Source organism: Acinetobacter sp. SwsAc2 (genome assembly GCF_013391465.1).
GTDB classification, from domain to species: domain Bacteria; phylum Pseudomonadota; class Gammaproteobacteria; order Pseudomonadales; family Moraxellaceae; genus Acinetobacter; species Acinetobacter johnsonii.
The window spans coordinates 1-57671 of sequence record NZ_JACBEZ010000019.1; the positions used below are offsets into that span (position 1 = coordinate 1).

Consider the following 57671-nt stretch of genomic DNA (forward strand, 5'->3'; position numbering starts at 1 on the left):
TTGCCATGTCACTGAATACTCGTCCTAGAAAAGCGTTAGATTGGCTTACACCATTAGAGAAATTTGCTCAGCTTGTTGATTATCATAAGACTTTTCAAACTGTCGCACCTCATGTTTGAATTCGCCATGTATTACCGCAAGCGAGAGTGGCACTATAAAAATATTTCGCCGCTCATTTTGGCAGAGCATTATGTTGATTTATACCGTGATGCTAACACGCATGCCACCATTACAACATGTCGTGTCCATTGTTTTGAGGGGCAGCCTAAGTATATTGAAGTCGATGTACAGGGGCGTGATGGTACAGAGTATTCAAATATTTATGATACCTCTTGGGTGCTACAGCCTTTCACCGTAGATTGTAAAGAGAATACGCCAGAAGCAGTGATAGAACCGTGCAAGATGCATAAAATGGTTGAGCTATCTGAGCAGTTATGTTTGGAATATGGTTATAGTCGAATTGACTTCCTATTGTCACAAGATGAAGTGCTGTTTAGTGAAATCACATTGACCCCAAATGCAGGGCGTATGGTTATTTCTCCTGTTGAGTGGGATGTAAAACTTGGAAAATTATGGCGCTCTTAATCATATATTGATAAATATATGAAAAAAGGAAAATAAATAAATTATTTTTATAAAGGTAGAGTCATCATAGGATTATTTATGATGGCTCTGGTGGTGTTTAATTTGGTATTTCTCTTGAGTAATTTAAACCAATGTTTTGTATAGGTTTAATGTTTTTTGATACTGTAATTTTTAATAAAAGCCATTGCATAAACCTCATCGAGTATAAATAAAAGTTATCCTCTTGCTAAGATGTTGCTATTTAAAAATAAGCTTCGTTTATTTAGTTGAGGATCTTCAACCGAAGGATAGATTTTTTCTACCTCAAAGAATTTGTATAGGTATAGGGGGACAGTTTTGTGTTGGATGGTGATTTAGTAAGAAAAATTTTATAGTGTAACGATCTACAATTTAATTTAAATACATCTGTATTTAAAAACCCTAATTACACAGTAATTAGGGTTTTTATTTTAGATTGGTTTAATTAGCGAGTGGCTTTTATTTAAACCTGATAAAAGTCACGATACCAATCTACAAATTGTTTCACACCATCTTCAACTGAAACAGAGGGTTTATACCCTACACTTTTTTCTAAAGCGCTGCTATCTGCGTAGGTATCAGGTACATCGCCTGCTTGAAGTGGGAGCAGTTCTAAGATGGCTTCTTGGCCAACGGCTTTTTCAATTGCTTGAATATATTCGATGAGTTTCACAGGATTGTTATTGCCGATGTTGAATATACGGAAAGGCGCATTGCTGGTCGCTGGATCTGGGTGATTGCTGTCCCAATTTGGGTTGGCCTTAGCAATTTGATCACTTGAGCGAATCACGCCTTCAGCAATGTCTTCAACAAATGTGAAATCGCGGGTGTGATTACCATGGTTAAATACGGGAATTGATTGACCCGCAATGATGTTTTTGGTGAACTTAAACAGCGCCATATCGGGGCGTCCCCAAGGTCCATAGACTGTAAAGAAACGTAAGCCTGTGGTTGGCAATTGAAATAGGTGACTATAGCTATGCGCCATTAATTCATTTGCACGTTTTGTTGCTGCATAAAACTGAATTGGATGGTCTACGCCATGCTGCTCGCTAAAAGGCATGGTGGTATTTGCACCGTATACGCTGCTGGTGCTGGCATAGGTCAGATGTGGTGTTTTCGCATAGCGGCAAGCTTCAATGATATTGGTAAAGCCAATAATATTGCTTTCTACATAACTCATTGGATTTTCAAGTGAGTAGCGCACGCCTGCTTGTGCAGCCAAGTGAATCACACGGTCAAACTGGTGTTCTTGAAAGCATTGATCAACTGCTGTTTTATCGGCAAGATTGGCTTGAATGAAGTCAAATTGGCCAGCACTTTGCTGAGCAGTTTGATGTAATAAGTCGATACGTGCTTGCTTTAAAGCAGGATCATAATAATCATTCATATTGTCAAAACCGATAACATTATCACCGCGCTCGAGTAGTTTTTTAGAGACATGAAAGCCGATAAAGCCTGCTGCACCTGTTACTAAAACATTCATTCATCGCCTCCAAAAATATCACGGGTATAGATTTTGTCTTCAACATCACTTAAGTCCTGTGACTTACGATTGGCGATGATGACATCACTTTGTTGTTTAAATTGTTCTAAATCATTAATCACTTTGGATTTGAAAAATTCATCTTCATTTAAGGTTGGTTCATAAACAATTACATCAATGCCTTTGGCTTTGATGCGTTTCATGACGCCTTGGATCGCTGACGCACGGAAGTTATCGGAGCCACTTTTCATCACTAAACGATAAATGCCGACGGTATTAGGATTTTTTGCAATGATAGAGTCTGCAATAAAGTCTTTACGGGTACTGTTGGAATCTACAATAGCTTGAATCAGGTTGCTCGGCACTTGATTATAGTTGGCAAGAAGTTGTTTTGTATCCTTCGGTAGACAATAGCCACCATAGCCAAACGATGGGTTGTTATAATGATTGCCAATACGTTGATCTAAACATACGCCTTCAATAATTTGACGGGTATCCAGACCGAAGGACTGGGCATAAGTATCGAGTTCATTAAAGTAAGCGACACGCATCGCGAGATAGGTGTTGGCAAATAACTTAATCGCTTCGGCTTCAGTTGAGTCAGTGAACAATACAGGACTGTCTTTTTTGATTGCCCCTTCGATCAGCATATCTGCAAACAATTGAGCACGTTGTGACTTTTCACCGACAATAATCCGAGATGGATAGAGGTTGTCGTGCAGCGCCTTTCCTTCACGTAAGAACTCAGGGGAAAAGATCACATTTTCAGTATGATATTGTTTTTTGACTTTTTGAGTAAAGCCCACTGGCACTGTTGATTTGATAATCATCGTTGCCTGAGGATTGATCTCGACCACATCTCGAATGACACTTTCCACACTCTGTGTATTGAAATAATTAGTTTGGGTATCATAGTCGGTGGGTGTTGCAATAATGACAAAATCAGCACCTTGGTAGGCCTTATATTTGTCAGTTGTGGCACAAAAATTGAGCGGTTTCTCGCTTAAAAATGTCGATATATCTGCGTCTTGAATCGGAGAGATTTTTTGATTCAACATGTCGACTTTCGTGTCGATGATGTCTAGTGCAATCACTTCATGTTGTTGTGAGAAGATCATGGCATTAGAAAGGCCGACGTAACCTGTGCCTGCAACTGCTATTTTCATATCAACCTGATTATATATTCTTCATATGAGGGCTTAAGTGAACCTTGTAAAGGATTTACATAAAGCGATTGCGTATCATAGCACAAACTATTTTTGAGTATTATGAAGGCTTTGAAAAAGCCATACACTAACTTATTGCAAGAAATGTTATGATACAACGCAGAATGCTGGTGGATGATAGAACATGCAGGAAAACGTAAACGACTCGTTGTCAAAACAGGCTGAAACACAGACAGATCAAAATATTGTGTTATGCATGAAATGGGGCACCAAATATGGGGCTGAGTACGTCAATCGTTTATATAACATGGTGAAGCGTCACACCACGGTTGATTTTAAAATGGTTTGTCTAACAGACCGCACCGAAGGAATCGACCCTGCAGTTGAATGTTTTCCCATTCCACCTTTAGCGCTTCCAGAGGGAAGTCCTGAACGTGGGTGGAATAAATTGTCTACATTCGAGCCAGACTTGTACGGTTTACAAGGTAATGCGCTCTTTTTAGACTTGGATGTAGTGATTGTTGACAATATCGACAGTTTCTTTACCCATCCGGGAGACTTCCTAATTATCCATGACTGGAAACGTCCTTGGCGTATTACAGGTAATAGCTCAGTTTACCGTTTTAAACTGGGCGCTTTTCCTGGATTGATGCCCTATTTTCGTGAGCATTTTGATGAAATTCGTCAAAAATTTCGCAATGAGCAAGCTTATTTGTCTTGGTATGTCGATCAAGAGAAAAAACTTTCTTACTGGCCTGATAGTTGGTGTAAGAGCTACAAATATCACTGTTTGCAAAAAATTCCGTTGGCATACTTTAAACCACCTGTAAAACCTGAAGGGGTTAAGGTCATTATTTTCCATGGTGAAATCAATCCACCTGATGCGATTAATGGTGGTGGTGGAAAATGGTATCGTTATGTATTGCCATCACAGTGGATTAAGGATGCTTGGCAATAATTGTCCATTAGACTCAGATTTTGAAGTGATCAAGTGAATGCAAAATATTGATATCGTGATTGCCTGGGTAGATGGCAATGATCTTGAATTAAAAAAGAAACGCCATAAATATCTGACCGGTGAAGATGCATCTGATGCGGTCAGTGCGACGCGCTTTGCCAGCAATAACGAAATTTATTATAACATCGCCTCCATTTTGAAATATGTACCGTTCTGTCGACATATCTATGTGGTGGCAGATAATCAGCGTCCTGAGTTTATCGATGAATTTGCAGCGCAAGGTTTGTGCGCTGTAGATAAAATTCGTGTGGTTGATCACCGAGAAATTTTCAGAGGTTTTGAAGAATATTTACCGACTTTCAATACCCGTTCTATTGAAAGTATGCTTTGGAATATTGATGGGCTATCGGATTATTTTATCTATCTCAATGATGATTTCTTTTTTAATGCGCCTGCGCAAGTCGAAGACTTTTTAAAAGCGGAAAGCTTGGTGATCTATGGTCATTGGCAAAATAGTTTTGCACTCAAAGCAAAGCTCAAATATCGTCAGCTAATGAGTCGCCAATTTGGAAAGCCAATTCAGCCGAAACATATGATTGCGCAGATGCTTGGTGCGGATGTTTTGGGATTTAAGAAGTTTTTTGAAATCCATCATTATCCACATATTGTAGATCGTCATGCATTAAAAGATTATTTGCTTGAGCATCCACAGCTTTTAGAAACGCAGATCAAGTTTAAATTTCGTAGTGTAGAGCAGTTGAATCCAATTTCATTAATGAACCATATTAAGATTCATAAACAGCAGGCGGAGTTGAAACCAGATCTAGAGTTGGCCTATCTTAAAAATCAGGACAGTTTGAACAGTTTTATACAAGCGCTGCATAATCCTGATATTAAGTACGGTTGTATACAGAGTTTAGATCAGCTCGATAGTGATGCTGCGAATAAAATCAGTACGGCTATGCAGGAAAAATTAGCAGGCTATTTGCCCCATTCAGTTTTAGTTTAAAGGTTCATGATGAAAGTTGTTACTTATTTGATTAATTTGGATGGTAGTCAGGAACGACTTGAACGAGCAACTCAGCAGCTGAATCAAGTCAACTGGCCTTTTGAGCGCTTTTCTGCAGTCGATGGTCGTGGTAAAGAATTAACTGAATTTGCAAACTACGATGATCAAGGGGCGAACGACGTACTTGGTCGTAAATTGATGAATTCAGAGTTGGGCTGCTATTTAAGTCATTATGACTGTGCGGAAAAATTTTTAAGTACAGATGCTGATTATTTGGTGGTGCTTGAAGACGATATGAAAATCAACCAAGACTTCAAAGATAAGCTTGATGGCTTGATTGAGTATCTCGATCAGCATAAAGAGCTGGATTGGTATTTGATTAACATTGCAACCAAAAAGAAAAAGCTAGCTAAAGATATTACGAATGTTGATGGTATGAGCTTGTGGCATGCTTTTTATTTCCCTATTCGTGGTTTAGGTTTGGTTTGGTCACGTCAAGGTGCAGAAGCATTTATGCAAGCTGGGAGAAAAATGACCATGCCTGTCGATATTTTCTTTCAAACATGGCTCAGTAAAAATGGGAAGGGTTTAGGTGTATGGCCTGCTTTAGTGAAACCTGCTGGTTTGGATAGCGATATTTTAGGCACCGTGGCAGAGCAAGGCATTTCTCGGAAAGAAAAAGAAGGGCGTAGTCTTTCTCACGGCATCAAAAAACAAAAACGGATGTGGCGTGATAAATTTTATGCCATGAAGCATTTGGTTGCATCGAAATAAGTAGTATTGGTATGAAAAATATAGTCATCAGCTTAAAGACAGCCACAGCGCGTCGTGAGCACATCGTGCAAGTGTTCGGCAAACAGAATATTGGATTTGAGTTTTTTGATGCGCTAACGCCTGATCTGGCTCGTCCTTTAGCAGAAAAAATGCAGCTTAATATTCAGGAAGAATTTTTAAGTTCAGGCGAATTGGCTTGTTTTATGAGTCATGTCTCGATTTGGCAAAAAATGGTGGATGAGCACATTCCTCATTTGGCTATTTTTGAAGATGATGTATATTTGGGACAGAATGCTGACTATTTTCTAAGTAGCGACACTTGGATTCAGTCCGATTGGCAGATCATTAAACTTGAAGCGTTTGCAAAAAAAATTCTACATGAACGTCAAGGCTTAGATCTAGGAAAACAGCGGAGTCTATTTAAGCTGAAGGGAAGACATGTTGGGGCAGCAGGTTATATTCTAAGCTTAAATGCAGCACAATATTTGATGGCATTATTAAGAAAGGCTGAAATTAAAGAGCCACTGGATCATCTGTTATTTGATCCGCAATATCATACGCAGGGTATGAGTCTGTATCAGATGAAACCTGCTTTATGTATCCAGAGTTATTTATATGACCAAGCTCAAGAGCAGCAGTTTGGTAGTATACTGGAAAATGAGCGTGTGGAGCGTCGTCAAACTGAAAGCAAAGCACGTACCTTTGGCGAGAAATTAGCACGTGAATGGAAGCGATTAAATCAGCAATTACAAACTTCACGCTATAAGAAAACGATTGAATTTAAATAATTTCAACCGCAGTCACGTACTGCGGTTGAATCATTTTTATACTTATTTAAAGTACAACCAATCAACTGATTCTGCTTTGGTTTTTTGAATGCAATCTTTCATTGCATTCCATTTGTCTTTTCTTGACTGATATTTTTTTATGTTGCTGAGAGCAATCAGTCCATAGAGGCGAGCTTTTGATGTTGATTTTTTTTCTAAGGTATTGAGAATTTCATGAAACACATCCGTAGGGTAGTGCTTATATGCAAACAGGATTTTTGACTTAAACCAACGATGATAAAATGCGTAGTCTTTCAGTGGCTCGCTTGATCCACCTTTATGATAAATTTTTAATTCATTGATTTTGATTAAAGGGAGATCTAATTTTTTAACTCTGAGACAGAGATCTTCATCCTCACAATACATAAAAAAGTCAGGATCAAAACCAGAAATTTGATCAAATACTGTTTTTTGTATCAGCAGGAGTGCACCACAGAGCCAATTGGTTTGATTCTCATACCCTAGGTTTTGACCAAATTCGTAGTTTTTATATTCGGAAGTGTCTTTGTCGTCATCATTGAGTTGGCGTGTGGTAATGACGCCATAATTCTGATGTTGTTTTGCATGTTTTAAGAGTTGTTCTAGATAATCCGTTTGTAGCATTCTTAGATCTGGATTGCCTATTAATAACTCGGCACCTTTGGCATGTGCTGCCGCGAGGTTCATTGCACGGCCAAAGCCAATATTGCGCTCAGAACCAATAATCTTAATATTGAGTCCCTGTAGTGTTGCATTTTTTCCAATCACTTCATCTAGTTGTGTATTTTGAACATTGTTTACAATAACGATTTCAAAGGCCTGACTATTAATAGATTGTTCTTTTAAATCAACCAGTAGGCTTTCTATGAAGGTCTCAGTATTATAATTAACAATAAGAATGGATAGTTGGATCATGATTAATCTATTTGAGAGGGAAGCAGTCATCGCCTGACTAGTATACAAGGGTTATTCGAAAAATCATGGTTCGGCTTTTGAAATTTTAAATACAGACAAATCTAAGTTGCATGAACACGATGTGTGTTGCATCAAAACTACATCTTCATGCTCTAAAAGACTGTGTCCAAGTAACGTAGAGGAAATCAAAAAAACATCAATTGAAAGCCTGAAAAGAAAATAATACGTGAAACTCTTTTGACAGGGATAGGTATGGATTGAACATATGTTAAAATCGCGAAAATTTAATATTGAATAATAAGTTAAGGAGGACGCGTGAGAATTCTTGTGACTGGTGGAGCAGGATTTATTGGGTCTGCTGTAATTCGCCATATAATCCAAAACACGGGACATACCGTACTGAATGTCGATAAGCTTACCTATGCTGGAAACCTTGAGTCACTTGCTCTCGTGGAAAACCATGAAAGATATCAATTCAGTCATACAGATATCTGCGATAGGGAAGCATTAGATACTTTATTTGGTGACTTCAAGCCTGATGCCGTCATGCATCTGGCTGCTGAATCACATGTAGACCGCTCTATTTCAGGCCCATTGGATTTTATTGAAACCAATATCATTGGTACATATCAGCTTTTGGAAGCGGCGCGTAAATACTGGCTTAGTTTGAGTGATGATGTAAAACAAGCATTTAGATTTCATCATATTTCGACCGATGAGGTTTATGGTGATTTAGAAGGGACTGCGGATTTATTTACGGAAACGACTTCTTACTCTCCAAGCTCACCTTATTCGGCATCTAAAGCGAGTTCAGATCATTTGGTACGTGCATGGCACCGTACCTATGGTTTGCCTGTGATTGTAACGAATTGCTCCAACAACTATGGCCCTTACCATTTCCCAGAAAAACTTATTCCCCTGATGATTTTAAATGCACTACAGGCTAAAGCTTTGCCTGTGTATGGCAATGGTCAGCAAATCCGTGACTGGCTCTTTGTTGAAGATCATGCACGTGCACTTTATAAAGTCGTTACAGAGGGCGTTGTGGGAGAAACCTATAATATTGGTGGACATAATGAAAAAGCCAATATTGATGTTGTGCATAGCATTTGTGCGTTACTAGAAGAGTTGGCGCCAAATAAACCTGAAGGGATTCAGTCTTATAAAGACTTGATCACCTACGTTACAGATCGACCTGGTCATGATATACGCTATGCGATAGATGCTTCTAAAATTAAAAATGAATTAGGCTGGGTGCCAGAAGAGTCATTTGAAACTGGCTTGCGTAAAACTGTTGAATGGTACTTAAATAATCAAGAATGGGTCTCACACGTACAAAGTGGAGAGTATACATCTTGGTTAGAAAAACATTATCACGGTTAACGCATGAAAATTTTATTATTGGGTAAGAATGGTCAAGTAGGCTGGGAGTTGCAACGTTCCTTAGCACCGTTGGGGGAGCTGATAGCGCTTGATCGACATGGCTTAAATGAGTGGTCTGGGGATTTAAGTCTACCAGAAGATGTTGTTCAAACAATTTTAGCAATGCGACCTGATATTGTTGTGAATGCCAGCGCATATACAGCTGTTGATTTGGCAGAGACAGATCAGGTCACTGCTGATATCGTAAACCACATTGCGGTTCAAAAAATTGCCGAGGCATGTACCCAAATTAATGCATTATTTGTTCATTACTCGACCGATTATGTTTTTAATGGTGATGGGATTAGTGCCTTTACTGAGGATGATAATACGCAACCGATCAATACTTATGGTCAAACCAAAGTACTGGGCGAGCAAGCGATTGTAAATTCAGGTTGCAGACATTTAATTTTTAGAACATCTTGGGTATATGCAGCTAAAGGAAAAAACTTCCTTAAAACGATGTTGATGCTTGCTCAAAATAGAGAAGAACTCTCGGTGATTAATGATCAGATTGGTGCGCCGACATCGGCTGAACTGATTGCAGATGTCACTGCACAGATCATACCGCAAGTTCAATCCTCGCAAGCTAAGACTGGGATTTATCATTTGGTTGCAAGTGGAGAAACAAGCTGGTTTGGTTATGCCAAGTTTATTTTCAAACAGGCACAATTGTTGGGTGAAAACTTAGTGGTCAAACAGGTTCATCCTATTCCGACATCATCTTATCCGACACCAGCCAAACGACCACATAATTCAAGATTGAATAATCAAAAAATTCAAAATACATTTAACCTATATTTGCCTGATTGGCAGTTAGGTGTAGAAAGAACATTAGTGGAGATACTCAAGAAATGAGTTTAAAACGTAAAGGTATTATTCTTGCTGGAGGCTCAGGAACTCGTCTGCACCCTATTACGAAAGGGGTATCGAAGCAACTGTTGCCTATTTATGATAAGCCGATGATTTATTATCCTTTATCAGTGCTGATGTTGGCGGGCATAAAAGAGATTTTGATTATCTCAACACCAGAGGACTTACCAAACTTTGAGAAACTTTTAGGGGATGGTTCTCAATTTGGTATTGAGCTGAGTTATAAAGTTCAACCTTCTCCAGATGGCTTGGCTCAGGCATTCCTGATAGGGGAAGAGTTTATTGGTGATGATCATGTTTGCCTGATTTTAGGAGACAATATTTATTATGGTCAAAACTTTAGTAAACAGTTAAAAGCAGCGAGTGATCTTGAGCATGGTGCTACGGTATTTGGCTACCATGTGACAGACCCAGAGCGCTTTGGTGTGGTTGAATTTGACCCTTCTGGTAAAGTTTTGAGTATCGAAGAAAAACCAACGCAGCCGAAATCGCCCTATGCTGTAACAGGATTATATTTTTACGATAACCGCGTGGTTGAGTTTGCGAAACAAGTCAAGCCTTCACATCGTGGTGAGTTAGAAATTACTGACATTAATAATGCCTACTTAAAAGATGGCTCCTTAAATGTTGAGCTGTTGGGGCGCGGTTTTGCATGGTTAGATACCGGTACACATGAATCGTTGTTAGAGGCTGGACAGTTTGTATACACGATTGAAAAACGTCAGTCGTTGAAAGTGGCTTGTCTCGAAGAAATTGGTTTTCAGCAAGGTTGGATTTCTCGAGAAAAGCTAACTGAAAGTGCTGAAGCGTTGAAAAAAACAGAATATGGGCAATATTTGTTTAAATTGTTGGAAGAGTCGAAGTGAAAGTAGAAACCACCAAAATTGAAGGTCTTTTGATTCTACATCCAAGTGTTTTTGGGGATGATCGTGGTTGGTTTATGGAAAGCTTCAACCAACAGCGATTTGAAACTGCATTAAAAGAGTTAAATTTACCCATTCCTACTTTTGTACAGGATAATCACTCGCTTTCGCAAAAAGGAGTGTTACGTGGGTTGCATTTTCAACGTGAACCCTATGCACAAGGCAAACTTGTACGTGTGGTACAAGGCAAAGTGTGGGATGTTGCGGTTGACATTCGACCTGAGTCAAAGACTTATGGTGAATGGGTTGGTGTAGAGCTGAGTGCAGAAAATAAAACTATGTTCTGGATTCCTGAAGGTTTTGCGCATGGATTTGTCGCACTGGAAGATAATACTCAATTTTTGTATAAAACCACGAACTATTATCATAAAGAAAGTGAAGGTGCGATCCTTTGGAATGATTCCACTTTAGCAATTGATTGGCCTTTAGAGGGCATTGAAGAAGTTTTGGTGAGTGATAAAGATAAAGAAGCTGATTATTTTAAAAATATATAATGTGACTCTGATATAGCTTAATTTAACTTTTCATTAAAAAAGCCTGATTAAATATCAGGCTTTTTTAATGAGGTTCAAGTCTTGGAAATTTTATCTTGAATAGCTTTAATGCTATTGAGGGTCATATCATTGTAGCTAAAACTAGAGAAATGTTTTCTATCCCATAGTGTAGTGCATATATCCTCTTTATGCCCGACAAGATATGGCAATGTAGTAATCACCTTTAAATCAGGCTTATTTTCGATATATCGATCGATTGCGTTGGTTTTAAGATCTTGATTTTTTTCATCCCATCTTAATAAATAATCGTAAACAGGTTGGTGGTAGATATTAAATACGGTTCCTGTGGTTTTGTTGAGCAGGACGTAGTTGGTCAGTTGATTTTTACTTAGTAGACGAATATCTGCTTCTGGGTGAAGGTTAGTCACATGGCCAGAGAAAATATCCCAGTTGAGAGACTTATCATCTAAAACATGATGGATATCCTCAAGCTTCTTTTGGATATCGTCAGGGAATAGCACATCATCTTCACAAATACTTATGTTGTTCCATTGATGATCCCGTGCATAGCGCAACATGTATTTATAACTTAGACCACAGCCAATCCATGGTGTTTTATGGCGGATACCGGGAAAGCTCCATATAGTTGGAATTTTATTTTGCTCTTTATGGAACTCGGCTTGTCGCTCTGTTGACTCAGGCAAACCTAAACACCAAAAGTTTGAAGTTGGATTCCACGTTTGATTCGTGAGCTGATAGAGCGTATTAAAATCGATCAATTCAAGAGATAATAAAACGCGATAAAAATAAAAGTTAAAAATATTTTGATCTTTTTGTACATATTGTTTAATGCGATTTTTTTGTTCAAGATATGCTTCAGTATGGTCTTTCCAGTACTGAATTCTTGTGAGCATATGTTCAACATCACCAATTTCAACAAAGTCGACTAAATCTGCGAGATCTGTATGTTGTTCGAAGTCTGAACTTTTTTCTGAAATAACCAGTGCGTGATTGGAAAGGTATTCATATAAGCGAGTGGTTTCTAGTAAGGCACTTTCATAATAATGAATGTTAATCACAACTTTTGCTTTACGGATTGCATGCCAAACATCTTCACCAAAAGCATTGTTGATGATCTTTACTTTGAATCTCTTTTCTAAAGCCTCTAGGTATACCTTGCGACGATCATTGTTTGTATCTCCATAAAAGAGAACATCATATTCGTGGTTATCACTTGATTCGCTTGCCAAATCAATAGGTGAAATCGGGGTGTAGTAAATATGGCTAAGAGGGAAGCGTTGGTTTAAATAACTGATGTTATTGAGTGAATAATCCATCACCAATAATGACTTTTTCAGCTTTTGCATATTTTCCTGACCGAACCAACGGTCTGAAACAGTTTGCTCCATCTGAAATGAGATATAGCTTTCGGGAAGTTTCTTAAAGGCCTGAGGACAAACAAGGATATGAAAAGAGTCATCGAAGCTCTTAAAATCGGTGCCAATTTTTACTTGATACAGAAGTCCAGCTTTGTCTAAAGCTTGTGATAAGAGTTCGGCAATAAATATGGTGTGCGGTGTGGCAATAATAGTAATCGATTTATTGTTTTCGTATTTCCATCGCTTAAAATTTAGCTCTCCGCGATGTTTATGCCATAAAGATTGAACACCATCTTTCCCATTTTGAATAAACTCTCTTCTGTAAAGTTGCCATGCTTTACCTGTACTACCTTGAGTTGAAATGATGTATTGTAGTGTATTAATAAGTTTTTTCATGAAAATACAGCGTCTTAATTAGAGTTAAGATGGAGAGCACAGTTAAAAGTATAACGTTTTATATTCAATATTAATAAAATATAGTGAAGTATTTAAACGATGAATTTATTTTTTTAACAATTTTTTTATAGGTGCGTCAAAAATAATTGAATATATCAATTTTATAGCCATTTTAAACATAAAAATAGGGAGTAAATAAACTGGTAAAATGTTGCAGGCATCACGTATTGTGGGGATGATTTCATCAAAGTGTCTGCGTCTTATTGCAAAAGAACAATTGCGAACTACTTCTTTGTATAAGAATATTTTGTTTTTTCTATAAATTTGAGGGGTGAGTTCTGAGTCTGATAAGTGATGTTGCCAAAAATCAGAAATTTCTGATCGAAATAAAATAATTTGTCGACGAAGGCGAAATGGCCCAGATGTTTGTTTGGCTGTCGCGATGACACTAGTCGCATGGTATCTAAAATCATTTAAACAGCGACTAGAAAAGTGGATATCTCCACGAGAGACAATTTTTGCCCATACAGACCAGTCCCCAATCAAATTGAGATGAGAGCAAGCTCCTTCAATTTGAAGATAAGTTTGCTTTTTGAATAGTACTGCACTGGCATTTGGAATCGTATTTTTGATATTGAGAAAACGATGGATGTATTCCCAGCCATTCATATCAAAATTATGTTTAAATAATTCTGAATCTAAATCATCTGTATGGCTTTTCCATGAGCCAGTAATCTTACCCTGACTATCCATCCGATGGGATTGGCTATACGCTAAAACAAGATTTGGATTCTGTTGAAAAGGTTCAACTAAGGTTTCTAAAAAGCTAAGATCAGCAACATCATCAGATTCAGCAATCCAAATCAGTTCACCTTGAGCCAATGCCATACCTTTATTCCATTGATGAAAGGTAGAGCCTGAGTTTTTTTCATTGATGATGCAGTGCGATACTTTGGGATGATCTTTATAGGAGAGTAGAATTTCCGCACTTTCGTCTGGAGAAACATCATCCAATAAGATAAGTTCAAAATTTTGATAGGTCTGATTTAATATGCTCTCTATGCGTTGTTTTAAGTACGGAGCATGGTTATAACAGGGAACAATAACACTAACAAACATATAGATATTCAACCAAATCGTCTAAAAATAGGAAATTATTCCTTATCCGCATTTCCCTTCAAGACCATATAAATTAAGCCGACAAAAATGACAAAAGCACCCGCAAGGCTACTTACACAGAAAAAGACAATGCGGTCATAGGTTGTTAAATTAAATAATTGATTGTCTAGAATATAGCGCATGAAAAACCACTGTACGATTGCAAAAACAATTAGCACAATACCACGACGACGGACTTCAGGACGCATAGCCATTTGGTTGCTCACAACTTATCTAAAACAGTGCGCTATTATGCCACTGCTGAGAATTGATCTCAAATAAATAAAAGTAGGCTAATCAAGCTCAAAATAATAATCTTGATTTTGTCCCCCATGCCTTATTTGAATCAGATCGTGATCCATCTAGTTATACATTTGGTTGTTTCTTATACGGATTGATATTGCCATAACAGTTTCGAAAACGTTTATAGGACCAAATGTATTGTTCAGGTGCTTGGTTAATCATATCTTGCATGGCAAGATTTAAACTGTCCACAGATAGCTGTAGATCTTTCGATAAAATATCTTGAGATAATTTTGTACAGTACACATCAAAACTCGCCGCGTCAGTATTACGAATACAACTTAATCCAATCAAATTGCATTGTGTTTTTGCCGCCATTTTAGAGACCAGTGTCGTGGACAAAGTATTCTGCTGGAAAAAATATGAATAAATACCGCCACTAGGTTTTGGCAGATGATCCGGTAAAATCACCGTCAGCCCACCTTGTTTTAAGTGTCTGAAGATACTGCGGATACCCGTTTCATCGGTGGGAACCAGGGTTGCATTAAACTTTTGACGTGCAGCTAGAATATAGCGGTTAATCCCTTTAATTTTATAGGGTTTATACATAATCATTGGTTGCGTATAGACATTTAACCATGCATTTAACAGCTCCCAAGAGCCAAAATGCGGAATAACCACAATCACGCCTTTTTTATTGGCTAAAGCCTCGGTTAGAACAGATTCCCCATGAATATTTTTCAATAAATCTAAGTTGTATTGTGGTGGCATTCCCCAACATTTTAAAAATTCAATATAGGTCTGACACTGGCTTTGAATACTGAGATGAACGCGTTTCTGGAGTGTTATTGGGTCAAGTTCAGGGTAGGCCAACTGAACATTAATGGTGGTGATACGCTTGATTGAAGAGTCACTATAGTAAAGCAGGTGCGCAATTCCGCGTGCGATGTATTGTAAAAAGGACAATGGAAAAAGTGAGATGATTTTAAGTAGATAATAAATAGCCATATTTTGACTCAGAAATCTTTTTAAAAGATGAGATGAGAGAAAATTTTGCAAAGAGACTTAAAAATCTAAGATAGATAAAATCAAAAAAAGATGAGCGTCTTAAGAACAAAATAAATGAATAAATCAATAGAGTGATTCAGTGCCAGAACTGCTGCAATAAAATATAGACTATCGTGAATCACTGTAAGGGGGATAGATCAAAAGTTCAAAAGAAATTTTGGAAAATTTGAAGCGAAAATAATATCTATGGAATGGATGGTCTGGTCTTGAATGAAAAAACCCTGCGCATGGCAGGGTTTCTTTAATCAAAATCTAAAGATTATTTTGTTTCTTCAGCTTTTGGTTTTTCACGTAAGCGAATACCTAAATCACGTAGTTGATTTGATTCAACTGGTGCAGGCGCTTGCGTTAATGGACATTCAGCAGTTTTGGTTTTCGGGAATGCAATCACATCACGAATAGACGCACCACCCGTCATGAGCATGACTAAACGGTCTAGACCGAATGCTAAACCACCATGCGGAGGAGCACCGTAACGTAATGCATTGAGTAAGAAGCTAAATTTCTCTTCTGCTTCTTCTTCACCAATACCTAAAGCTTCAAAAATTGCTTTTTGCATTTCTAGGTTATGAATACGCAGTGAACCACCACCAATTTCAGTACCGTTTAACACCATGTCATAAGCCACAGAAAGCGCAGCACCTGGGTTATTTTTCACATCTTCAACGCTTGATTTAGGCAGTGTGAATGGGTGGTGAACAGAAGTCCATTTGCCATCATCTGTTTCTTCAAACATTGGGAAGTCAACCACCCAAAGCGGTGCCCATTCGCAAGTCGACATTTTCAAGTCATGACCGACTTTAATACGTAAAGCACCCATGGCATCGTTCACAACTTTAGCTTTGTCTGCACCAAAGAACACGATATCGCCATTTTCTGCGCCAACACGTTTCAAGAGATCAAGCACGATTGGCTCGATGAATTTCACGATTGGAGATTGTAAACCTTCGATACCTTTTTCAAGCTCGTTTACTTTGATGTACGCCAAACCTTTTGCACCGTAGATGCCGACAAATTTCGTGTATTCATCAATTTGGCTACGTGGTAAAGAGCCTGCACCAGGAACACGTAATGCAACGATACGACCCTTAGGATCTTTCGCTGGACCTGCGAATACCTTGAATTCAACTTCTTGCATCAGGTCTGCAACGTCAACCAATTTCAAAGGAATACGTAAGTCTGGTTTGTCCGATGCATAGTCACGCATAGCATCTGTATAGGTCATGCGTGGGAATTTATCGAATTGAACATCAAGAAGTTCTTTGAACATCTTAACGGTCAAGGTTTCCATTAAATCCATGATGTCATCGTCACTCATGAACGATGTTTCAACGTCGATTTGGGTGAATTCAGGCTGACGGTCTGCGCGTAAGTCTTCATCACGGAAACATTTTGCGATTTGGTAGTAACGATCGATACCACCCACCATCAACAATTGTTTGAATAATTGTGGTGATTGTGGAAGTGCGTAGAAGCTACCATTTGAAACACGGCTTGGCACTAAGTAGTCACGCGCACCTTCAGGCGTTGCACGGGTTAAAATCGGAGTTTCAACGTCCAAGAAACCATTGTCTTCGAAATAGTTACGAATTAAGTTGGTTAGTTTAGAACGGAAACGTAAACGATCTAACATTTCAGGACGACGGATGTCCAAGAAACGGTATTTCAAACGAATTTCTTCAGAAATATTGGTGTTGTCGTCATTCAATGGGAACGGCGGAGTTTCTGATGCAGCAAGAACTTCGATTTCTTTACCTAAAACTTCGATTTGACCGCTCACCATATTGGCATTTTCTGTGCCTGCATAGCGACGACGTACACGACCTGTAATTTTTAATACGAATTCTGAACGTACTTTGTCTGCAGTTGCGAATGCTTCAGGAGTGTCTGGGTCAATAACCACTTGCACAAGACCATCACGGTCACGCATATCAAGGAAGATGACACCACCGTGGTCACGGCGACGGTGTACCCAACCGCAGAGGGTTACTGTTTCATCAATTTGAGTTTCGGTTAAAGAACCGCAGTAATGAGTTCGCATCATGGCGTTAAAAATCCAACTATATGGCTAAAGGTAGCGAATACGTAAACAGCGCATCGCCTAAAATTTAATGTGAGATTATGCCTCTTTGGACATTGAGTCACAAGGCGTAGTGTAAAAAAGGCATGAAATAGCATTTAAGCGTTGGTGTAAATTCAGCCTAAACGATAGTCACGATCTAAAAATAAAAACAGAATGCATCCAAAGATTAAAATCAGCAAAGCGACTTGGCTAAACTCATTAATACTTCGCCCTGTAAAATAATACAGGTCTGACTTCCAAACTTGCGTGGGAATATAACGTGCATAGTCCAAAACACTGACTAAACCGCCTAAAAGGCTCAGTATGAACAGTCCCATCGCAAAGCGTTTGATTTTTAAACTGACAGGAAAATGTTGCCGATAGGTTTGGTAATAACGCCAACTCATCCATGCCAACAAGGGGAGGGCCAGTGCCGATGTGCCAATTTGTAAAATGCGGTGTAGCGGATAATAGTGTCCTAACAGTAAGACCTTCTGGCTTAAAAACGCATGTCCGAACAAGGTGCGGAAGTCAGCATGGGTGAGTCCATCCCATAGCAGATGCGTAGCCGTGCCGAGCAGTATCGCGAGAATAACGGACACAGAAAATTTAAAAAAACGCAGCATACTGCTCAGCCTTAACTCATGCTGAATACCTAAAAAACGATAAAAACAGGGCCGTAATAGCACGTACCACAAAACACAAAAACTGAGTCCAATCCAAAGATCGGGGTGAATCAGTGAAGTCCAGTAGTGGGTAGTATTTGAATTGGCTTGTGTAAACAGTCGATAAAGATCGGGGGTCATACTGCCAATGGCAATGGCAGCAATGGGTAAACGGTCACCACTGAGTTTGGCTAAAGGGGGCGCGAGAACGGCATGTGAAATGGTAAAGGGCATGGATCTGTTGGCGTTGGCATCGACTTAGATGGATAGGGCAGTTTATCTTTTTTCTGCGATTGGAATGTTTTTTATTGCAATGAATTTGAAATGTTATATTATAACAATATTCAAAAATTGTACGCTTGAGTGAGTTCCATGGCTTTCCATAAAAATTTGATAACGCTCTCTATTTTGGCGGTGGTCGCACCTGCCGTTTTTGCAGATGACACAACAACACAACAACTTGAAACGTTGACCAGCCAAGCACATCCACTCGTTCAGACCGCTGCTGATTTTGCAGTCGCCGATCAGGTCATCGAGCAAAAAAGTTTAAAAGAACGCGCACCGACCATCGGGGATGCTTTGGCAGATGAGTTGGGGGTGTATTCAAATCAATATGGTTCAGGTTCAAGCCGCCCCGTGATTCGTGGTCAAGATGGCCCTCGCGTGAAGGTCTTACAACATGCTTCAGAAACAGCCGATGTCTCGACTTTATCGCCAGACCATGCCGTGACGGTCGATCCGATTTTGGCCAAGCAAATTGAAATCATCCGTGGTCCTTCAACCCTTTTATACAGTGCAGGCACCGTGGGCGGTCTGGTCAATGTCACCGATCAAAAAATTCCAACCAGCATGCCTGAAAAAGGTCTAGAAGGTACGGCGGGATTACGCTACAACTCTGGCAGTGATGAAAAGTTGGCCAGTGCTGGGGCGACGGTTGCTTTGGGCAGTCAGTTTGCTCTACGGGTTGAAGGTTCAAAGCGTGAAGCGAATGACTATATTGCACCGAACTATTTCCATGAGCATGAAGGTGAACTCGAAAAAGAACGTCGTGTCGGAAATACCTTTGCCAAAGGCGAAACGGTCAGCGTTGGTGGTTCATGGATTGGTGAGCGTGGTTTTGCGGGTATTGCCTATACCAACCGTCAAGATCAATACGGTTTACCTGGGCACAGCCATGAATATGAGAGCTGTCATCCGCATGAGGATCATTTGCACTGTGACGGGAGCGATAATCATGGACATACGGATGAACATGATCACTCAGGACACGAACATGCGCATGACGAACATGAGACAGGGCCTTGGGTTGACTTAAAGTCGGAGCGTTATGACTTCCGTACAGAAATTTTAAATCCGATTGCAGGATTTGAGAAGTTACGTGCCCATGCCAGTTATACCGACTACCAACATGATGAAATTGAAGGTGATAGCGTTGCAACTACCTTTAAAAGTAAAGGTTATGATGCGCGTCTAGAAATGGTGCATCAGCCGATTGCGGATTGGGAAGGTGTGGTTGGCGTACAGTACAATCAACAAAAACTAGATATCACGGGTGAAGAGTCTATTTTAGAACCGACCAAGACGCAAAAGTGGAGCGTGTTTGGTTTAGAACACAAGCAGTGGAATGACTTCCATTTTGAGTTAGGGGCACGTGTCGATCAGCAGACCATTGATATTGAGTCAGATCGAAAAGACTATGATGATTATGCCGTGTCTTATTCGGGTGCTGTGAATTGGATGTTTGCACCGAACTATAAACTGTCTTTGGTCGGGTCACATCAAGAGCGTTTACCTTTGGCGCAAGAGCTTTATGCCGATGGTAAGCATCTTGCAACCAATACCTATGAGCGTGGCAATGAAAATCTCGATGTCGAAAAGTCTAATAACCTAGAGTTAGGTTTCCATTACGATACGGATAAAATTGATTATCACGTTCATATTTACCACAACTGGTATGACAACTACATTTATGCTCAAACTGCCTACCTTTACGAAAACTTCCGTCTAGTGGACTACACCCAAGACAAAGCGCGTTTTTATGGGACTGAAGCAGAAGCCTCTTATGCCATCAATGATGTGTATAAGATGAGCGTATTTGGTGACTATGTCCGTGGCAAAATTGACAATGAAAATGCGCCACGAGTGCCTGCTGGTCGTTTAGGAACAAAAGTGAATGCTAACTTTAGTGACACGTGGTCAGGAACGGCAGAGTACTACCATGTGTTTGAGCAAGATCGAATTGCAAGCTATGAGACCGAAACCGAGGGCTATAACATGGTGAATCTCGGCTTGGCGTATAATGGTCAGTATATGCAGGGCAATGATTATCGCGTGTATTTCAAAGCCAATAACCTCTTAGATGAGATGGTTTATTCGCATACCTCTTTCTTATCGACCATTCCGCAAGTGGGGCGTAACTTCACAGTTGGACTGGACTTTAGTTTCTAAGACGCTGTTTAAAGTGATTTAAGCAAAGCGTTCGACAACAGAAATCCTCTTGAAAAATCAAACAATAAAACCTAGTCTGAGTATATTGGATTAGGTTTTTTGTTATGCGTATCTTTCGAAAATTACATCAAAAGCTCAACTGGACATCGACCCGTTATGTCGGTGTCGTGGTGGGTTTATTGGCTCTGACTTATTTAACGTCCGCGATTTACCATAGCGTTAAACCACTACCTGATGGGCTGGACTATACGGGCAAGTTGCGTCATGCCGATGTCAAATTTATTGCAGATCAAACCTATATCGATGCACAAGGCAAGCAACAACAAGATCATCATATTTTCAACACAGTGTTTCAACTGATTGAAGATGCGCAAACCACGATTGTGTTGGATATGTTCTTGTTTAATGATGAAGTGGGGACATCTCAAGCATCACAACGGGCGTTGACTCGGCAGCTGACCGATGCGTTGATTGTCAAGCGCAGCTTACATCCGAATATTGAAATCAAAGTCATCACTGACCCGATTAACTCAGTGTATGGCGGGCTATTACCTGAGCATTACCGTAAATTGCGTCAGGCAGGCGTGGATGTGATTGAAACCGATTTACGTCCGCTTCGTGCCTCGAATCCTGTTTGGTCTGGTTTTTGGTATATCTGTTGTCAAAATGCAGGCAATAATCCCGACGGCGGTTGGTTAAGAAACCCGTTTGGGGATGAAAAAATCACCCTACGTAGCTATCTAAACTTATTTAACTTCAAAGCCAATCATCGTAAAACTTTGGTGGTCGATACCTCCGAAGGTTGGAAAACCTTGGTCACATCGGCGAATCCACATGATGGTAGTTCGCGACATTCCAATGTAGCCCTGTTGGTGACAGGCAATACCGCAATTGATGTGTTGAAAACCGAGCAAACTGTGGCACATATGTCTCAGGGCGATGTGCCGATGGTGATTCTGGGCGAAACTGCAGGCAATCCATCTCAACCGCAGGTACAGGTGCTGACTGAAAAAGCAATCCTAGACGCAACACTCAACTTGTTGAATACAGCAAAAGCTAATGACCAGATTGATTTGGCGATGTTCTATTTGTCTGAGCGTCAAATCATCAATGCTTTAAAAGATGCGCAGAACCGCGGCGTTAAACTTCGGATTTTACTCGACCCAAATAAAGATGCATTTGGTCGTCAAAAGAATGGAATTCCGAACCGTCAAGTTGCATCTGAGCTTAACGATGCTGGTATTACAGTGCGGTGGTGTAATACACAAGGAGAGCAGTGTCATAGCAAAATGATTTTAAAACGCCATGTGCAAGAAGCAGAGCTTATTTTAGGTTCTGCAAATTTTACCGCACGGAATTTGAAGAATTATAACTTAGAGACCAATTTGCGTGTGATTGGCCAGTCTAATGCAGCGGTGTTTACAGATGCACAGCAATATTTTGATGGGGCATGGTCGAACTTAAATGGTCGTCAAATGAGTGTGAGCTATGAGCAATATAAAGATGAGTCAAAACTCAAATATGGGCTATACCGCTTTATGGAATGGAGTGGTTTGTCGACGTTTTAGAGATTTTTTTCTTTGTTAGAAAAGGCGTAGCACAGCTAGGTAAGAGAAAGACTAAAATAAAAAAAAGCGCATATTGCGCTTTTTTTATTTGCACTTACTGTTCAGGATTTGGCGGGATGATTTGATCCAAATCTTTATCGGTCATGTTATCGAGTTCATGTAGATCGGTTTTGATTTTCCATTTTTCGGCATCTTCCACTGGGCTCGGTAGACGTGCTTCTAACCAGTCGCAAATGACATCGGGTGGAAAATCAGGATGGTTACACTGAATGACCCATGCCAAGAATTGCTTGGCTTCACCATTCATATACGGCGGCGGTGAAACAGGTAAAAACTGCGTCGGTAGGCGCTCATTTTTAGAAATATAGTTCAGTACATGTCCCAGCTCTTGTACCGTTTGCCATGCCAAAGGATGATCTACATCAATTTGAAACTTAAACCACCATGCACTTTTTCCATCTGTGCCATAAGCATCAATCAGATTTTTTTGAATACTGGGCACTTTTGCAAAATATTCATAGAGTCGATCAAAACTTAATTCAGCCACGATTGTTCATCCAATACATTTATAAACAAAGATTAAGTATAAACTGAAAACTCATGCATTTTTTGCTTTTCAAAGAAATCCAGCTTTAAACCTTATTGCTGTTATAACGACCAGTGATCTAAAATTGATGGTTTGTACATTTTTTATCCATAAAATAGGTTTAAAATAATAATATTCACCTCAGTGGAGGAAGATGATGAAATATTTAAAAATAATCTATGGAATAAGTTTACTCAGCTTATTTCCTGCACTGAGTTTTGCTCAACCAGCGACGCGTAATTATGGAAAACCGCTGACTTCGCAAACCCAGCGTTTCCCAACCTATGCTGGGCCGTATCAAGGAGCAATGCCCAGACCTACATCACCGCCTCAAATTGAGCCCCCTCATCACAGACCACCTCCGCACCATCCACCACATGGCGGATATCCAATGCGACCAGGTGTGAGTATTATTTACCGAGCACCCAGCTATTCAACCTATAGTCAGGAAACCAATAGCTATGTGTATGGGGATGGCGACTCCAGTATTGAAAGCCGTGATTATGTGTTGATTACCGATTGGCGACGTTTGGGACTGCCAGACCCACCTGAAGGCATGCACTGGATCTATGAAAATGGACGCTACGCTTTAGAAGCGGATTCAAAATAAATGAATCTTTGACTGATACAGAAAACCCTCCGTTGTTTAGACGGAGGGTTTTTTAGTGGTCAATAAAGAATTAAGCGAGTTCATCATCTTGTGGGCGTGGTGTTTTCCCTTCGGGTAAAGGCTTGTCGGCATGTTTATCCCGAATTACTGAAGGATAATTCCACGATGCATAACGCACCACCAAAATTGCAATCGCCATAATTAAAATTGAACCCGTAATAATCACCAAATCCATATCCGCTTTGTGGTCATGCTGGATATCGGAAATTAAAAGACGGGTGAGGGCGGTGATGGCGATATAAATTAAAAAGCGGACAGGCATGTGGTTGGTTTTAAAATAGATACCAACCATTGCACCCAGTTCTAAGTAGATGAATAACAGTAAAATATCATCAATCGAGGCATATTGTTTAATGGTCAGGATCTCATAAACGGTATGTCCTGCCGACCAAATCACCATACAGCCAATAATAAATAAAGCCACATAGTGAAAACTTTCTACTGCAGTATTGCCCAGTTTATCGATGAGGGTTTCTATTTTCTCTATTTTAGGGTCACGGTTGGTCATGGCTGCCTCCTGATATGTTGATGGTGGTTTATTGCATCATAAGCAAATTTCATGCACATGACGTATAAAAGCAAAAATAAAGCTGAGCCATAAAAAAACGCCTGACGAAGCAGGCGTTTTTTATTTAGTCTTTAGGCGATTAAGCTTGGCTGGTGAAGTAGTCTTCAGAGAAGTTCGTGATGACTTCTGCACCTGCTTTTACTTTTACAATACGTAAGTCGATTTCAGGCAAAATACGTTGTGTAAAGTAAGCTGCAAGCGCCAGTTTGTTTTGATAGAAGTCACCATCTTTGGCTTTTGCAGCATTGGCAATTCTTGCAAACATATAGGCAAAGCTGAGTAGGCCGACTGCATGTAAGTAATCCACTGCTGCTGCATTCGGGAACTCTGCACTTTCAGCAGCACGTTCAAGGATATACTTAGTCACTTCTTCCACTTCAGTTGCCGCATCGAGTGTTGCATCTTTAATGAAGTTTAGGTCAGCGTCTAAGCTGTTAGCAAAGTCACGGATTTCAGTAATGTAGTCTGCAATGAATGCACCACTACATTTAATGGTTTTACGACCGATTAAATCTTGAGACTGAACGCCGTTGGTGCCTTCATAGATTTGTGCAATACGTAAGTCACGTACACATTGCTCCATGCCCCATTCACGAATATAACCATGACCACCGAAGACCATTTGTGCATCTAAAGTTGCTTGGAATGCTGTGTCAGTTAAATACGCTTTTGCAATTGGGGTTAATAAGGCAACACGGTCATTGGCTGCTTTCACCGCTTCAGGGTCTGTTGAGAATTTAGTGATATCCAGTTGCTGACCGACATATACTGCAAATGCGCGAGATGCTTCATTATTGGCACGTGCATTCAGCAACATACGACGTACATCACCATGAACTAAAATGCTGTCTGCAGGTTTAGCAGGCGATTGAACACCAGAAGCGCTACGACCTTGTAGACGGTCTGTCGCGTACTGTGCAGCATTTTGGTAAGCAAATTCAGATGCACCTAAACCTTGAATACCCATCGATAAACGTTCGTAGTTCATCATCACGAACATAGCCGCAAGGCCTTCATTTTCTTTACCGACCAAGTAACCTTTGGCACCGTCAAAGTTCATTACACAAGTTGCAGACGCTTTGATCCCCATTTTGTGTTCAATTGAACCTGGACCTGCTGCATTACGCTCGCCCACAGAACCATCTGCATTCACTAAGAATTTAGGTACGATGAAGAGTGAAATACCACGTGAACCCGCAGGTGCATCTGGTGTTTTCGCTAGAACCAAGTGAATGATATTTTCAGCTAAGTCGTGGTCACCACCAGTAATAAAGATTTTGGTCCCTGTAATGTTATAGGTGCCGTCTTCGTTACGTTCAGCTTTAGTTTTGATAATGCCTAAATCTGTACCTGCATGTGGCTCAGTTAGACACATGGTCCCAGACCATTCGCCTGAGTAAATTTTAGGTAAATAGGTTTCTTTTTGTTCTTGCGATGCGTAGCTGTTCAGTGCCATACCTGCACCGACAGAAAGAAGCGGGTAGAGCATGAATGATGGGTTGGTTGCGAACAGCATTTCATCTGCAAGAACCGTCAGCATTTTTGGCATGCCTTGACCGCCCCATTCTTCATCAGCCGCTAAGCCAATCCAACCGCCTTCAGCATATTGCTTAAATGCTTCTTTAAAACCAGCAGGTGTAGTCACTGCGCCATTGCTAAATGTTGCACCTTCTTCATCACCTGTACGGTTTAAAGGCAGGGTTACGTTTTGCGCAAATTTAGCCATTTCCTCGAGGATCGCTTCAGCCGTCGCACTGTCTACATGAGCTAGATTTTCATTAGACTGCCAGAACTGATCTGCGTTGAAAACGTCATTGAGGATAAATTTCATATCCGCAAGTGGGGCATTATAAATTGGCATGTTCGTTCACCTGTTTATTGTTTGAATCTCTGTAGACTTAGGACAGCTTAATTAACAACGGAGAGTGTTGTCAGATGACCCAAGCGAAATAACGCTCTATTTATAAAGAAAAAGGACCGCCAAAGCTATGACTGTCCTTTTTCATTTCTGTACTCAAGAGTACAACTATTTCAAATATCGAATTAGTTATTAATTACTTAGAATGAAAAGTGCTCTGCATCTAATGCAAGTAACGGTTCTACGCCACCAGCAATCACGTCAACGTGTGAGCGAACACGTGGAAGAATCTTCTTGAAGTAGAAACGAGCTGTCGTGACTTTCGCATTATAGAAGTCAACGTCAGTTGTACCTGCAGCCAATGTTTCTTGAGCCACAAGTGCCATACGTGCCCATAGGTAAGCAAGCGTTACATAACCAGAGAAGTAGAGGTAATCGACCGCAGCAGCACCCACTTCATCTGGGTTTTGCATTGCTTTCATACCAATTTGCATGGTTAAGTCGCCCCACTCTTTGTTTAGAGCAGCAAGAGGTTCAACAAACTCTTTCATTGCAGCATTGTCTTTGTTTGCTTCAACAAATTTGTGAATAATCTTAGTGAAGTCTTTCAACATTGCACCTTGAGTACCCAAAACTTTACGACCTAACAAGTCAAGTGCTTGGATTTCAGTTGTCCCTTCGTATAAACACGCAATACGTGTATCACGAACGATTTGTTCCATACCATGCTCTGAAATAAAGCCGTGACCACCAAACACTTGAACGCCGTGTTTTGCAGATTCAGAACCCGTTTCAGTCAAGAATGCTTTTGCAATTGGAGTAAGCAGTGACAAGATGTTGTCAGAAGATTTACGCTCTTCTTCCGTTGCACCTTGCTCAACCACGTCCGCATGTAGAGACAATAAGTAAACCAGTGCACGACCACCTTCAGCAAATGCTTTTTGAGTTAACAGCATGTTACGAACAGCAGGGTGAACAATAATTGGATCGGCTTCTTTTTCTGGTGCTTTAGGACCTGTTAAAGAACGCATTGCCAAGCGGTCTTTCGCATAGGTTAATGCACCTTGGAATGCACCTTCAGATGCAGCAAGACCTTGAACAGCAGTACCAATACGTGCGGTGTTCATGAAAGTGAACATGCAGTTTAAGCCACGGTTTTCAGGGCCAATCAAGAAACCTTTTGCATTGTCAAAGTTGATGACGCAAGTTGCGTTACCATGAATCCCCATTTTGTGTTCGATTGAACCACAACGAACTGCGTTACGCTCGCCTAAAGAGCCATCTGCATTTACATTGAACTTTGGTACGATAAATAGTGAAATACCTTTAGTGCCTTTAGGTGCGCCAGGAAGACGAGCAAGAACAATATGGACAATGTTCTCAGCCATGTCATGTTCACCTGCTGAGATAAAGATTTTCTCGCCTGTGATGGCATAGCTACCGTCAGCTTGTGGTTCAGCTTTAGTACGGATAATACCCAAGTCAGAACCAGCGTGTGATTCTGTTAAGCACATCGTACCTGTCCAAACACCTGAAACAAGGTTTGGTAAGTAAACATCTTTTTGTTCAGCTGAACCGTGATGTTCTAAAGTACGAACTGCACCATGAGAAAGACCTGGGTACATGCCCCATGCCCAGTTTGCAGTACCGACCATTTCTGAAATCACGTTACCCAAAGAAACAGGTAATGCTTGACCGCCGTATTGTTCTTCAGCAGAAAGAGACGGGAAGCCAAGTTCGATATATTTTTGATACGCTTCTTTAAAGCCAGTTGGAGTTGTAACAACGCCATCATTCCAAGTACAACCTTCGCGGTCGCCGCTTTGGTTGATTGGAGACAATTCGTTTTCACAGAAATCTGCAGCAGCTTCTAAATATTGGTCAACCAATTCACGGCTTACGGTTTCCTGAAATGCAGGCAATTTAGAATAGTGTTCTTCTGCATTCAATAGCTCATGCAGTACGAATTGCATATCACGTAAGGGCGCTTTGTATTGTGGCATATCGGTTTCCTCAATACTGGTTTAACCAGCTTATAATCCTAATAAACATAAAAACGTGTCTTCTTTGACACGGATTGGAATAACTTAATCGTGCAACATCTTCTAATTTGGTACAAGCGGTTCAGGTGCTTTTCTTGGTGACTGTAAAGTCAAATAAATATTATTCAAAATCGCTAAGTGCACTGAGTGTAAACAGTTTTGCTGCTTTTGGCATGACATAAATAGTCAAAAAGCGTAAAAAGTTATGTCCAATAAAAAAGGCGCAATTTGCGCCTTTTTATATATTTATGCTTTTTAAAGTGGCTTAAGCAGCCTTATTCGGTGCTGAAACAGGGGCTTTAGGCTGGAAGTGAACGATACATTTGCCATCTACTGTTTGTGTGCCAACTTTTAACTGCACGACTTTACCATCGGTTTGACCTTGGCAGGCTTTGGTCGCAGCTTGTTGGCGCGCTTGACGTTCAGCTAAACGTTGATCGTATTGCTGAGTTAACTCAGCACGTTTCGCATCGGTTAGTGGTTCGCCACGCTGCATATGCATGCCACGGAATTCACCACGATCGGCTTGATCACCACGCATTGGGCGGTGTTCACCACGTTTCATTTCATCACGGTTCGGTTTAAATGAAATCGCACATGTGCCTTCTAGTGTTTGTTCACCTGCTTTAACTTGGACTGCTGAACCCACTGCTTTGCCATCGCAGGCTTTTTTAATGTCTTGCATGACCTGCTTGCGTTCAGTACGCATTTTTTCAAACTGTTCGCGTTGTTCAGGTGTCATATGACGGTCTTTTTGATAATGACTATGCATATGTTGCGACTGCTCCATATCTTTTGGTGCTTGGGTGGATTGACAGGCAGTCAACGCACCTACAGATAAAACGCTGGCAGTGGCTAAAGCAATTTTTGTCATCTTATTCATTCTACAACTCCCCCATACAAGAGCATGTGATTTTGGATGATTAAAGATTAAATAATAAAGATGTAGAAACAATGGAGAGTTTTTTGATGCAGTGTTCTATACAATAACAAGGCAAAAGAATGACCGAGAGATTGCTTTTGAAGATTCGCCGCGTACCGATTGCTTTACGCTTATTCCTCACTGTATTGCTGACCACTTTGGTGATTACCACGGTGAGTTTAGGTGTGCTGCATTGGACGATGCAAAAGAATTTTGCCAAATATGTGGCGGACGTGGAAATGCAAAAGCTCGATCATCTGATTGATAACTTGGCTGGCGTTTATAGCACTTATCATGACTGGGGCAATGCCATTCAAGCGCAAATTTTGCAGATTGAAGGACATGCTGCGCCAGATGATTATGACCGTCTCTCTCGTTGGTGGTTACGTCGTCAGTACGACATTGCTTTGCAACAGCGTTATTTTAAAGAAAATACCAAAACCTTACTCAGTGATGTTTCTACCACTGAAGTCAAACATGAAAAACAGATTTTAACCGAACAAGAACTGCAAGCTTTGGAGGAAAACTTACCTTCGGAGTTTCAACCCTTCGAAGGTTTAAAGTTCCCGCTCAGCGCCAATCAAAATGTTTTCCGCCCAGATCGTAAAAAAGAAGAGATTGAACAAGAGAGCAAACAAAACACAGGTAAAAAACAGTTTATTTCCACGCCTGACCGTTTAGGTCTTAGCTCGCGTTTGTCTTTATACGATACGCAGCGTCAGTTCGTGGTCGGTGAACCTTCGGATGATCAAGTTTCTTTCCGTCCTATTGTGGTGAATAACCAAGTGGTGGGGTACTTGGGGCTGAAACCAGTCCTCGATCAAGATGATGCATTGAGTATCAATTTCTTTAGTAATCAAAAACGTTATTTATTACTGGTCTATGGTTTAACCGTTTTTGCCAGTTTAATTGCTGCGTTGTTACTTGCGACTTATTTTAAGACACCGATTCAACGCTTGTTGAATGGTACGCGTGAATTAACCAAGGGTAATTTTCAGCATCAAGTTAAAGTGAATCGAAACGATGAGCTGGGTGATTTATCCAATGAACTGAACCAACTGGCGGTGATTTTAGATCAGCATGAAATTTCACGTCGTCAGTGGGTGTCAGATACTTCACACGAGTTGAAAACACCGCTGGCAGTGTTACAAGCGCAGATCGAAGCGATGCAAGACGGTATTCGAAAGCCAACGCCTGAGCATTTTGAATCGATGTTACGCCAAGTCACCAGCTTGAAAAAACTCACGCATGACTTGGCCGATTTGGCACAAGCGGAAGCACAGCAATTAAACTGTTACTTTGCAACCGTAAACCCGTGGGCGGTGATTGAGCAAGAAGTGGAAAACTTTAAGCCTAAATTTGAACAGGCCCATTTAAGCATTAGTGTCGAAGGTGAGGGCGCCGAGTTACAACTTGATATTGACCGCTTTAAGCAAATCATGGTCAATTTGTTGGGTAATAGCATTCGTTATACCGAAGCGGGTGGTCAGGTTCGAGTCCATACGGAACAGTCCGCAACAGATTGGACGGTCTATGTCGATGACAGTCCATATGGTTTAACTGATGAGCAACTGGCACGACTCGGTGAGCGTTTCTATCGAGTCGATGACTCGCGTACACGGAGCACAGGTGGTACAGGTTTAGGTTTGGCTTTATCGGCTAAACTGGCACAGGCTTTGGGCGGCGAATTGAGTTTTGATCATTCGCCTTTGGGTGGTTTACGTTGCAAGTTAACGTTCCCAAAAAAATGAAACACAAAAGGAAGTATGTATGAAACATATTATGCTGGTTGAAGATGAAGTAGAACTTGCACAATTAGTCCGCGATTATCTTGAAGCAGCGGGCTTTGAAGTCAGTATGTTTCACGATGGTCAGGAAGCCTATGATAGCTTTACGCAGCGTAAACCGAGTCTGATGATTTTAGACTTGATGGTGCCGCGTATGGATGGCTCGACCATTTGTCGTAAAGTCCGTGAACAGTCGGATTTGCCGATCATTATGGTCACCGCGCGTACGGAAGAAATCGACCGCGTGCTTGGCTTGAACATGGGGGCAGACGACTATGTGTGTAAACCCTTTAGCCCGAAAGAATTGGTGGCGCGTGTTCAAGCCGTGTTACGTCGTTTAGAGCGTAAGGCTGAGCCTGAAGATCAGTCTTTGTTCCGTATGGATAAAGCGCAACAACGCATTTGGTATCAACAAAAGCCTTTAAACTTAACGCCGACCGAGTTTCGTTTACTGGAGTTGTTTTTAGAGCATGTGGGTCAAGTCTATTCACGTGCACAGTTGCTGGATCATATCAACCCAGACAGCTTTGAAGTGGCTGACCGTGTGATTGATAGTCATATTAAGAACTTACGTCGTAAGATCTCTGATGCGGCTGAAACAGGTAACCGTCATGAATGGGTTCAGGCGGTATATGGGGTAGGCTACCGTTTTGAATATCCTGAAGATTAATTCAGTTTTCTGAACGATAAAAAAAGCGGATAAGCTGAGGTTTATCCGCTTTTTTTATGGGGTTCAAGCAAATGCGGCAATCAAAATCAGCAGTTTGCTTAAATCTCCAACTGGTGAAATGAAACCGAGCAATCTGCAATTTAAAAGGACAAGACTGGTTGATCGTCTGTGCAAGCGGTACAATTCATTTTTTTATCAGATGAGCATGTGTTTTGAGCAGCGAGACGCCTAAACTTCAGCGCCGTTTAAAGAACCGCCATATTCAATTGATCGCCATGGGGGGTGCAATTGGCACAGGGCTGTTCTTAGGTTCAGCACATATTATTGAATCTGCTGGCCCATCTATTATTTTGGGTTATATGATTGGCGGTTTGATTGCATTTTTAATTATGCGTCAGCTCGGTGAAATGATTGTACATGAGCCAGTGACGGGTTCATTCAGCTACTTTGCCTTTAAATATTGGGGGCGGTTTTCAGGCTTTTTAACGGGCTGGAACTACTGGGTACTGTATATCTTGGTGGTGATGACTGAACTGACCGCGATTGGTAAGTATGTGAATTACTGGTGGCCACATATTCCTGCGTGGGTCTCGGTGCTGGTATTTTTTGTGGTGATCACACTGGCCAATCTTGCCAATGTCAAACTGTATGCGGAGTCTGAGTTTTGGCTGTCGATGATTAAAGTTGTGGCGATTATCGCCATGATCATTTTCGGGGTTTACCTGTTGTTGACGGCTGATGTCGCTTCAACCGCATCTGTCACGAACTTATGGGCACATGGCGGGTTTTTCCCACATGGCTTTGAAGGCTTGTTTTATATGCTGGCCTTTATGATGTTTGCCTTTGGTGGCATTGAGCTGATCAGTATGGCGGCTGCGGAAACCGAAGATCCTGAAAAGAACATTCCAAAAGCCGTCAATCAAACGGTGATTCGGGTTTTCCTATTCTATATTTGCTCGCTGGCGATTCTTTTGTCTCTGGTGCCTTGGAATCAATTGGATTTGGGGGGCTTAGATAAAAGCCCATTCGTACTGATTTTTAAGCAAATAGGCATTGATTGGGCAGCGCATTTACTCAATTTTATTATTCTGACGGCATCGGTTTCTGTTTGTAATAGTGGGATGTATGCCAATAGTCGCATGCTATTAGGTCTGGCCGAACAGGGTAATGCCCCGCAAGTTTTTAAGCAGGTTAATCGACAAGGGACACCGATTGCGGCTGTTTTATTTTCAGCATTACTGATTTTTGGTTGCGTGCTGTTGAATTACTTTTTGCCTGAAAAAGCGCTCAGTTATCTGATTTATATTGTGGTCAGTGCTGCGGTGTTGAATTGGATGATGATCAGTTTGATCCATCTTAAATTTAGACAGAGTATCAAAAAGCAGGGCATTCAAACTAAGTTTCCAGCGTTATTTGCACCGTTTAGCAATTATTTTGTTTTAGTGTTTATGCTGATGATTTTATATATCATGTGGAATCAAGGTTTTATGCTTTCCGTGTTGATGCTTCCTGTGTGGATCCTCGTGTTATTTGTGTTATTTAAAACATTGAAGGCGAAGAAGAGCTAAAGCGCAAGTGATGATGTTGAAAAGGACTCATATTGAGTCCTTTTTTTATTGGGTTTTTGATCATTTAGGGTTCTGGTTCATGGGTGAATTATAAGTATCTAAAATAATGTTTTAATTTGTCTTTTTACTTTTACGTTTGTTTTAGACAAAGTCGATGAGTCGATATTCAAATCAGCAACTGAATATGAAAATGAACAAGATTTTACTGATTCTCAATGGGTCTTTATCTGAGGTTTGGCATGACCTGCTGATTAACTTGGGTGGAGAGTGAGCTACTCTCATACTTCAACTTTTCGGATTGATATGTATAGATAATTAAATAGGCAAAATTGAGAAAAGAGTGCTTGTATTTCCGACAGATTGAAGCAGTGGGCTATAAAGTTGCTTTTAAAGTACTCAAAAATTAACTTTAAGGAGTCAGGTTTAGCTTCGGTTATCCTGAAAACTATCCACAATTTCTGCGGATAATTTTGGGGGTAAGTCTAATTAAGCTTATTTTTCCATGTACGTTTTGGCTTACAACTATTCAAGTCGATTGCGTCTAGGTCAGTCCCAAGATTTTTTATATGATGCAGTCATAGAGAACAGGAAGTTCCAAAACATAAAACAAAAATGATAAGTTCAATACTAGGATGTGAGGTACGACAGGAGTTATACCTAGCTAACCAATACGAAAAAGCTCGACAGGATGTCGGGCTTTTTTTATGATCTATGAATGCCTCATTTCACTTTTCGTTTCAAAATTTGGGTTCAAATGGGCAATACGTAGAAAACGTCGAAAAACTGTTTAGCCGAGACAATATGCGTTCAAACCGATGATCTGTTTGATACAGTGATAGGGTTGTGCTTTAGAACATGTAATAGGAATAATTAACAATCTTTTTCACTCAATACATATTTAGGTGATGGCTTGAAGCGCAGCGATTCGCTGTCTTTGTCGTTTATTCAGCTTGGATACCACGAGCTCATAAGAGCTATGTACCAGATCAATGACTAAATCAGGATCTAAGTTTTCATCCTCATAAATTGAAATCCAATGCTTTTTATTCATATGCCATCCTGCATGAATATACGAATAAATATCACGTAGCATCGTGCCGTGGTCAGGCATAACTTTTAAGTTACTTAAAGCTGCCCCACTTAATGATGAATTGAGTAAAAACATTTTATCCATGACTTTATATACATCACAGCCTTCACCAAAGGGCTGACTACACGTCACTTCTGGCAGGGCAAGTGCAGCTTTTGCAGCAATAAGGTGTAAGGACATGGTGATCATCACTCAGTGGGCGAAGCCCTGTGGATATTGTTTAATTTATCCACAGTTTAAGCCAAACGCTTAAGATGAACAACTCACCATTACCTCAGGAACATCCGTTGGCAAAGGTGCTAAATCTTCCGCTTTCTCTAGTGCGACATTCCGCTCAAACGGTTGGCTAAGCAGGTCAAATAAGCGTTCGACTTCTGAGAAATCATTCCGCTCAGCCAGCTCAATCGCTTTTTGCGCCATGTGATTGCGTAGGATATAAACAGGGTTGGCTTGTTGCATGGCTGCATTGAGTTCTGCCGTGTCTTGATTTGCACGAATTTGTTCATACTGAGCGAGGAAACTTTCAAACTGACGACGGTCAAGGCAGTCATCTTTAATCATTTCATATTGCTGCTCTTGCAAACGCGTAAAGCTTTGTGTGTAGTCGAGCTGTTCAGTTTGTAGAATCCGTAAGAAAGTCATGGCACAGTCAAAACTGTCCGTGTGGAAATGAGGTAAGCCCATTTTCTGACTTAAACCTAGTTTGTAGTGCTCCAAGAACGTGGGTTCATAGTGCTCTAGGCAATCGGCAAGATCTTGCTTCCATTGTTCTTTGTCATAGTCTTGCGGACAAAGCGGAATGAGGTTATTCAACCATGTCCATAAGTTCCAGTGTCCAATGCTCGGCTGCTGCTGATAGGTATAGCGGCCTTGATAGTCAGAGTGATTGTTAATCCAATTCGGACGGAAGCGTTCCATAAAGCCATAAGGGCCAAAATCGAGGGTTGAACCTGTAATGTTTAAATTATCGGTATTCATTACTCCATGTGCGAAGCCGACCAGTTGCCATTTGGCAATCATTACCGCAGTCCGTTGAATCACTTGGGTTGCAAATGCCAAAACAGGTTGTTCCGCATCTAAACACTCGGGGTAATGCCATTCGATGCATTTCTGGCTAAATTCGTCAAGTAAGTCAGGTTGATACTGATTAATCCACTCAAAATGCCCCAAGCGAATATGACAGTCCGATGTACGTAACATCATTGCACCGAGTTCCAATTTCTCCCGTTGCACGCCTTGAGCCGACGAGGTAAAGCCTACGGCATTACTCGATGCGACGCCTAAATTATTCAGCGCATGTCCAGCCAAATACTCACGAATGACGGAGCGAAGTACCGCACGACCATCTCCCATACGCGAATAAGGAGTAGAACCTGCGCCCTTTAAATGCAGGTCAACGGTTTGCCCATGTTGATCGAGAATTTGCACAATCAATAAACCTCGACCATCACCGAGCTGTCCTGCCCACTGACCAAATTGATGCCCAGCATAGACCATTGCCAATGGTTCAAATTCACTAAAGGTTTTTTGTCCGCTACAAATCTCTATCCAAGACTGTTTGTCGGCTTCAGACCATTGCAACTGTTCTGCTAAAGCGGCATTGAAATGACCTGCTTTTGCCCCTTTTAGTGGCAAGGGCTGTTGATGGTGATAAAGTTTTGAAGGAAGGAGGGAGTAGCGTGAATTGAACTGCATAGTGAAGGATCACAAGGGATAAGCCATGACCCCATCAATATAGCAAAGTTTTAGTGTTAAGACATATATCCAACTGTTTTAGTCAACTATAAACAGCTTGGCACGCTTTGAGGTGGACGAGCGATGAGCTTTAGCTTGATCTGCAACTTGGTAACTCATGCCAGCCGTGAGGGTAAAAGTTCGACCATCATCTAGTTCCGTGTGTAGTTCGCCTTCTAAGAACGACAGGATATGTCCTTTAGAACACCATGAGGATAAATCAAGCACTGCTTTATTTATACACAAGGGCCATATAGTTCTCAGAATACTCCACCATACGCACGCGAATCGCGTCAAATTGCTGAGTACGCCATAGGGCAGAACCCTGATCACCTGTATGGCGGGTGGTTGGTATCTCGGCCTAGTTGGTGAGACCGAAAGGAATATTCTTAATATCCATGTTGTTATCCTTTATGAACTGCTAAAAAAAGCCCCTTGCGGAGCTTTTTTTGGAATGGTGAATCAGATAATTAATTACTGAGAAACAGGGGCTTTTTTAATGCTGCGCATCAGTGTGGTCAAGGTTTGACGATGATGACCTAAGCGCTGTTCGACTAACTGAAACTCAATTTTGAGCTTCTCATCCATTTGATGGATTTTTTCAGCCACTGCTGTTTTCTTGGCTTGAATTTCTTGTTCTTTCAATTTTGCCCAGTCATTCAAGGTTTGGGTGAATGCATCATACTCTTGTGCAATACGAGCTTTCGCGGAACTAATGTCATCACTGACATTTAGACCATGAACTTCTAAGTCTTGTTCAGCGTATTTAAACTTCATCGCAAGTTCAGCTTTTTTAATATTAAAGCTCGGAATACGACGTAAGTTTTTAGCTAAACCCAGTTTTGAGCATGACCAAATCAACCATTTGGTTGGATCATATTGCCACCATTTCACACCGTTACGATAGTCGTATTGGAAAATGTGGTGGTAGTTATGATAACCCTCACCCCAAGTGGCAATGGCTAACCAGAAGTTGTCACGTGCGGTATTTTCGTCTGTATATGGACGTTTGCCCCACATGTGGCATAAAGAGTTAATGAAGAACGTGACGTGGTGGCTGAGGATTAAACGCATTAATCCGCCCAACAATAACACGCCCCATAAGTCGCCTACAGCCCAACCAATCGGTAATAAAATACCCATGTGGACGATGATCACTAAAGGAACATAGTATTTGTGTTGGAACATCACCAATTTGTCATTGAGCAAATCGGGTGCATTTTTAAAATCAGGTTCTGCTGATGGATAGTCACGAAGCATCCACCCCATGTGCGCATACCAAAAACCATTGTTAATCGAGTACGGATCTTTCTCGATATCATCGACATGGCGGTGATGGGTACGGTGACCTGAACCCCAGTATAAAATACTGTTTTGCACGGCAAAGGTACCCATAATCATCAAAATGATTTTTAAAGGTAAGCTTGCTTCATAAGCACGGTGTGCCCATAAGCGGTGATAGCCAGCGGTAATACCTAAGCTACTAACACCCAGTAATACAAACATACTGATCCAAGCGGCTAAGCTGAAATCATGCTGAAAGGCATATAAGGGAATTGCAATCACAGCCACAATGGGAAGAAAAACCAATGCAAAAATTGCAACCCAGTTAAATGGGGCTTTGGGTAGGGGAGCATTCATCTCCAACAGCACTCCTGAAACCTTGGGAGGTATAAATGGAAGGTCAATCCATTACTTTTTGCATGGATTAAGCTACAGCATATTAGCATGAGCGAACCTTGGTTCACTAGCATTATTGTACAGATGTATTGTACTAAACAGTAACAGAATACGAATGTTTAGATATCGAAATTATCGAAGCATTTCTAAGCTTTATCGTAGCAGAGCGATCAATATGGAAAATCAATATTTTCAGTGCCACTGCTCATGTAAAACTCAAGTCAATCTTTGGCATTGTTCAATGCTCATCTGCCAAATGTTGTAGCATCATTTTAGGAAAATCGGTAATTAATCCATCAATGCCAAAGTCACGTAAATGTTTAGCTCGCTCGATGTCATTCACTGTCCAAACACTAATGGCTAAATTCGCTTGTTGTGTGGCTTTTAACAAGTCATCGGTTGCCAGTTGGTTCATCCAGCCGATTTGGCAACAGTCGTATTTGAGCGCTTGTTCAATCGCAAGATGTTGAATATCGTCTTCAATCAATAAGCCACGTTTAAATGTTGAGTGTTGATCTTGGAGTGCTTGTAGGATTTTAAGATCAAAACTAGTAATGACCGCACTGTGTTCAAAGCCTCTAAGTTGCTGTGTGAGATGTTGTGTTAGTCGTTCCGCTTCAGCGTGTGTTTCTACAGCTTTGACTTCAACTTCAAGATGTTCAAAGTCCTGCATAATCTGGAGTGCTTGTCGTAGTGTTGGGGTACTTTGCTTTTCCCAGTCTAGCCAAATATGTGCTTGGTTATAGCTATCGAGTTGTGTGCTGCTTAATGGGTAGAGCGCTTGGTCGATACCGGTGGTCCGAAGCATGTTGTCATCATGCATAATGATCAGCTCATGGTCTTTGAGCTGACGAACATCAAACTCAACCGCACGTATGCCCAGATCATGAATATATTGAAAACCGCCGAGTGTATTTTCTGGGGCTTCGCCACGTGCACCACGATGTCCGATGATTCTCATATTGAACCTGAGCTATATACGTCTTTTGAGTGATTGTAGCGCTAAAAATATTTGATTGGGATAGATTCTAAGGTGGAAATATCAGATATGAGTAAATGCGATTCGTAATGGTTTGAGGCAGAACTGAATTTGAATGAAAGGCTTCTGTGATATTCAAGATAAGAAAAGGCATTTGACGAGTTTTACGATTGGAAAAATGGTTTTGATTGCTTTGCCCAAAAGAAAAGTAACATCAAAAAGTCTTGCAGTGAATTGATCACTGCAAGACTCCGAAAAGATCTATTTCGTTCTAAAACTTAGAAACGTTTAAATAGTTTCATTGATATTTTTTTGCCAAAGCACTTCTGAGCCACCTTCAGCGCGTTGTAAAGCACGCGATGCAACAAAAAGCCAATCCGATAAGCGGTTGAGTAACTGTAGTGCGGTGTTTTGAATATTTTGATCACGCGTGTGTACTGACATTAAGCTACGTTCAGCTCGGCGACATACCGCTCGTGCTTGATGTGCATAGCTACATGCTAAAGAACCCGAAGGTAAGATAAATTCTTTCAGCATGGGTAAGTCTTCATTCATGCGGTCAATTTCTTGTTCAAGAAACTCAATACAAACAGGTTGGAGCAAATGATAGTTGGGAATGCACACTTCACCACCTAAATCGAACAGCCAATGTTGAATGAGGCTTAAGCTTTTATCCCATGTGGCTTTGTCCGTGATTTGACTTGCGGTAATTTGAGCACGAAGTACGCCAATTGTTGAATTAAGTTCATCCACATCACCAAGTGCGGTAATTCTTAGATCATCTTTAGTGACACGTGATCCATCACCCAGACCTGTGGTGCCTGAGTCGCCAGTACGGGTATAAATTTTACTTAAACGGTGGCCCATAATTTGTCCTGCCTAAAGAATGAAAAAAAGGATAATGCCGGTCAAAACATTATCCATAAACTGCGCTGTTTTAAATTGTTTTTTGAGTCTTTAGATTAAATTAATAACGGAAAGTGACTCCTGCGGTAGCTAGACGGCCGCTTGCAAGGTAGTAAGAACTAACTTCGTTATTCCATGCTGCTTTATAAGTTGTATCACCGAGGTTATGAATGTTTGAGAAAACTTTGACGTGTGGATTAATTTGCCAATAAGCATTCATATCAATCGTTGCATATCCAGGAATCTCTTGAACATCTTTAGATGGACCTTTAGCAACTAAAGAAGTTGTAAAGCCATAAACGCCATTATCCCAACCAGCAGATAATGTAAAGTTTTGACGTGGACGGTTTGGGGCATCTTCGTCAGTATCATCATTTTTTGGTTGTACATAAGCATATTCTGCATTTGCAAATAAGCTATCCTGTTTCCACTTTAAACCAAGCTCGGATCCAGTGAACGTTGCTTTCTTCAGATTATAAAACTTAAATCCTGTAGAGGCATCAGATACCATGAGGTTATCGACTTTGGTTTGATAAACAGAACCATACAGTTGAATACCGTAATTAAGGGAATGATCAAAACCTAGTTCATAAGAAATACTTTCTTCTGGTTTTAAGTCTGGGTTACCGCCCCACCATGATGGTTCAGAAATAATTTGGCCTACAACAGGTGCTCTAAACGCTGTACCTACGTTGGTATAAAAACTTGTCTTTGGTGTGGCAAAGTAGCGAGCAGCGAGTTGACCAACTGTGTGTGTTCCAAACTGCTGATTATCTTCTACACGAACACCTGCTTGGGTTGAGAATAAGTCATTTTTAAACTGGTGTTGTATGTAATAGCCAATAGTTTCATTGTCTGATTTAAAGCCTTCATCACCTACATAAGCTGCAACTTTCTCTGCTTCAGTTTTATTGTATTCAACACCAACGAGTATGTTTTGGTGTTGGGTGAATTGCCATTTTAAGTTGGAATCAATTTCTTGCTGCTCAGTATTTACAATAGACGGATATGAGCCTTTTACTACTTCATATTGGTCTTCAAATTGAGAAAGACGCGTATTCCAAGTTAGGCTATCGCTAAAGTTTAAGTGGCCTTGGACATTGTATAGGCGGTTAAGAAAATCATAAGCTTTAGGAGCGCCGAAGGAAAAATAATCGCCCGTTCCTTTATTTTCTTTAACTTCAGCAGAAAGACCATAAGCTTCTTTTTCTACGCCAACTTTCGCGCTATAGCCTTTTTGGTCAAAGCCTGCTTTACGGTCATCATTGGCAATAATTTGATCACCATCAGTTTCAAAACGTTGACCGCGGAGCTGAGCATAAAAACCGTCTTCTGCAACATCAACACCTAAAATAGTTTTATAGGTACTACGTTCACCCGCTTCAACCGTTGTGAATATTGAGTTTTCTGTTGGAATCTTAGAAATGAGTTGAATCACGCCCCCAATTGCATCAGTACCGTATTGGACTGATGCTGGGCCTTTAAGGATTTCAATTTGTTTAACATCCGAAAGATCAAAAAGGGGAATGTTAGTCCCAGCTACAGTTGCAATATTTGAGCGCATCCCATCTTGTAGAAATAAAGTATGTGATGCATTGGTTCCGCGTAAATATACTGATGCTGTTTGTCCGTAGCCGCCGACTTGCTTAACAGTTAGCCCTGCTTCTTTAGTAAGTAAAGTTGGAAGATCTGTAATTGGAGACTGTTCAATGGTTTTTTCATCAATTACAGAAATACGCGCTGGTACGTCTTTAACCTTTTCTTCAGAACGTGTTGCAGTGACAACTAGTGTATCTAAAGATGCATTAATGCTGTCTTGTGCAGATGCAGAAACGGAGAAACCCATCGCAATAGCGATTGCGCCCACTAAAGCTGTAGGCTGAAATAAATTTGGCATGCTGGCTCCATACATTCACCCCCCGTGAATGATTGAGTTAAATGGCGCAATAAGCAGGTCTCCGGACTTAAATATAAATATTGCGAACAATATTGGTATATCCATCTTCCCACACGAGTGCAGTGATGTAAGTGCAAACACTTATAAAGATATACGTTTCGTTTTACCGTTGCGGGGGCAGTGTTGGACTCTCACCAACTTCCCTAAAGCATAGTGCTTAGACTTATTGCATTTGGGCGAAGTATAAGGTTTGTATGTGAATTAAACAATCTATGTAAAGATTTTTCAGGATGAACTTTACGCAAGGTGAAAAAATTGCATTACAATGATTCGCCCTGTTATTTATAGATCAGCTATAAATAGGGTTGAGCCAGAGTCATAACCTATGCGAACCCGTGCCAAAATTTGTGGAATTACCCGTAGCCAAGATATTCAAGCTGTGGTCAATGCCGGGGCAGATGCAATTGGTTTTGTATTTTTCCCGCCTAGTCCACGCCATGTCAGTGCCGCTCAAGCTAAAGAATTGATTCGACATGTGCCTGCCTATGTGCAAACTGTTGGGCTTTTTGTGAATGCCACTGCGGATGACATTGCAGATGTGTTAAAACAAGTGGCGCTCGATATCATTCAGTTTCATGGTGATGAAACACCAGAAGACTGTCAGGCAATTGCGGCACAAGTGGGACGTCGTTGGTATAAAGCCATTCAAGTGAGACCTGAACTGGATGTAGTAGCAGAAGTTCAACGCTTTCAACAGGCAGGGGCAAGCGCAGTGCTCTTAGATGCATGGCATCCTGAACTGAAAGGGGGAACAGGACACAGTTTTGACTGGTCTCAATTCCCCAAACTGGATATTCCTTTAATTTTAGCTGGTGGTTTAACCCCAACTAATGTTGAAGACGCTATAAAGACGACTGGGGCTTATGCTGTAGATGTCAGCGGAGGCGTCGAATCCGCTAAAGGTATAAAAGACCAACAACTTATAGAAAACTTCATGCAAGGAGTCCATCGTGGATCAGCAAAGTAATGTGATTGACTATACCCAATACCCAGATGAACGTGGGCATTTTGGTATCCATGGCGGACGTTTTGTGTCAGAAACTCTAATGGCAGCATTAGAAGACTTAGAAAAGCTCTATTTCCGTATGAAAGATGATGAGCAGTTTCTGGCAGAATTCGACCGTGACCTCGCCTATTATGTAGGTCGTCCTAGTCCTTTATATTATGCTGAGCGATGGTCGAAAGAATTGGGTGGTGCGCAAATTTACTTAAAACGTGAAGACCTCAATCATACAGGTTCACATAAAGTGAACAACACGATTGGTCAGGCTTTATTGGCAAAATTGTCGGGTAAAAAACGAATTATTGCTGAAACTGGCGCAGGTCAGCACGGTGTTGCAACGGCTACGATTGCAGCGCGTTTAGGGCTTGAATGTGTGGTATTCATGGGTGCAGAAGACGTGAAACGTCAAGCCATGAATGTCTATCGTATGCGTTTACTCGGTGCGACCGTTGTGCCTGTGGAAAGTGGCTCTAAAACATTGAAAGATGCCATGAACGAAGCAATGCGTGATTGGGTGACCAATGTTGATTCAACTTACTATGTGATTGGTACAGTTGCAGGCCCGCACCCATATCCTCAATTGGTTCGTGATTTCCAATCGATTATTGGTCGTGAAGCTCGCAAACAAATTCAGGAACAAGCAGGGCGTTTACCTGATGCCTTGGTAGCATGTGTAGGTGGTGGTTCAAATGCAATGGGCTTGTTCTACCCATTCTTAAACGATGCTGATGTGAAAATGTACGGTGTTGAAGCTGCAGGTTATGGCATTGAAACGGGCAAACATTCTGCACCGTTAAATGCTGGTCATGTTGGTGTATTGCATGGTAACCGTACATATTTGATGTCTGATGAACAAGGTCAGATCATTGAAACCCATTCGATTTCAGCAGGTTTAGATTATCCAGGTGTAGGCCCTGAGCATAGTTTCTTAAAAGATATGCACCGCGTGGATTATGTGCCAATCAATGACAATGAGGCTTTACAAGGTTTCCGTGATTTAACCCATATTGAAGGGATTATTCCAGCACTGGAAAGCTCTCATGCCATGGCCTATGTGACTAAACTTGCGCCAACCATGTCTAAGGATCAAATTATTATTGCGACTGTTTCAGGCCGTGGTGATAAGGACTTAATGACTGTGGCACGTATTGATGGCGTAGAAATGGTTGAGATGTAATTTTTCCTTTGGTGTGAAGCTTCTCTCTGTGGAGAAGATTATACAATATGAAAATCGTGCTGAAGTAATTCAGCACGATTTTTTTGAAATAGACGTTTATCAAAAACATGAATAAGTGAAGGCGACATGGATGTTGCCCGTTGAGTAGCTTTACAGGGATGTAATGTCCGCTCAACAAGATGGTTTTGTTACTTTTGCTGAAACAAAAGTAAGATATTTCCTCCCAATGAAAGCTCTGGTCAAATCTATCTTACTGGTCATGTAGCGTTATCTGCATTTTGACGGAGTCTTGCTGCTTACACCTCAAATGTAAGGAGTTCATAATGTTACTTTGGATAAGCCCAAAGTAACCAAAGGCATTGTCATTCGCAAAACTCGTCCTATACTTTCATGTGATTAATGGAGTTGCAAAAACATGTCTCTCGAAGGGTAGTTTACCTCGAACAATTATGAATGATGCTTACGTGCAACGCCTGTTAGCTATAAAAAAATATCTCAAAAGAAAGGAAATAGAATGCCCAACCTATTTATGGTTATGCTCGGTGGTCGCCATGCCCGCGCCAATACCGAAGTCCATGATGTGGTATTTGCAGTCGCTGACAGTTTAGAAGACAGTTACCCACAACTTAAAAATGCATGGTTTGGTGAACAAAAAGGCTTACATATTGATGCTTGGACGCAAGTGAATGGTATTGAATGTCGAGGGAAAAAATACCAAATACAGTTTAGTGATGCCCAGCCTCAAGTCACAGATGCAAAACTGTGGCTCATCAATTTAGGTGGTTATGACGCACGTGAATTTGGGGAGTTACATCGTTATGTACTCGTCGTTGCTCCGCATACCGCGGAAGCTAAACAACTTGGCAAACAATATTTTGATCAAAAATGGCAAAAGCAACATACTGACCGTGTTTTAGACGTTGATGACTGTATTGCGATTGATTGTGTATATGGGCGTTATGTGGTTTTGGTTGAAGCTGAGTTTGATGCAAACATCTGGGAAAATACATATCTGATGTTAAATTAAGGTTGGATCATTCTTAATTTTTAAGTGGTGTCTTCAAATGAAAGAGAGTAGGTTTAGCGAACAATTTGATGAAAAAACAAACTAAAGACTTTTCACCTTTAAAATTATAGGCATAATAGGCTTAGGGATATTAATTAACTTTTGCTTAAGGATAAAGCATCAATGGATTTGATTCAGTCCAACGGACAACCCCATTATGGTCGGTTTAGCGAACTTCCAAAAACCATTGATTTAAATAAGTATCAGTATAAAACCCCATATGGTGAAGTACTTACGGGATGGCGGAAAAAGCTGAAATATAAGAAATTTAAGTTTTGTAGCATTCAACATGAACACTACACCATTGGTTTAGCGATTGCTGATATTGCTTGGGCTGGGCATGGTTTCGTTTATATTTACGATCATCTCAAAAATGAAGTACTTGAATGGAACGCCGTGAATTTTCTGGCGCGTAAAACCGTTTTAGATGAACAGCCTTTGTATAACCAAAGTGTGTTTGCAAATTCACCGTTTCAAATTGAAATTCAGCATGCTAATGGGGTGCGCTATGTTCAAGTCACCAAGTATGGTGAAATTAAGCTGAGTGCCCGTATTTTCTGCGCAGGCACTGATCCATTGAGTATGTGTAGTCCAACAGGGATTAATGGCTGGACTTATACCCAGAAATTGACCACCTTAGCTTGTGAGGGTTTTTTTACCAATAAAGCAGGGCAGATGATTCAGTTTAACGAGCGGACTTTGGCTGCGTTAGATGATACCTGTGGCTTCCTCCGGCCAGAAACAGCTTGGTTTTGGCTCTCTTGTAGTTTTTGGGATGCTGAGGGCAGACGTATTGGTCTGAACTTAGCCTCTGGTGTGAATGAAAGTTTTGGTAATGAAAACTGTCTGTGGGTGAATGGAAAGCTCTACAACGTGAGTGATGTTCTGTTCCAAATGAAAGAAGAAGGGCGTTGGAGCATTCGTTCTCTAGATGAACGCTTAAATTTAACCGTGACCACAGGTTGGCGCCGTTTTGAAAACCTAAATTTGCGTCTCGTGGGCAGTCAGTTTAGTCAGTGGCAAGCCAAGATTAGCGGTACAATTCAGCAGGGTGATCAAGAGATTGTATTGCTGAATGAATATGGGCTGCTCGAACAGCACTATGCAAAGTGGTAAAAAGACCTGTGATAAAAAACCGACATCATGCCGGTTTTTCTTTTGCCTTTATTTATTAAAACGACTAATTTGCTCCAATGCTGCTTGAACATGAGCATAGTTTGGCTCTTGATCTGACATTGGCTGATTCTTTTTATCTAAGATTTCGAACTGCCCAACAGCCCCCACTTCTAAGATGTTTTTAGGGGTAACAATGCCATATTTACTATAGCTTGAGGTTAAAATCCAATCACGTTGAATTTGTGGTCCCAACAAATCTTCACCCACTGAATAGTCGTGAATTTTTGTGGTCACACCCAAATAGTTCTTCATGAGAGTTGGAACAATATCTTGATGGCTAGTTAAAACTTGGTTATTCCATAGTTTATCAGCTTGAATCTTCGGACCAATGATTGCAAAAGGAACTTTGACTTGAGGGTCGGTAAAGTTACCATTATGTCCCCAGAAGTTTTGAAGATTATCATTCACCTCTTGTCCGTGGTCGCCAGTAATGATGACCAATGTGTTTTCTGCATCACCCGTTTCTTTTAGTTTATCTAAAACCTGTTTCACAATGCTGTCGACGTAGTGCACACTGGTTTTATAACGATTCATCATTAATGAACGATCAGAATCATTACTTAACTTGAGATAATTAACCTCATCCAGCATAGGTTTGTACTGGTGTGGATAGTCTTTAGGGAAGCTGTATCCGTGTGGGGAGTCGTAAAATAAAAATGAAAAGGTCGGTTTGTTTCGATCTCTTTTTTCATACCACTTTAACCAATCCTGCGTTAGTTCTTCATCTATACCCCCCGCCACTTTGCCAGAAGAACCAATACGTAAATTTGGCACTTTTGAAAACGCGGTTTCGTGGAATTCAGGGTTGGTTAATTTGGCAGCAGCAAATAAACCGAGTTGATAATTCAGTGCTTGCAAACGGTCAATAAATACTGGACTTTGGCGGTTCACAATCATGCCATGCCAGTAAGTACCAGGAATACCATAAAACATGCCGAAAATACCTGTGCGTGTGGCATTTCCTGTTGAATAGTGTTGATTAAAAATCTTTCCGTTCTGCGCATAACTCCACAAGTTTGGTGAGTTATCTGCATTAAATGTATCTGCACGCCAAGAATCAATCACGATAAACATAATATTGGTGGGTTGCTTTGGAGCTTCTCCAACAATCGGCGTCAGCGGATAATTCAGGTCACTTTTACGTTCTAAAGACATAGCCTTTTGTTTTTCTAAAGCTTCTTCATCAATCCAGCCGTATTTTTTCATGGTTTTATTCGAGGTCATCGGATAAAACATTGGTAAATAGCGTTGTGTCATGGTCACAGGCTGATACACATGTGCCGCTGCCCAAACATGGATACCATTACTTAAAAGTAACGTGACAAACACTAAGCCTGTAAACTTTTTACCAATGCTCCATGAAAACGTGGGTAATTTTTTCTCTAAGAATCGAATGAAGTAAAATTGTGCCGCAAAAATACAGGTAATCGCAGCAATGACCATCAGCCATGTTGAGAGTGAGAAACTCACAACCTGACCTGACATCACCAGTTCCAACATGACAGTATTGATGTGGAAACGGTACTGTGCATAAACAAAGGTATCTATGATCAGTGCAATGAGTGCCAAGCTAGCAATACTTGCTTGCGTAATATGACGTAGCGTATTGGGTAGAAATAAGCTCGGAATCAAGATCAAGCCAATCAGGGACGCAAGCACAGTCATGTGCGAGAATGTTCCAGTAAATAAGAAACTGAATCCCAGTAAATCTGTTGGAAACTCAGATAAATACAGGAAATATCTGCAAGCAATGAGCATCGAAATCACTGCATTGACCATGATCAGATAACCAAGAACGCGGAGTTTGAATTTAAACGACATTTTTAACTTCGGATGTAATTGGACATACAAATTCAACTTCATATGCCCATGTTTTAAGATGGGCGTATGATACCTAAACTCATCCAAAGTGTATATTTGTTGCGCTTACTGAATTATTTCCCAGCTTGCCAAAAAGCTTCACCTGCTAAAATTGGGTCATGACTTTCTGCTAGGGTGTCCATCCAAACATCGTACTGTGCAATCACAGGATGTTGATTGGGATGAAAGTCTTTCTTAAACCAATCGAGATATTGACCACGCATCCGAGACAGTATCCCTTTTTTCCCAAAGAACCAGGGCAGTCCTTTACGCATCATTTGCAAGCGTTGAATACGGCTAAAGCCATCATGCTTGAGCATGACATCTGCACGATAGGTAGTGAAACCAAACATCATCACCGTGGTAAAGGCCAATGCAAATAGACGCGTTGTTTCGGGTACATGTCCGACTTGTTTCATCACATCAAACGCCACATCACGGTGTTCCATTTCTTCAATGGCATGCCATGCAAATAAAGCACGCACATAAGGATGAGCCTCAGCCAACGTGGCTTTATGGCTATAAAAAGTCTCGGCCATCAGTGCAGTTAAATGCTCTGCCGCAGCCGTCATGGCAATGTTGTACTGAGGTGAGCGTTTACTCAGTTCAAATTTAAAAATTTTATTTAAACGCTGAATAAACTGATCGACTGGCATGCCTTGTTCTCGCATGACTTGATTCATTTTGTCATGGGCAATGCCATGCTGTGCTTCCTGCTTAATAAAATCGCTTACACGTGCAGCTAAGCTTGGGTCTGTAATTTGGTCCCGAAACAAACGCACGCTTTGAATAAAATAGCGTTCTCCATCGGGGAAAGTGAGGCTGAGTGCATCAAACATACGCGTCCGAAATGGGTCACCGCCAAACCAAAAACGGGGCACTTCATCAAGCTTAAAATTGAGTTGAGTTCGCACAATTGGTTCAATAGGGGCTGTAACAATGGCATTCATTTTGTTTTACTTCATTTGCCTTGGATGATTGCAGTATGTCGGAGAAAATGCAGTTTGTTTTGACAGATATTGCCATTTTTTATACATTTTACGCCAATGTGAAAATATCGCATGTCAAATAGTGGGTGGGCTATCATGCAAGAATTACAAATCCCCAATGGTTATTTTCAGCTCTGGAACATGTACCTCTTAGAGCAAGGAATTGATTTTCATCAACTCGGTTTTTTAGCGCAATATCAGTATGATCTGGAGCATGTATTACAACTGCCAATCGATACCCAATCGCCATTTTCGTTCTTTCAAACGATTTTACAACTGACGCGAGAACAATTGGATTGTCCTCAGTTGATTATGGAGATGGCAAAATTTATTCAACCTGAGCATTTTGGTGTTTTAGGTTATATGGCCACACGCAGTAATAGCGTGGCTGAAGCACTGAGTTATGTGATGCGTTTTAGTCGTTTGGTGATTGATGGTGCTGAAGTTAGTCCCATGCAGATGCAGCAAAGGGGCAGTGAGATTTGGCTGACTTGGCCTTTTCTCAATGAGAAATATGCTTCACTGAATGAAATGACCATGGCATCCATTGTGCATTTGGCCAAGAAAATTTTTCCCGATCAATTACAGTTCTTAAAAGTCCAAATGGCGCATCCAGCCCAAATGGCAAAGTATCATTATCAAAAATTTTATGGCTGTGAAGTGAGCTTTAATCAAGCCTGCTATGCCTATGTGATGAATGTGGACAGTTTGACTTTAAAATCGGGTTTTGCTGATCCTTCTTTAACGCAGCTTTTACTGAAACAAGCAGAGGTTGCAATTGCCCTCAAGCCTCGTTATGAAAGCGTATTGCAACAGATTCATAGCGCCGTGGCTGATTATCTTAAAGCGCATGCAGAAGCCCCTAAAATTGAACAGATTGCTAATGAATTACACTTGTCAACGCGGACCTTACAACGCCAGTTACAAGACTGGGATAGTTCATTTAAGCGAGTACTTGAGTCAGAGCGCATGAAGCGATGTGAATATCTCTTACAACAAGGTTTGAGTTTAACTGAAATCGCCTTACAACTCGGCTATTCGGGACAGTCTGCTTTAGCGCGTGCCTATAAACAGCACAGTGGACAGACCTTATTACAGTTGAAACGACAACTGAAATAACAGCAGGCATAAAAAAAGCGCCTTTTGGAAGGCGCTGAAATGTATGAAATGATCAGGCTGATTTCAGTCGTGGAAAACGGAATGCAATTGCAAGGATGGCAAAGATTGCCAGTATCCAACAGTAGTAAATGCTGCCGATGAGTTCAACTGGTGAAAGCTTTGCAATTGAGCAGGCCAATAGAAGTTGTGCACCATAGGGAATAAGCCCTTGTACAACACATGAAAAGATGTCGAGCAAAGCGGCTGCACGTTTTGGGTCTACGCCATATTCTTTCGCGACTTCACGCGCCATATCGCCCGATAAAATAATCGCTACAGTGTTGTTGGCCACAAAAATGTTGGAAAACACCACTAAAAAGCTCAATCCGATTTCCCCTGCGCGCTCACGACCAACTTTAAATAAACGGGTGAGGCTGTAAATACGTTGAATAAGCCAGTCGAGACCACCTTCTTTTTGCATAATGGTCGAAAGACCGCCCAAGAACATCGACAGTAAAGCGACTTCAAACATACCAACAAAACCATCATAGATGGCTGTGTTGAGTTGAATGACGGTAAATTCTGGCTGTGTAATCAGTCCCATCACCCCAGAGAGCACTACACCGACTGTAAGTACCGCAAGCACGTGTAAACGACTGAAGGCGAGGAAAAATACCACGACATAGGGCAACACCAGCCAAGGATTAAAGTCTTTGGATTGAATGGTTTCGGTTTGGTGAATGCTAAAGAAATAAATCGCGATCGTGACTAAAGCTGCAGGTACTGCAATCCAGACATTAACGCGAAACTTGTCTCGAAGCTGAACGTTTTGACTAGTGGTGGCTGCAATGGTGGTATCCGAAATCATTGAAAGATTGTCACCAAACATCGCACCGCCCACGACCGCACCTATGGCATAGACTGCAGCAATATCAGTGGCTTGAGAGAAACCAAAGGCAATGGGTGCACAGGCCGCAATGGTGCCCATTGAGGTACCCATTGCTGTTGCAATGAACGCTGAAATAATAAATAGCATCGGTAACACAAAGGCGGGTGGAATTGCAGACAAGCCCATTTGTACTGTGGCATCTACACTGCCAATGGCATTGGTGGTACTGGCAAATGCACCTGCCAGCATGAATACCATGAACATTAAGATAAGGTTCGGGTGACTTGCACCGCGCAGAAAGGTTTCGATGCCTTGATTCAGTTCACCGCGATAAATCAATACCGCCAAAATAATGGCAGGAATGGCCGCAACAGGTGCTTTCATTTGATAGAACGCAAACTCGGTTCCAATCACAGAATGGTAAATACCACTGCCTAAGAAAATGGCTAAAAAAACAATAAGCGGTAACAGCGCAAGCGCACGTGCTTGCACGAAACCTGAGTTATCGGTGGTCATAGGAGATAGGGAAATGAAAGAATGTGCGTAGTATAATGCAGGTTTTGCTATTTCATAAAACTTTAAATGTAAAAGCTAAGCCACCTATTTTTATCATTTTTTTGCAAATAAAAATAAGTTTATCTAAAACTTAGACATTTTGGTATTTCCTAAAATTAGGCATCTTTGATCATTGAGAAAAAAAGCGAAATATCAGTAAATGGTGCTTTACGGTTGTTCTGAAAATATTTGACGAAAAATGAATTGGAACGCGAACGCGATGTGCTCTATTCAATGAGTAAAAAATAGCGTTACAATGCAGCGTCTTGTATTTTTACAAAGCCAACTCCTCAGTAGTTTTAATTTTAAACAAGTTAAGGAAAGCACAACCCTATGTCACGTTTAGCCACTCGTTTTGGACAGCTTAAATCTCAACAGCGTAAAGCTTTGGTTTCTTATGTTATGGCTGGTGACCCTCATCCACAGGTAACAGTTCCTTTGTTACATCAGATGGTTGAGGCGGGTGTAGATGTGATTGAACTCGGTCTTCCATTTTCAGACCCTATGGCAGATGGTCCTGTGATTGCCCTTGCTGCAGAACGCGCATTGGCAGGTGGCACCAATACCTTAGACGCTTTGAATATGGTCAAAGAGTTCCGTCAAAAGGATCAAGAGACCCCAGTCGTATTGATGGGTTATCTGAATCCAGTTGAAGTCATTGGTTATGAAAAGTTTGTATCGACTGCGCATGCATGTGGTGTCGATGGCATTCTACTGGTGGACTTACCACCAGAAGAAGCAGCAGAGCTTGATGTTGTATTGAAGCAATTTGATATGGATCAAATCTTTTTACTAGCGCCAACCTCAACGGACGAACGCATTAAACATGTGGTGAAACAGGCGAGTGGTTTCATCTATTACGTGTCTTTAAAAGGGGTCACAGGTGCAGCAACTTTAGACGTTGCTGAAGCTGCAAACCGAATTGCGAAAATTAAAGCAGAAACAGATATTCCTGTCGGTGTTGGTTTTGGGATCAGTGATGCGACATCTGCCAAAGCAATGGGCGGAGTGGCTGATGCTGTGATTGTTGGTAGTGCTTTTGTTAAGCAATTTGCAAGCTTAGCACCAGAACAAGCCGTGGTTGAAACGGTTAATAAAGTCAAGGAGCTTCGAGCAGCGCTCGATGAGTTAGTATGAGTCAAGATGTTAAATCAGGGAAAATCCTAAGCCCATCGACGCCATGGACTGAACGTGGTGTACCCGGTATTCAAGTACCTGATGAGCAAACCTCACTCAAGGCGACGTTTACAGAACCAACGATTGAATGCCCTGAGTGCCATGCACTTGTTACACGTACTGCAATGTCATTTAACGCGTATGTTTGCCCTCAGTGTGATGAACATTTGCGTATGAAAGCCCGTGATCGTTTGAATTGGTTCTTTGACCAAGTGCAAACAGAGTTGGGACAAGAATTTAAAGCCAAAGATCCGTTGAAATTTGTCGACTCAAAGCCATATCCAGCGCGTATGAGTGAAGCACAGACCAAAACAGGTGAAACTGAAGCCTTGGTGGTGATGCAAGGTTTACTTAAAGGTATTCCTTTGGTTGCCTGTGCCTTTGAATTTGACTTCATGGGTGGTTCAATGGGTACGGTTGTTGGTGACCGTTTTGTGCAAGCGGCTGAAAAAGCCATTGCGGACAAACAACCTCTGATTTGCTTTGCTGCTTCGGGCGGTGCACGTATGCAAGAAGGCATGTTGTCTTTGATGCAAATGGCGCGTACATCAGCAGCCATCCAAAAAATGAAAGACGCGGGTCTGCCATATTTGGTGGTGTTGACGCATCCTGTTTATGGTGGTGTAACGGCATCTTTAGCGATGCTCGGTGATGTACATATTGCAGAGCCGAAAGCGATGATTGGTTTTGCTGGTAAACGCGTGATTGAACAAACGGTACGTGAAAAGCTAGAAGAGCCGTTCCAGCGTGCGGAATACTTGCTTGATCATGGTGTAATCGATCAAATTGTTCACCGTCACGCATTACGTGATACAGTTTATCGTATTGTCGCGAAACTGATGAATTTGTCTTGAACACAGCACCACTTGCAACAGACTCTTTAGAAACATGGCTCGATTATTGGGGCCATGTTCACGTTACGGGGATTGATTTAGGATTGGAACGGGTCATTCCTGTAGCTGAAAAGCTCGGTGTGACGCGTCCCGATGCTAAAGTTTTAACCGTAGCGGGAACCAATGGAAAAGGTTCGACCACCACCACACTGGCTGCCATTTTAAATGCGCAAGGCTATAAGGTGGGACTGTATCAGTCACCACATATTTACCGTTTTAATGAACGGGTTAAATTGCGTGGTGTAGAGGTCGATAACCAAAGCTTGGTCAATGCTTTTGTACAAGTGGATCAAGCGCGCCGTGATTGTGATTTAAGCCTCTCGTTTTTTGAGGCGACTACACTCGCGGCTTTTGTCATTTTTAAAGACCAAGCATGTGATGTTTGGGTGCTTGAAGTGGGTCTAGGTGGTCGCTTAGATGTGGTCAATGTAATTGAACCCGATGTTGCGGTGATTACCAATATTGGTTTAGACCATACCGACTGGTTGGGCGATACCATTGAAAAGATTGCTTTTGAAAAGGCAGGTATTATCCGTCCCAATATTCCTGTGGTGTTTGGCGGCTTACAACAAATCCCTCAAGCGATTATCGATAAAGCGGATGCTTGTGCTGCAAAACTTTATGCAGTGAATCGTGACTATTTTTATCAACGCAGTGAGCATGGTCAGTCGTGGATGTTTGCATCCTCTGGTACAACCTTAAAATTACCGCAGGGTGCACTCGCTGTTGAAAATATTTCAACAGCCGTTGCTGCTGTTTTATTGAGTGGTTTAACGGTTACTCAAGTGGCTATTTCTGAAGGAATTCAAAACGCAAAATTGCAAGGTCGTTTTGAAATTCGCCAAATACAGAACAAAACAGTGATTTTTGATGCAGGGCATAACCCGCATGGTGTTGCTTTTTTATTAAATCAATTGCGAAATTTCCTAAAATACAATAAACAGTACACTGAAGTAGTCAGTGTTTTCTCGATGTTGGCAGATAAAGATGTGAAATCTGTCACAGAGTTATTGAAAGACTCCATACAAACGTGGAAAATTGCGGCATTAACGGTCCCGCGTGCAGCTCCAATTGAACAATTGGATCAAGCGCTGCAAGGGCAACATGTGCAGCACTTTGACAGTGTGAAATTGGCTTTTAAATCAGCGCTCGACGAAACAAAGAATAATCAGCTGATTTTGGTATGTGGTTCATTTCATACCTTAGAAGCGGTATGGGAGTATTTGGAAGAATGTCAATGAATAGCAAACAACGTTGGATGGGTGGCGTTGTTTTATTAGGTGGTGGTGTCCTTTTGGCGGCATTACTGCTTAAAGGCAAAGAAGAAATACATCAAAATAATATTAAAACACCAGAGCTAGTCACACAAAATGTGCAACGTAATGCCGAAGGTGAGTTGGTTCAACTTCAGCCGTTAACGGTTGATGTCGAAACAGAAAAGCGTTTGCTGGAACAACAACGTGTAGCACGTGAAAAATCGGTTGCTGAACAAGAAGCTCGTGCGGCCGAATTTTTAGCAATGCAACAGCAAGCCGAAGCAGATGCTGCACGTAAAGCAGCGGAAGAATATGCCGCGTTGAATGCGCACCGTAATGCTGCACAGCAAAGCTCGGACAACATTCCACCAGAATTGGTTGAAGATGAAAAAGCCAAGCAACAGCGAATTGCTACGGACAAAGCGGCTGAAGTAAAGAAGTTGGAACAGCAAAAGCTGCAAGCGCGTACTGAAGCTGAAAAAGCAGCGGCTGCAAAAAAACTGGCTGAGCAAAAAGCCTTAGCAGAAAAGCAAGCACTTGAAGATAAAGCTAAGCGAGAAGCAGAGGCTAAACGTAAAGCAGAAGATGAGCGTAAGGCTGAAGCGAAAAAAGAAGCTGAACGTAAAGCAGATGCTGATAAAAAAGCGGAAGACAAACGTAAGGCAGATGAAAAGCGTAAAGCTGATGAAGCCAAGAAAAAGGCGGAAGCTGAGAAAGCGCGTGATTTGCTTGAACATGGCGATAAGCAATGGATGGTACAGGTGGCATTGGCTGCCAATGAAGCCAATGCGGATGCACTGGCTGCTAAGCTTCGTGCCAAGGGTTATAAGGTCACTAAAAGTCCAACCTCTAAAGGCGTACGGATTATGGTGGGGCCATCCAAAGACCGTGATACTGCCGATGCAGCCCGCAAGAAGATTACTTCAGATGCGAGCCTCGGCATGAAGTCCGCATGGGTGATTGACTGGGTGCCACTCGACAAACGCTAAGATCGGATTCAACCTAATTGCCTTCACTAAGATGGATTCAACAGTTGCTGTTGAATCCATTTTATATTTTCGGGACTAAATAACGGTTCGATATTTTGCCAAATCGGATGAAAACCATAACCGCCATATTTCATCTCAGCCAAGGCATCAGCGGTAGGCCAGTTTTGAAAGATAATGCGGTACATAGCTACACTCGCACCTGTACGGTCTGAGCCATGGTAGCAATGCAGTAAAACTTTTTGCTGGTTTTGCTCCGCATGTTGAATTTGCTGCATCACCTTTAACAAGTCTTCTCGGTCAATCGCCCATGTATGAATCGGGATATGTACCAGTTCAAACCCTTGGTTGGACAGTTTTTTAAGGTCTTGATTGCGTGAGCGTAAATTAATAATCACATCAATTTCTTGCGCCTTTAAACTCTGAACTAAATCTTGATCGGGTTGCTCACTACGAAAAACAGTTTCACTGATTTGATAGAAATTATGCGCAGGTTGGATAGACTGTCCCCAGTGTTGTGGACGCTCTGTCTCGGGCAGCGCAGGCGTAGTCATACAGCCAGAAACACTGATACACAGAGAAAGAATAACAAGATATTTGGTCATAGGATCAGGCTCTGATGGTGTGAAAGTTCAACCGGATCATGCGCGCAAAAGATTTCGATACGTGGTTCCGACTGTGCCAATTGTTGAATTTTATGCAGGTTGCTTAAACGCTGTGCATTATCTTCGGCAAAAAATACTTCCAAGGCATTTAAGCTGCGAAGTCTGTTTTGGGGATTGAGTTCTAGGTGGGAGTAGTAGGCATCCCCGCAGAAGAGTGTCCAACCCTGTTGGGTTTTAATGGCAATGCCACAGTGACCTTCAGTATGCCCAAACAGTGGAATCAAAAGAATCTCATTATGAAATAAGTCAAACCCTTGCACTTGAGTCAAATTAAACCATGCGTCACCGTGGATCGGCTCAATAAAGTGCCAATGGCGATGCTGCTGAAATTGTTGTGTTTTATAACGGGCTTTATTTTTAAATGATTTCAGGTTTTGTGCTGCATTATATTCGTTAGACAGAATATGTACGGTTGCATTGGGAAAGTCAGAAATACCCCCCGCATGGTCAAAATCCAGATGTGAAACCAAAATATGTTTGACATCCTTTGGGCTAAAGCCAAGTTTTTGGATTTGTGCAATTGCGGTTAATTCTAAGTTTTGTTCAATTTTTCCAATTCGAGCCACCAACTGCCCCAAACGCTGCTTGGTGTGTAGATAGTCCTGTATGCCTAAGCCCGTATCAATCAGCACCAGCCCTTGATCTGTTTCAACCAAAAGACAATGGCACACAACCTTAGCTTGAAAACCTTTTTGACCAAAGAGAGGGGCACACACTGGACACATGGTGCCGCAATGTAAATGGTGAATGTTATAAATCATAAAGTCGTTTTTATCGTATTGTTTTGATTGTTATAGCGGAAGATGTGAGTTTTAACAGTTTGATTTTGTTAAAGAGTCATGTGTATCTGCTTTAAGCGGAAAAAAGCCTGTCGATTGACAGGCTTTCAAAAGTTCAAACTCGGCTCGTCATTGGAGTTTGAAACGATCATACAAGGTGACTCTGAACGTATTTTTATGGGTTAGTTTCCTCTTTGGATTGCTTGGAGCTCAGTGTCCCATTTTTGTTTTCAATAGGGCTGCTCGGTTAAAACTTCGGGCTTCGCTTGTCTAGTGCAAGAGTAGAGTATTTTATCCTTGCTCAGGCTGTGGAGTCAGGCGTAAATACGGGGTGACTGCTTTATAACCTTTCGGAAAGCGCTGTGCGATTTCAGCTTCATCTTTGAGTGATGGCACAATCACCACATCTTCGCCTTGTTGCCAGTTCGCAGGAGTTGCAACTTTGTAGTGATCGGTCAGTTGCAGTGAGTCAATCACGCGTAAGATTTCATGGAAATTACGACCAGTTGATGCAGGGTAGGTAATAATCAAACGGACTTTTTTGTTTGGGTCGATAATCACTAAAGAGCGAACCGTTAATGTTTCACTGGCATTGGGATGGATAAAACCATATAACTCAGACACTTTACGGTCTTGGTCGGCAATGATCGGGAAGTTCACCGTGGTGTTT

The 57671-nt window shown here is 41.2% G+C and carries 49 protein-coding genes, 3 pseudogenes and 1 riboswitch (1 of these 53 running past the window's edge); of the genes and pseudogenes, 25 read left to right on the plus strand and 27 right to left on the minus strand.

Annotated elements, in window-relative coordinates; all coding sequences use genetic code 11:
- Together HYI04_RS09725 and HYI04_RS09730 are read left to right on the plus strand one after the other, a co-directional pair.
- Positions 1-119: pseudogene (locus HYI04_RS09725) on the plus strand (IS30 family transposase); the annotation flags it as partial.
- A 7-nt stretch (positions 120-126) separates the two neighbouring features.
- Positions 127-585: pseudogene (locus HYI04_RS09730) on the plus strand (ATP-grasp fold amidoligase family protein); the annotation flags it as partial.
- A gap of 481 nt (positions 586-1066) precedes the next feature.
- On the opposite strand, the gene HYI04_RS09735 reads toward HYI04_RS09730, so the two are convergent.
- Together HYI04_RS09735 and HYI04_RS09740 are read right to left on the minus strand one after the other, a co-directional pair.
- Positions 1067-2089 carry an NAD-dependent epimerase gene (locus HYI04_RS09735; RefSeq protein WP_159153260.1) on the minus strand — a complete coding sequence of 341 codons (1023 nt, stop codon included), beginning with the start codon at positions 2087-2089 and terminating at the stop codon, positions 1067-1069.
- Positions 2086-3255, minus strand: coding sequence for a nucleotide sugar dehydrogenase (locus HYI04_RS09740; RefSeq protein WP_178896109.1), 1170 nt, complete (start codon positions 3253-3255; stop codon positions 2086-2088). Before HYI04_RS09740 ends, HYI04_RS09735 begins: the two co-directional genes overlap by 4 nt.
- Positions 3256-3439: 184 nt before the next feature.
- On the opposite strand from HYI04_RS09740, the gene HYI04_RS09745 reads away from it, so the two are divergent.
- Genes HYI04_RS09745 through HYI04_RS09760 form a run of 4 tightly spaced genes read left to right on the plus strand, consistent with a single transcriptional unit; the run spans position 3440 to position 6784 of the window.
- Positions 3440-4213, plus strand: a complete 774-nt coding sequence (locus HYI04_RS09745; RefSeq protein ID WP_004983555.1) for a hypothetical protein — start codon at positions 3440-3442, stop codon at positions 4211-4213.
- A gap of 37 nt (positions 4214-4250) precedes the next feature.
- The gene (locus HYI04_RS09750) at positions 4251-5222 is read left to right on the plus strand and encodes a stealth family protein (RefSeq protein WP_178896110.1); all 972 of its coding nucleotides are present in this window, start codon (positions 4251-4253) and stop codon (positions 5220-5222) included.
- A gap of 9 nt (positions 5223-5231) precedes the next feature.
- Entirely contained in the window at positions 5232-5996 is a 765-nt protein-coding gene (locus tag HYI04_RS09755) for a glycosyltransferase family 25 protein (protein WP_178896120.1), read from the plus strand.
- 11 nt (positions 5997-6007) lie between these two features.
- Positions 6008-6784 carry a glycosyltransferase family 25 protein gene (locus HYI04_RS09760; RefSeq protein ID WP_178896111.1) on the plus strand — a complete coding sequence of 259 codons (777 nt, stop codon included), beginning with the start codon at positions 6008-6010 and terminating at the stop codon, positions 6782-6784.
- Positions 6785-6826: 42 nt separating this feature from the next.
- On the opposite strand, the gene HYI04_RS09765 is transcribed toward HYI04_RS09760, so the two are convergent.
- On the minus strand, positions 6827-7717 hold the full coding sequence (locus HYI04_RS09765; RefSeq protein ID WP_218645683.1) for a glycosyltransferase family 2 protein: 891 nt from the start codon (positions 7715-7717) through the stop codon (positions 6827-6829).
- A 315-nt stretch (positions 7718-8032) separates the two neighbouring features.
- On the opposite strand from HYI04_RS09765, the gene rfbB reads away from it, so the two are divergent.
- The 4 genes from rfbB to rfbC are packed head-to-tail and all read left to right on the plus strand — an operon-like array spanning position 8033 to position 11429.
- Positions 8033-9100 (plus strand): dTDP-glucose 4,6-dehydratase, encoded by a 1068-nt coding sequence (gene rfbB / locus HYI04_RS09770; RefSeq protein ID WP_178896112.1) that lies wholly within the window; start codon positions 8033-8035, stop codon positions 9098-9100.
- Positions 9101-9103: 3 nt separating this feature from the next.
- A complete protein-coding gene (gene rfbD / locus HYI04_RS09775) occupies positions 9104-9997 on the plus strand; it encodes a dTDP-4-dehydrorhamnose reductase (protein WP_178896113.1) in 894 nt (297 codons plus the stop codon).
- A complete protein-coding gene (gene rfbA, locus HYI04_RS09780) occupies positions 9994-10878 on the plus strand; it encodes a glucose-1-phosphate thymidylyltransferase RfbA (protein ID WP_062031428.1) in 885 nt (294 codons plus the stop codon). Before rfbD ends, rfbA begins: the two co-directional genes overlap by 4 nt.
- Positions 10875-11429 carry a dTDP-4-dehydrorhamnose 3,5-epimerase gene (gene rfbC, locus HYI04_RS09785; RefSeq protein WP_062031425.1) on the plus strand — a complete coding sequence of 185 codons (555 nt, stop codon included), beginning with the start codon at positions 10875-10877 and terminating at the stop codon, positions 11427-11429. Before rfbA ends, rfbC begins: the two co-directional genes overlap by 4 nt.
- A 74-nt stretch (positions 11430-11503) precedes the next feature.
- Here rfbC and HYI04_RS09790 read toward each other — a convergent pair whose 3' ends face one another.
- The 6 genes from HYI04_RS09790 to HYI04_RS09815 form a co-directional block, all read right to left on the minus strand.
- Positions 11504-13204, minus strand: a complete 1701-nt coding sequence (locus tag HYI04_RS09790; RefSeq protein WP_178896114.1) for a glycosyltransferase — start codon at positions 13202-13204, stop codon at positions 11504-11506.
- 105 nt (positions 13205-13309) lie between these two features.
- On the minus strand, positions 13310-14323 hold the full coding sequence (locus HYI04_RS09795) for a glycosyltransferase family A protein (protein ID WP_178896115.1): 1014 nt from the start codon (positions 14321-14323) through the stop codon (positions 13310-13312).
- Positions 14324-14358: 35 nt separating this feature from the next.
- Positions 14359-14577 carry a hypothetical protein gene (locus HYI04_RS09800; RefSeq protein ID WP_004983573.1) on the minus strand — a complete coding sequence of 73 codons (219 nt, stop codon included), beginning with the start codon at positions 14575-14577 and terminating at the stop codon, positions 14359-14361.
- 151 nt (positions 14578-14728) lie between these two features.
- Positions 14729-15613: a lysophospholipid acyltransferase family protein gene (locus HYI04_RS09805; RefSeq protein WP_178896116.1), complete on the minus strand. Its 885-nt coding sequence runs from the start codon at positions 15611-15613 to the stop codon at positions 14729-14731.
- A gap of 319 nt (positions 15614-15932) precedes the next feature.
- Complete coding sequence (aspS, locus tag HYI04_RS09810; protein ID WP_004697728.1) at positions 15933-17717, minus strand: aspartate--tRNA ligase; 1785 nt, start codon at positions 17715-17717, stop codon at positions 15933-15935.
- Between the two features lie 152 nt (positions 17718-17869).
- Positions 17870-18634 (minus strand): DUF4184 family protein, encoded by a 765-nt coding sequence (locus tag HYI04_RS09815; protein WP_178896117.1) that lies wholly within the window; start codon positions 18632-18634, stop codon positions 17870-17872.
- A gap of 138 nt (positions 18635-18772) precedes the next feature.
- On the opposite strand from HYI04_RS09815, the gene znuD reads away from it, so the two are divergent.
- On the plus strand, positions 18773-20848 hold the full coding sequence (gene znuD / locus HYI04_RS09820) for a zinc piracy TonB-dependent receptor ZnuD (protein ID WP_178896118.1): 2076 nt from the start codon (positions 18773-18775) through the stop codon (positions 20846-20848).
- A gap of 104 nt (positions 20849-20952) precedes the next feature.
- Positions 20953-22416, plus strand: coding sequence for a phospholipase D family protein (locus HYI04_RS09825; protein WP_178896119.1), 1464 nt, complete (start codon positions 20953-20955; stop codon positions 22414-22416).
- Between the two features lie 94 nt (positions 22417-22510).
- Here the strand turns inward: HYI04_RS09825 and HYI04_RS09830 are convergent, their stop codons facing one another.
- Positions 22511-22963, minus strand: coding sequence for a hypothetical protein (locus HYI04_RS09830; RefSeq protein WP_058870278.1), 453 nt, complete (start codon positions 22961-22963; stop codon positions 22511-22513).
- A gap of 196 nt (positions 22964-23159) precedes the next feature.
- Here HYI04_RS09830 and HYI04_RS09835 point away from each other — a divergent pair, with 196 nt between their 5' ends.
- Entirely contained in the window at positions 23160-23612 is a 453-nt protein-coding gene (locus HYI04_RS09835) for an RcnB family protein (RefSeq protein ID WP_130235012.1), read from the plus strand.
- A gap of 70 nt (positions 23613-23682) precedes the next feature.
- Here the strand turns inward: HYI04_RS09835 and HYI04_RS09840 are convergent, their stop codons facing one another.
- From HYI04_RS09840 to HYI04_RS09855, 4 genes are all read right to left on the minus strand, one after another.
- The gene (locus HYI04_RS09840) at positions 23683-24180 is read right to left on the minus strand and encodes a phosphate-starvation-inducible protein PsiE (protein WP_130234989.1); all 498 of its coding nucleotides are present in this window, start codon (positions 24178-24180) and stop codon (positions 23683-23685) included.
- Positions 24181-24319: 139 nt separating this feature from the next.
- Positions 24320-26101: an acyl-CoA dehydrogenase C-terminal domain-containing protein gene (locus HYI04_RS09845; protein WP_130234988.1), complete on the minus strand. Its 1782-nt coding sequence runs from the start codon at positions 26099-26101 to the stop codon at positions 24320-24322.
- Positions 26102-26298: 197 nt separating this feature from the next.
- Positions 26299-28101 carry an acyl-CoA dehydrogenase C-terminal domain-containing protein gene (locus HYI04_RS09850; RefSeq protein WP_130234987.1) on the minus strand — a complete coding sequence of 601 codons (1803 nt, stop codon included), beginning with the start codon at positions 28099-28101 and terminating at the stop codon, positions 26299-26301.
- Positions 28102-28405: 304 nt separating this feature from the next.
- On the minus strand, positions 28406-29023 hold the full coding sequence (locus HYI04_RS09855; RefSeq protein WP_130234986.1) for a hypothetical protein: 618 nt from the start codon (positions 29021-29023) through the stop codon (positions 28406-28408).
- A gap of 137 nt (positions 29024-29160) precedes the next feature.
- Here HYI04_RS09855 and baeS point away from each other — a divergent pair, with 137 nt between their 5' ends.
- From baeS to HYI04_RS09870, 3 genes are all read left to right on the plus strand, one after another.
- Positions 29161-30813, plus strand: coding sequence for a sensor histidine kinase efflux regulator BaeS (gene baeS / locus HYI04_RS09860; protein ID WP_004697753.1), 1653 nt, complete (start codon positions 29161-29163; stop codon positions 30811-30813).
- 19 nt (positions 30814-30832) lie between these two features.
- Positions 30833-31519 carry a response regulator gene (locus tag HYI04_RS09865; RefSeq protein ID WP_130234985.1) on the plus strand — a complete coding sequence of 229 codons (687 nt, stop codon included), beginning with the start codon at positions 30833-30835 and terminating at the stop codon, positions 31517-31519.
- A 212-nt stretch (positions 31520-31731) separates the two neighbouring features.
- Positions 31732-33087 (plus strand): amino acid permease, encoded by a 1356-nt coding sequence (locus HYI04_RS09870; protein ID WP_130234984.1) that lies wholly within the window; start codon positions 31732-31734, stop codon positions 33085-33087.
- 898 nt (positions 33088-33985) lie between these two features.
- Here HYI04_RS09870 and HYI04_RS09875 read toward each other — a convergent pair.
- The 7 genes and pseudogenes from HYI04_RS09875 to HYI04_RS09905 all read right to left on the minus strand — a co-directional run bounded on the left by HYI04_RS09875 (position 33986) and on the right by HYI04_RS09905 (position 41373).
- Positions 33986-34357, minus strand: a complete 372-nt coding sequence (locus HYI04_RS09875) for an MmcQ/YjbR family DNA-binding protein (protein WP_130235108.1) — start codon at positions 34355-34357, stop codon at positions 33986-33988.
- Positions 34358-34426: 69 nt separating this feature from the next.
- The gene (locus HYI04_RS09880; RefSeq protein ID WP_130235109.1) at positions 34427-35872 is read right to left on the minus strand and encodes a YdiU family protein; all 1446 of its coding nucleotides are present in this window, start codon (positions 35870-35872) and stop codon (positions 34427-34429) included.
- Positions 35873-35950: 78 nt separating this feature from the next.
- Positions 35951-36266: pseudogene (locus HYI04_RS09885) on the minus strand (DHCW motif cupin fold protein).
- Between the two features lie 119 nt (positions 36267-36385).
- Positions 36386-37552 (minus strand): fatty acid desaturase, encoded by a 1167-nt coding sequence (locus HYI04_RS09890; RefSeq protein WP_010327490.1) that lies wholly within the window; start codon positions 37550-37552, stop codon positions 36386-36388.
- 277 nt (positions 37553-37829) lie between these two features.
- Positions 37830-38552 carry a glycerophosphodiester phosphodiesterase gene (locus HYI04_RS09895; protein WP_010327489.1) on the minus strand — a complete coding sequence of 241 codons (723 nt, stop codon included), beginning with the start codon at positions 38550-38552 and terminating at the stop codon, positions 37830-37832.
- A gap of 306 nt (positions 38553-38858) precedes the next feature.
- Positions 38859-39437, minus strand: a complete 579-nt coding sequence (locus HYI04_RS09900) for a cob(I)yrinic acid a,c-diamide adenosyltransferase (RefSeq protein WP_010327488.1) — start codon at positions 39435-39437, stop codon at positions 38859-38861.
- A gap of 100 nt (positions 39438-39537) precedes the next feature.
- Positions 39538-41373, minus strand: coding sequence for a TonB-dependent siderophore receptor (locus HYI04_RS09905; RefSeq protein ID WP_029575107.1), 1836 nt, complete (start codon positions 41371-41373; stop codon positions 39538-39540).
- 34 nt (positions 41374-41407) lie between these two features.
- A riboswitch (cobalamin riboswitch) is annotated at positions 41408-41615 on the minus strand.
- A 143-nt stretch (positions 41616-41758) separates the two neighbouring features.
- Between HYI04_RS09905 and HYI04_RS09910 the strand changes: the two genes are divergently transcribed.
- The 4 genes from HYI04_RS09910 (at position 41759) to HYI04_RS09925 (ending at position 45795) form a co-directional block, all read left to right on the plus strand.
- The gene (locus HYI04_RS09910; protein ID WP_010327486.1) at positions 41759-42400 is read left to right on the plus strand and encodes a phosphoribosylanthranilate isomerase; all 642 of its coding nucleotides are present in this window, start codon (positions 41759-41761) and stop codon (positions 42398-42400) included.
- Positions 42384-43613, plus strand: a complete 1230-nt coding sequence (trpB, locus tag HYI04_RS09915) for a tryptophan synthase subunit beta (protein WP_010327485.1) — start codon at positions 42384-42386, stop codon at positions 43611-43613. The genes HYI04_RS09910 and trpB overlap by 17 nt, the downstream gene beginning before the upstream one ends.
- 514 nt (positions 43614-44127) lie before the next feature.
- A complete protein-coding gene (locus tag HYI04_RS09920) occupies positions 44128-44640 on the plus strand; it encodes a DUF1543 domain-containing protein (protein ID WP_010327484.1) in 513 nt (170 codons plus the stop codon).
- A 162-nt stretch (positions 44641-44802) separates the two neighbouring features.
- On the plus strand, positions 44803-45795 hold the full coding sequence (locus HYI04_RS09925) for a DUF2804 domain-containing protein (protein ID WP_010327483.1): 993 nt from the start codon (positions 44803-44805) through the stop codon (positions 45793-45795).
- 48 nt (positions 45796-45843) lie between these two features.
- On the opposite strand, the gene HYI04_RS09930 is transcribed toward HYI04_RS09925, so the two are convergent.
- Entirely contained in the window at positions 45844-47718 is a 1875-nt protein-coding gene (locus tag HYI04_RS09930; protein ID WP_010327482.1) for a DUF3413 domain-containing protein, read from the minus strand.
- A gap of 71 nt (positions 47719-47789) precedes the next feature.
- Entirely contained in the window at positions 47790-48665 is an 876-nt protein-coding gene (locus HYI04_RS09935; protein ID WP_010327481.1) for a metal-dependent hydrolase, read from the minus strand.
- A gap of 135 nt (positions 48666-48800) precedes the next feature.
- On the opposite strand from HYI04_RS09935, the gene HYI04_RS09940 reads away from it, so the two are divergent.
- Entirely contained in the window at positions 48801-49823 is a 1023-nt protein-coding gene (locus tag HYI04_RS09940; protein WP_010327480.1) for an AraC family transcriptional regulator, read from the plus strand.
- A 52-nt stretch (positions 49824-49875) separates the two neighbouring features.
- Here HYI04_RS09940 and HYI04_RS09945 read toward each other — a convergent pair whose 3' ends face one another.
- Positions 49876-51207, minus strand: coding sequence for a Na+/H+ antiporter NhaC family protein (locus HYI04_RS09945; RefSeq protein WP_010327479.1), 1332 nt, complete (start codon positions 51205-51207; stop codon positions 49876-49878).
- A 372-nt stretch (positions 51208-51579) separates the two neighbouring features.
- On the opposite strand from HYI04_RS09945, the gene trpA reads away from it, so the two are divergent.
- The 4 genes from trpA to HYI04_RS09965 are packed head-to-tail and all read left to right on the plus strand — an operon-like array spanning position 51580 to position 55560.
- On the plus strand, positions 51580-52383 hold the full coding sequence (trpA, locus tag HYI04_RS09950) for a tryptophan synthase subunit alpha (RefSeq protein ID WP_004983629.1): 804 nt from the start codon (positions 51580-51582) through the stop codon (positions 52381-52383).
- Complete coding sequence (gene accD, locus HYI04_RS09955; RefSeq protein ID WP_004697788.1) at positions 52380-53276, plus strand: acetyl-CoA carboxylase, carboxyltransferase subunit beta; 897 nt, start codon at positions 52380-52382, stop codon at positions 53274-53276. The genes trpA and accD overlap by 4 nt, the downstream gene beginning before the upstream one ends.
- Entirely contained in the window at positions 53273-54556 is a 1284-nt protein-coding gene (gene folC / locus HYI04_RS09960) for a bifunctional tetrahydrofolate synthase/dihydrofolate synthase (protein ID WP_010327478.1), read from the plus strand. Before accD ends, folC begins: the two co-directional genes overlap by 4 nt.
- Positions 54547-55560 (plus strand): SPOR domain-containing protein, encoded by a 1014-nt coding sequence (locus HYI04_RS09965; protein ID WP_372239167.1) that lies wholly within the window; start codon positions 54547-54549, stop codon positions 55558-55560. The genes folC and HYI04_RS09965 overlap by 10 nt, the downstream gene beginning before the upstream one ends.
- Positions 55561-55586: 26 nt before the next feature.
- Here the strand turns inward: HYI04_RS09965 and HYI04_RS09970 are convergent, their stop codons facing one another.
- The 3 genes from HYI04_RS09970 to HYI04_RS09980 all read right to left on the minus strand — a co-directional run.
- Positions 55587-56162, minus strand: coding sequence for a dual specificity protein phosphatase family protein (locus HYI04_RS09970; protein ID WP_010327476.1), 576 nt, complete (start codon positions 56160-56162; stop codon positions 55587-55589).
- Positions 56159-56983 carry an MBL fold metallo-hydrolase gene (locus HYI04_RS09975; RefSeq protein ID WP_010327475.1) on the minus strand — a complete coding sequence of 275 codons (825 nt, stop codon included), beginning with the start codon at positions 56981-56983 and terminating at the stop codon, positions 56159-56161. Before HYI04_RS09975 ends, HYI04_RS09970 begins: the two co-directional genes overlap by 4 nt.
- A 309-nt stretch (positions 56984-57292) precedes the next feature.
- On the minus strand, positions 57293-57671 hold the 3' portion of the coding sequence (locus tag HYI04_RS09980) for a peroxiredoxin (protein ID WP_010327474.1). The gene runs 263 nt beyond the window's last position; 379 of the gene's 642 nt are visible here — the last part of the coding sequence; its start codon lies off the right edge, out of view — the gene reads right to left on this strand; its stop codon occupies positions 57293-57295.

Bases quoted from the DNA above. Each gene is read 5' to 3' on its own strand.
- HYI04_RS09755 (WP_178896120.1), top strand. From the start codon at position 5,232: ATGAAAGTTGTTACTTATTTGATTAATTTGGATGGTAGTCAGGAACGA.
- HYI04_RS09740 (WP_178896109.1), bottom strand. From the start codon at position 3,255: ATGAAAATAGCAGTTGCAGGCACAGGTTACGTCGGCCTTTCTAATGCC.
- HYI04_RS09895 (WP_010327489.1), bottom strand. From the start codon at position 38,552: ATGAGAATCATCGGACATCGTGGTGCACGTGGCGAAGCCCCAGAAAAT.
- HYI04_RS09935 (WP_010327481.1), bottom strand. From the start codon at position 48,665: ATGAATGCCATTGTTACAGCCCCTATTGAACCAATTGTGCGAACTCAA.
- HYI04_RS09845 (WP_130234988.1), bottom strand. From the start codon at position 26,101: ATGCCAATTTATAATGCCCCACTTGCGGATATGAAATTTATCCTCAAT.
- HYI04_RS09735 (WP_159153260.1), bottom strand. From the start codon at position 2,089: ATGAATGTTTTAGTAACAGGTGCAGCAGGCTTTATCGGCTTTCATGTC.
- aspS (WP_004697728.1), bottom strand. From the start codon at position 17,717: ATGATGCGAACTCATTACTGCGGTTCTTTAACCGAAACTCAAATTGAT.
- HYI04_RS09920 (WP_010327484.1), top strand. From the start codon at position 44,128: ATGCCCAACCTATTTATGGTTATGCTCGGTGGTCGCCATGCCCGCGCC.
- trpA (WP_004983629.1), top strand. From the start codon at position 51,580: ATGTCACGTTTAGCCACTCGTTTTGGACAGCTTAAATCTCAACAGCGT.
- HYI04_RS09840 (WP_130234989.1), bottom strand. From the start codon at position 24,180: ATGACCAACCGTGACCCTAAAATAGAGAAAATAGAAACCCTCATCGAT.
- rfbD (WP_178896113.1), top strand. From the start codon at position 9,104: ATGAAAATTTTATTATTGGGTAAGAATGGTCAAGTAGGCTGGGAGTTG.
- HYI04_RS09905 (WP_029575107.1), bottom strand. From the start codon at position 41,373: ATGCCAAATTTATTTCAGCCTACAGCTTTAGTGGGCGCAATCGCTATT.
- HYI04_RS09890 (WP_010327490.1), bottom strand. From the start codon at position 37,552: ATGAATGCTCCCCTACCCAAAGCCCCATTTAACTGGGTTGCAATTTTT.
- HYI04_RS09925 (WP_010327483.1), top strand. From the start codon at position 44,803: ATGGATTTGATTCAGTCCAACGGACAACCCCATTATGGTCGGTTTAGC.
- HYI04_RS09880 (WP_130235109.1), bottom strand. From the start codon at position 35,872: ATGCAGTTCAATTCACGCTACTCCCTCCTTCCTTCAAAACTTTATCAC.
- HYI04_RS09800 (WP_004983573.1), bottom strand. From the start codon at position 14,577: ATGGCTATGCGTCCTGAAGTCCGTCGTCGTGGTATTGTGCTAATTGTT.
- HYI04_RS09940 (WP_010327480.1), top strand. From the start codon at position 48,801: ATGCAAGAATTACAAATCCCCAATGGTTATTTTCAGCTCTGGAACATG.
- HYI04_RS09825 (WP_178896119.1), top strand. From the start codon at position 20,953: ATGCGTATCTTTCGAAAATTACATCAAAAGCTCAACTGGACATCGACC.
- HYI04_RS09795 (WP_178896115.1), bottom strand. From the start codon at position 14,323: ATGTTTGTTAGTGTTATTGTTCCCTGTTATAACCATGCTCCGTACTTA.
- HYI04_RS09900 (WP_010327488.1), bottom strand. From the start codon at position 39,437: ATGGGCCACCGTTTAAGTAAAATTTATACCCGTACTGGCGACTCAGGC.
- HYI04_RS09975 (WP_010327475.1), bottom strand. From the start codon at position 56,983: ATGATTTATAACATTCACCATTTACATTGCGGCACCATGTGTCCAGTG.
- HYI04_RS09805 (WP_178896116.1), bottom strand. From the start codon at position 15,613: ATGGCTATTTATTATCTACTTAAAATCATCTCACTTTTTCCATTGTCC.
- HYI04_RS09875 (WP_130235108.1), bottom strand. From the start codon at position 34,357: ATGTCCTTACACCTTATTGCTGCAAAAGCTGCACTTGCCCTGCCAGAA.
- HYI04_RS09745 (WP_004983555.1), top strand. From the start codon at position 3,440: ATGCAGGAAAACGTAAACGACTCGTTGTCAAAACAGGCTGAAACACAG.
- HYI04_RS09865 (WP_130234985.1), top strand. From the start codon at position 30,833: ATGAAACATATTATGCTGGTTGAAGATGAAGTAGAACTTGCACAATTA.
- HYI04_RS09765 (WP_218645683.1), bottom strand. From the start codon at position 7,717: ATGATCCAACTATCCATTCTTATTGTTAATTATAATACTGAGACCTTC.
- HYI04_RS09835 (WP_130235012.1), top strand. From the start codon at position 23,160: ATGAAATATTTAAAAATAATCTATGGAATAAGTTTACTCAGCTTATTT.
- HYI04_RS09790 (WP_178896114.1), bottom strand. From the start codon at position 13,204: ATGAAAAAACTTATTAATACACTACAATACATCATTTCAACTCAAGGT.
- HYI04_RS09815 (WP_178896117.1), bottom strand. From the start codon at position 18,634: ATGCCCTTTACCATTTCACATGCCGTTCTCGCGCCCCCTTTAGCCAAA.
- HYI04_RS09910 (WP_010327486.1), top strand. From the start codon at position 41,759: ATGCGAACCCGTGCCAAAATTTGTGGAATTACCCGTAGCCAAGATATT.
- HYI04_RS09855 (WP_130234986.1), bottom strand. From the start codon at position 29,023: ATGAATAAGATGACAAAAATTGCTTTAGCCACTGCCAGCGTTTTATCT.
- rfbA (WP_062031428.1), top strand. From the start codon at position 9,994: ATGAGTTTAAAACGTAAAGGTATTATTCTTGCTGGAGGCTCAGGAACT.
- accD (WP_004697788.1), top strand. From the start codon at position 52,380: ATGAGTCAAGATGTTAAATCAGGGAAAATCCTAAGCCCATCGACGCCA.
- HYI04_RS09760 (WP_178896111.1), top strand. From the start codon at position 6,008: ATGAAAAATATAGTCATCAGCTTAAAGACAGCCACAGCGCGTCGTGAG.
- HYI04_RS09930 (WP_010327482.1), bottom strand. From the start codon at position 47,718: ATGAAGTTGAATTTGTATGTCCAATTACATCCGAAGTTAAAAATGTCG.
- znuD (WP_178896118.1), top strand. From the start codon at position 18,773: ATGGCTTTCCATAAAAATTTGATAACGCTCTCTATTTTGGCGGTGGTC.
- HYI04_RS09750 (WP_178896110.1), top strand. From the start codon at position 4,251: ATGCAAAATATTGATATCGTGATTGCCTGGGTAGATGGCAATGATCTT.
- HYI04_RS09970 (WP_010327476.1), bottom strand. From the start codon at position 56,162: ATGACCAAATATCTTGTTATTCTTTCTCTGTGTATCAGTGTTTCTGGC.
- HYI04_RS09850 (WP_130234987.1), bottom strand. From the start codon at position 28,101: ATGCCACAATACAAAGCGCCCTTACGTGATATGCAATTCGTACTGCAT.
- HYI04_RS09945 (WP_010327479.1), bottom strand. From the start codon at position 51,207: ATGACCACCGATAACTCAGGTTTCGTGCAAGCACGTGCGCTTGCGCTG.
- HYI04_RS09965 (WP_372239167.1), top strand. From the start codon at position 54,547: ATGTCAATGAATAGCAAACAACGTTGGATGGGTGGCGTTGTTTTATTA.